Origin of the sequence: Exiguobacterium sp. TNDT2 (assembly GCF_003331145.1) — a bacterium.
Taxonomy (GTDB): Bacteria; Bacillota; Bacilli; order Exiguobacteriales; family Exiguobacteriaceae; genus Exiguobacterium.
In genome coordinates, this window is the sequence record NZ_QLVE01000014.1 from 57296 (window position 1) to 114966 (window position 57671).

52 protein-coding genes (1 of these 52 cut by a window edge) are annotated in these 57671 nt (G+C 51.4%); 18 read left to right on the forward strand and 34 right to left on the reverse strand.

Annotated elements, in window-relative coordinates; all coding sequences use genetic code 11:
* Positions 1–9: 9 nt before the first annotated feature.
* The 4 genes from DPV68_RS08830 to addB form a co-directional block, all read right to left on the reverse strand.
* On the reverse strand, positions 10–2568 hold the full coding sequence (locus tag DPV68_RS08830) for a sensor histidine kinase (RefSeq protein WP_114166392.1): 2559 nt from the start codon (positions 2566–2568) through the stop codon (positions 10–12).
* Positions 2565–2927, reverse strand: a complete 363-nt coding sequence (locus DPV68_RS08835; RefSeq protein ID WP_021066686.1) for a response regulator — start codon at positions 2925–2927, stop codon at positions 2565–2567. The genes DPV68_RS08830 and DPV68_RS08835 overlap by 4 nt, the downstream gene beginning before the upstream one ends.
* A gap of 114 nt (positions 2928–3041) precedes the next feature.
* The gene (gene addA / locus DPV68_RS08840) at positions 3042–6644 is read right to left on the reverse strand and encodes a helicase-exonuclease AddAB subunit AddA (RefSeq protein WP_114166393.1); all 3603 of its coding nucleotides are present in this window, start codon (positions 6642–6644) and stop codon (positions 3042–3044) included.
* A complete protein-coding gene (addB, locus tag DPV68_RS08845; protein ID WP_114166394.1) occupies positions 6628–10068 on the reverse strand; it encodes a helicase-exonuclease AddAB subunit AddB in 3441 nt (1146 codons plus the stop codon). Before addB ends, addA begins: the two co-directional genes overlap by 17 nt.
* Positions 10069–10228: 160 nt before the next feature.
* Here addB and DPV68_RS08850 point away from each other — a divergent pair, with 160 nt between their 5' ends.
* Positions 10229–10609: a truncated hemoglobin gene (locus DPV68_RS08850; RefSeq protein WP_114166395.1), complete on the forward strand. Its 381-nt coding sequence runs from the start codon at positions 10229–10231 to the stop codon at positions 10607–10609.
* A gap of 55 nt (positions 10610–10664) precedes the next feature.
* Positions 10665–11021, forward strand: a complete 357-nt coding sequence (locus DPV68_RS08855) for a hypothetical protein (RefSeq protein ID WP_114166396.1) — start codon at positions 10665–10667, stop codon at positions 11019–11021.
* A 24-nt stretch (positions 11022–11045) separates the two neighbouring features.
* Here DPV68_RS08855 and DPV68_RS08860 read toward each other — a convergent pair whose 3' ends face one another.
* The 10 genes from DPV68_RS08860 to DPV68_RS08905 form a co-directional block, all read right to left on the reverse strand.
* Positions 11046–11462 carry a hypothetical protein gene (locus DPV68_RS08860; protein WP_114166397.1) on the reverse strand — a complete coding sequence of 139 codons (417 nt, stop codon included), beginning with the start codon at positions 11460–11462 and terminating at the stop codon, positions 11046–11048.
* A 136-nt stretch (positions 11463–11598) separates the two neighbouring features.
* A complete protein-coding gene (locus DPV68_RS08865) occupies positions 11599–14667 on the reverse strand; it encodes an efflux RND transporter permease subunit (RefSeq protein ID WP_114166398.1) in 3069 nt (1022 codons plus the stop codon).
* A 108-nt stretch (positions 14668–14775) separates the two neighbouring features.
* On the reverse strand, positions 14776–15225 hold the full coding sequence (locus DPV68_RS08870; RefSeq protein ID WP_232819572.1) for a competence protein ComK: 450 nt from the start codon (positions 15223–15225) through the stop codon (positions 14776–14778).
* 121 nt (positions 15226–15346) lie between these two features.
* Entirely contained in the window at positions 15347–16726 is a 1380-nt protein-coding gene (locus tag DPV68_RS08875; protein ID WP_114166400.1) for a sensor histidine kinase, read from the reverse strand.
* Entirely contained in the window at positions 16723–17385 is a 663-nt protein-coding gene (locus tag DPV68_RS08880) for a response regulator transcription factor (protein WP_114166401.1), read from the reverse strand. The genes DPV68_RS08875 and DPV68_RS08880 overlap by 4 nt, the downstream gene beginning before the upstream one ends.
* Before the next feature lie 344 nt (positions 17386–17729).
* Complete coding sequence (gene copZ, locus DPV68_RS08885; RefSeq protein WP_114166402.1) at positions 17730–17936, reverse strand: copper chaperone CopZ; 207 nt, start codon at positions 17934–17936, stop codon at positions 17730–17732.
* Complete coding sequence (locus tag DPV68_RS08890) at positions 17933–20044, reverse strand: heavy metal translocating P-type ATPase (protein ID WP_114166403.1); 2112 nt, start codon at positions 20042–20044, stop codon at positions 17933–17935. Before DPV68_RS08890 ends, copZ begins: the two co-directional genes overlap by 4 nt.
* Before the next feature lie 12 nt (positions 20045–20056).
* Entirely contained in the window at positions 20057–20359 is a 303-nt protein-coding gene (locus DPV68_RS08895) for a metal-sensitive transcriptional regulator (protein WP_114166404.1), read from the reverse strand.
* 94 nt (positions 20360–20453) lie between these two features.
* Positions 20454–22001 (reverse strand): fatty acid--CoA ligase family protein, encoded by a 1548-nt coding sequence (locus DPV68_RS08900; RefSeq protein ID WP_114166405.1) that lies wholly within the window; start codon positions 21999–22001, stop codon positions 20454–20456.
* Between the two features lie 103 nt (positions 22002–22104).
* A complete protein-coding gene (locus DPV68_RS08905) occupies positions 22105–22578 on the reverse strand; it encodes a PTS sugar transporter subunit IIA (protein ID WP_114166406.1) in 474 nt (157 codons plus the stop codon).
* Positions 22579–22803: 225 nt separating this feature from the next.
* On the opposite strand from DPV68_RS08905, the gene DPV68_RS08910 reads away from it, so the two are divergent.
* Complete coding sequence (locus DPV68_RS08910) at positions 22804–23667, forward strand: aminoglycoside phosphotransferase family protein (RefSeq protein ID WP_114166407.1); 864 nt, start codon at positions 22804–22806, stop codon at positions 23665–23667.
* A gap of 52 nt (positions 23668–23719) precedes the next feature.
* Here DPV68_RS08910 and lplA read toward each other — a convergent pair whose 3' ends face one another.
* The 6 genes from lplA to DPV68_RS08940 form a co-directional block, all read right to left on the reverse strand.
* Positions 23720–24709 carry a lipoate--protein ligase gene (lplA, locus tag DPV68_RS08915; protein WP_114166408.1) on the reverse strand — a complete coding sequence of 330 codons (990 nt, stop codon included), beginning with the start codon at positions 24707–24709 and terminating at the stop codon, positions 23720–23722.
* Positions 24710–24777: 68 nt separating this feature from the next.
* Positions 24778–25665, reverse strand: coding sequence for a Cof-type HAD-IIB family hydrolase (locus DPV68_RS08920; protein ID WP_232819573.1), 888 nt, complete (start codon positions 25663–25665; stop codon positions 24778–24780).
* Between the two features lie 89 nt (positions 25666–25754).
* Entirely contained in the window at positions 25755–27140 is a 1386-nt protein-coding gene (gene hemG / locus DPV68_RS08925) for a protoporphyrinogen oxidase (protein WP_114166410.1), read from the reverse strand.
* A complete protein-coding gene (gene hemH, locus DPV68_RS08930; RefSeq protein WP_034776539.1) occupies positions 27133–28062 on the reverse strand; it encodes a ferrochelatase in 930 nt (309 codons plus the stop codon). The genes hemG and hemH overlap by 8 nt, the downstream gene beginning before the upstream one ends.
* Positions 28059–29108: a uroporphyrinogen decarboxylase gene (gene hemE / locus DPV68_RS08935; RefSeq protein ID WP_114166411.1), complete on the reverse strand. Its 1050-nt coding sequence runs from the start codon at positions 29106–29108 to the stop codon at positions 28059–28061. The genes hemH and hemE overlap by 4 nt, the downstream gene beginning before the upstream one ends.
* A 116-nt stretch (positions 29109–29224) precedes the next feature.
* Positions 29225–29530: a MerR family transcriptional regulator gene (locus DPV68_RS08940; RefSeq protein ID WP_114166412.1), complete on the reverse strand. Its 306-nt coding sequence runs from the start codon at positions 29528–29530 to the stop codon at positions 29225–29227.
* 129 nt (positions 29531–29659) lie between these two features.
* On the opposite strand from DPV68_RS08940, the gene DPV68_RS08945 reads away from it, so the two are divergent.
* Positions 29660–30958, forward strand: a complete 1299-nt coding sequence (locus DPV68_RS08945) for an ammonium transporter (RefSeq protein ID WP_114166413.1) — start codon at positions 29660–29662, stop codon at positions 30956–30958.
* A 38-nt stretch (positions 30959–30996) separates the two neighbouring features.
* Here DPV68_RS08945 and DPV68_RS08950 read toward each other — a convergent pair whose 3' ends face one another.
* Positions 30997–32127 carry an ABC transporter permease gene (locus DPV68_RS08950; RefSeq protein ID WP_114166414.1) on the reverse strand — a complete coding sequence of 377 codons (1131 nt, stop codon included), beginning with the start codon at positions 32125–32127 and terminating at the stop codon, positions 30997–30999.
* Positions 32124–32861 (reverse strand): ABC transporter ATP-binding protein, encoded by a 738-nt coding sequence (locus tag DPV68_RS08955; RefSeq protein WP_114166415.1) that lies wholly within the window; start codon positions 32859–32861, stop codon positions 32124–32126. Before DPV68_RS08955 ends, DPV68_RS08950 begins: the two co-directional genes overlap by 4 nt.
* Before the next feature lie 167 nt (positions 32862–33028).
* On the opposite strand from DPV68_RS08955, the gene DPV68_RS08960 reads away from it, so the two are divergent.
* The gene (locus DPV68_RS08960) at positions 33029–33283 is read left to right on the forward strand and encodes a GlsB/YeaQ/YmgE family stress response membrane protein (RefSeq protein WP_114166416.1); all 255 of its coding nucleotides are present in this window, start codon (positions 33029–33031) and stop codon (positions 33281–33283) included.
* A 48-nt stretch (positions 33284–33331) separates the two neighbouring features.
* On the opposite strand, the gene DPV68_RS08965 is transcribed toward DPV68_RS08960, so the two are convergent.
* Positions 33332–34381, reverse strand: a complete 1050-nt coding sequence (locus DPV68_RS08965; protein WP_114166417.1) for a hypothetical protein — start codon at positions 34379–34381, stop codon at positions 33332–33334.
* A 130-nt stretch (positions 34382–34511) separates the two neighbouring features.
* On the opposite strand from DPV68_RS08965, the gene DPV68_RS08970 reads away from it, so the two are divergent.
* Complete coding sequence (locus DPV68_RS08970) at positions 34512–34940, forward strand: HIT family protein (RefSeq protein ID WP_114166418.1); 429 nt, start codon at positions 34512–34514, stop codon at positions 34938–34940.
* Between the two features lie 53 nt (positions 34941–34993).
* Here DPV68_RS08970 and DPV68_RS08975 read toward each other — a convergent pair whose 3' ends face one another.
* Positions 34994–35323 (reverse strand): hypothetical protein, encoded by a 330-nt coding sequence (locus tag DPV68_RS08975; protein ID WP_232819574.1) that lies wholly within the window; start codon positions 35321–35323, stop codon positions 34994–34996.
* A gap of 174 nt (positions 35324–35497) precedes the next feature.
* Here DPV68_RS08975 and DPV68_RS08980 point away from each other — a divergent pair, with 174 nt between their 5' ends.
* Both DPV68_RS08980 and DPV68_RS08985 read left to right on the forward strand, forming a co-directional pair.
* Positions 35498–35854: a hypothetical protein gene (locus DPV68_RS08980; RefSeq protein ID WP_232819575.1), complete on the forward strand. Its 357-nt coding sequence runs from the start codon at positions 35498–35500 to the stop codon at positions 35852–35854.
* A gap of 60 nt (positions 35855–35914) precedes the next feature.
* Positions 35915–36478 (forward strand): HTH-type transcriptional regulator Hpr, encoded by a 564-nt coding sequence (locus DPV68_RS08985; protein ID WP_114166420.1) that lies wholly within the window; start codon positions 35915–35917, stop codon positions 36476–36478.
* Here the strand turns inward: DPV68_RS08985 and DPV68_RS08990 are convergent.
* Positions 36462–36800, reverse strand: a complete 339-nt coding sequence (locus DPV68_RS08990; protein WP_232819576.1) for a DUF1878 family protein — start codon at positions 36798–36800, stop codon at positions 36462–36464. The genes DPV68_RS08985 and DPV68_RS08990 overlap by 17 nt on opposite strands.
* A 151-nt stretch (positions 36801–36951) precedes the next feature.
* Here DPV68_RS08990 and DPV68_RS08995 point away from each other — a divergent pair, with 151 nt between their 5' ends.
* The gene (locus DPV68_RS08995) at positions 36952–37950 is read left to right on the forward strand and encodes a peptidylprolyl isomerase (protein WP_114166422.1); all 999 of its coding nucleotides are present in this window, start codon (positions 36952–36954) and stop codon (positions 37948–37950) included.
* Between the two features lie 39 nt (positions 37951–37989).
* Here DPV68_RS08995 and DPV68_RS09000 read toward each other — a convergent pair whose 3' ends face one another.
* Positions 37990–38862 (reverse strand): HD domain-containing protein, encoded by an 873-nt coding sequence (locus tag DPV68_RS09000; RefSeq protein WP_198662285.1) that lies wholly within the window; start codon positions 38860–38862, stop codon positions 37990–37992.
* Positions 38863–39033: 171 nt separating this feature from the next.
* Here DPV68_RS09000 and DPV68_RS09005 point away from each other — a divergent pair, with 171 nt between their 5' ends.
* The 3 genes from DPV68_RS09005 to DPV68_RS09015 are packed head-to-tail and all read left to right on the forward strand — an operon-like array spanning position 39034 to position 41361.
* Positions 39034–39993: a magnesium transporter CorA family protein gene (locus tag DPV68_RS09005; RefSeq protein WP_114166424.1), complete on the forward strand. Its 960-nt coding sequence runs from the start codon at positions 39034–39036 to the stop codon at positions 39991–39993.
* Between the two features lie 18 nt (positions 39994–40011).
* Positions 40012–41103, forward strand: coding sequence for a DNA polymerase IV (dinB, locus tag DPV68_RS09010; RefSeq protein WP_232819577.1), 1092 nt, complete (start codon positions 40012–40014; stop codon positions 41101–41103).
* A 39-nt stretch (positions 41104–41142) separates the two neighbouring features.
* Positions 41143–41361, forward strand: a complete 219-nt coding sequence (locus DPV68_RS09015; protein ID WP_198662283.1) for a YhzD family protein — start codon at positions 41143–41145, stop codon at positions 41359–41361.
* Positions 41362–41393: 32 nt separating this feature from the next.
* Here DPV68_RS09015 and DPV68_RS09020 read toward each other — a convergent pair whose 3' ends face one another.
* Positions 41394–41885: a hypothetical protein gene (locus DPV68_RS09020; protein ID WP_114166427.1), complete on the reverse strand. Its 492-nt coding sequence runs from the start codon at positions 41883–41885 to the stop codon at positions 41394–41396.
* Between the two features lie 245 nt (positions 41886–42130).
* Here DPV68_RS09020 and merR point away from each other — a divergent pair, with 245 nt between their 5' ends.
* From merR to DPV68_RS09035, 3 genes are all read left to right on the forward strand, one after another.
* Positions 42131–42523 (forward strand): mercury resistance transcriptional regulator MerR, encoded by a 393-nt coding sequence (merR, locus tag DPV68_RS09025; protein WP_001863748.1) that lies wholly within the window; start codon positions 42131–42133, stop codon positions 42521–42523.
* A 28-nt stretch (positions 42524–42551) separates the two neighbouring features.
* Positions 42552–44192, forward strand: coding sequence for a mercury(II) reductase (gene merA, locus DPV68_RS09030; RefSeq protein ID WP_002440486.1), 1641 nt, complete (start codon positions 42552–42554; stop codon positions 44190–44192).
* A gap of 159 nt (positions 44193–44351) precedes the next feature.
* Positions 44352–45674, forward strand: a complete 1323-nt coding sequence (locus tag DPV68_RS09035) for an ISL3 family transposase (RefSeq protein WP_009374086.1) — start codon at positions 44352–44354, stop codon at positions 45672–45674.
* Positions 45675–45744: 70 nt separating this feature from the next.
* Here DPV68_RS09035 and DPV68_RS09040 read toward each other — a convergent pair whose 3' ends face one another.
* From DPV68_RS09040 to DPV68_RS09050, 3 genes are all read right to left on the reverse strand, one after another.
* Positions 45745–47520, reverse strand: coding sequence for an SLC13 family permease (locus tag DPV68_RS09040; RefSeq protein WP_232819578.1), 1776 nt, complete (start codon positions 47518–47520; stop codon positions 45745–45747).
* Between the two features lie 129 nt (positions 47521–47649).
* On the reverse strand, positions 47650–48021 hold the full coding sequence (locus tag DPV68_RS09045; RefSeq protein ID WP_114166429.1) for a YlbF/YmcA family competence regulator: 372 nt from the start codon (positions 48019–48021) through the stop codon (positions 47650–47652).
* Positions 48022–48055: 34 nt separating this feature from the next.
* Entirely contained in the window at positions 48056–49147 is a 1092-nt protein-coding gene (locus DPV68_RS09050) for a DUF445 family protein (protein WP_114166430.1), read from the reverse strand.
* Positions 49148–49223: 76 nt separating this feature from the next.
* Here DPV68_RS09050 and DPV68_RS09055 point away from each other — a divergent pair, with 76 nt between their 5' ends.
* Positions 49224–50075, forward strand: a complete 852-nt coding sequence (locus tag DPV68_RS09055; RefSeq protein WP_114166450.1) for a PucR family transcriptional regulator — start codon at positions 49224–49226, stop codon at positions 50073–50075.
* A gap of 104 nt (positions 50076–50179) precedes the next feature.
* Positions 50180–51280, forward strand: coding sequence for an ABC transporter ATP-binding protein (locus DPV68_RS09060; RefSeq protein WP_114166431.1), 1101 nt, complete (start codon positions 50180–50182; stop codon positions 51278–51280).
* 44 nt (positions 51281–51324) lie between these two features.
* Here DPV68_RS09060 and DPV68_RS09065 read toward each other — a convergent pair whose 3' ends face one another.
* The 3 genes from DPV68_RS09065 to DPV68_RS09075 form a co-directional block, all read right to left on the reverse strand.
* Entirely contained in the window at positions 51325–51975 is a 651-nt protein-coding gene (locus DPV68_RS09065) for an amino acid ABC transporter permease (RefSeq protein WP_114166432.1), read from the reverse strand.
* Positions 51972–52730: a transporter substrate-binding domain-containing protein gene (locus DPV68_RS09070; RefSeq protein ID WP_114166433.1), complete on the reverse strand. Its 759-nt coding sequence runs from the start codon at positions 52728–52730 to the stop codon at positions 51972–51974. The genes DPV68_RS09065 and DPV68_RS09070 overlap by 4 nt, the downstream gene beginning before the upstream one ends.
* 125 nt (positions 52731–52855) lie before the next feature.
* Positions 52856–54583 (reverse strand): phospho-sugar mutase, encoded by a 1728-nt coding sequence (locus DPV68_RS09075; protein ID WP_114166434.1) that lies wholly within the window; start codon positions 54581–54583, stop codon positions 52856–52858.
* 99 nt (positions 54584–54682) lie between these two features.
* Between DPV68_RS09075 and DPV68_RS09080 the strand changes: the two genes are divergently transcribed.
* Complete coding sequence (locus DPV68_RS09080; protein ID WP_232819580.1) at positions 54683–55501, forward strand: sulfurtransferase; 819 nt, start codon at positions 54683–54685, stop codon at positions 55499–55501.
* A 15-nt stretch (positions 55502–55516) separates the two neighbouring features.
* On the opposite strand, the gene DPV68_RS09085 is transcribed toward DPV68_RS09080, so the two are convergent.
* Positions 55517–57671, reverse strand: the 3' portion of a protein-coding gene (locus DPV68_RS09085; RefSeq protein WP_114166436.1) for a glycogen/starch/alpha-glucan phosphorylase. It continues 278 nt past the right edge of the window; the window shows 2155 of its 2433 coding nt (coding positions 279–2433); the start codon falls outside the window, past its right edge; its stop codon occupies positions 55517–55519.

Below are 57671 nucleotides of genomic sequence, written 5' to 3' on the forward strand. Positions count from 1 at the left end.
ATCGACCTATTAAGCTGTCGTCGATTCTTGTTCGCGAATCGCGTATTCGAAGCTCGGAATGACGACCGTGAACGTCGACCCTTGATGTTGGATCGACTCAACATGAATCTGCCCGGCGTGACCGCGCACGATCTCTTGACAAATTGGGAGACCGAGTCCGGTTCCGCCGATTTCACGACTATCCGAATTATCGACCCGGTAGAATTTGTCGAAGAGACGGTCGAGCGCGTCGCTCGGGATCCCAATCCCTTCGTCTTTCACCTTAATCGACACTGATTGGTCATGATGAGCCAATTCGACGGTGATTTTTCCGCCACGAGGCGAATACTTCACGGCGTTCGAGAGCAAGTTGCTCATCAACTGTTTGAACTTCTGACAATCGGCGAACAGTTCATACGGACGGTCATCGGCCGTAATGAGTTCAAACTTGTGTTTCAGTGACGAAGCTTCATAGAACGTCATCATGTCTCGGATGACCGGCTCAATATCGAGTTGTTCCCGGTCATACATCTGACTGCCGGCTTCCATTCGCTGCACGTCGAGGAAGTCGTTGACGAGATGCGTCAACCGCTCCGTCTCGGCATGAATCGTCTGCAAATACTTCGCCTGCTTCTCATTCGGCAACTGCTTCTTGACCATGAGCTCGGTGAACCCGTAAATCGATGAGAGGGGTGTCCGCAACTCGTGAGAGATCGTCGAGATGAATTCGCTCTTCAAGCGTTCTGCCTCGGTCTCGCTCGTGATGTCACGGAAGACGAGCAACGTCCCTTTTGACAACCCACCGACGACGATACGCTCGGCGTACATCTGCAGGTTCATCTCACCTTTACGGATCGAGAAACTTACGCTGTCATGCGGGAAGTCATCCGTGAAGAGGCGATCGGTATACTTCATGAAATCATCTTCTTGGTCGACCGTTGTTGAAATCGTCTCTCGCCATTCGTTCCATGACAGTTCTGCGAGTTCTCTCGACGTGATGTCATCAAGCTCAGGGAACATTTCATAGAGCGGCCGGTTGACGAAGACGTCATCGGTCGAATGCTCGACGTAAATGACCGCCTCGCGAATCGAGTCGAGAATCCGTTCCGTCTTCCCTTTCTCACGGGTCATCTCTTCAAACAGACGCATCCGGAGAAGCGAGAGCGATAACTGACGAGCAAACGACATGATGTCACCCATCTGTGTCTGCGTGAAGCGGTCCTTGTAGCGGACGAGATAAATGAACGCGATGATGGAGTCATCTGTCGGATCGTGGACCGGTACGGCCGTCTCGTACATGTAATACGGGTACGGGAGCGGGTGGTCACTTGCGACTTGTTTCGACGAATGGACCGTCGTCCGGAGTGTCATTGCTCGCGTCAAAACTGAATTCTCGCTATCGATTAGCTGACGGGTGAGCGTCTCGTTCAAACCGTGGCTCGTGATTGAGAACGAGCCTGTCGCATCGACAAAGACGAGGGCACCGACCTCAGAGTCGGTGATGGCGACCAGTTTCTCAATGATTTCTGGGTAAGCCGTCAACGAATCACGGGCCGCGAGCGTCTCGGTCAATTCGTTGCGGTAAGCCAAGTGTTGCTCATTTTGTTGCGTCTGCTCCAAGATTTCTTCAAGCTCTTGTTGCTGTGCTTGAAGCTCTTCTTGTTGTGCAATCAATTCTTCCTGCTGCGCTTGCAACTCGTGATTCTTCTCAATCAAATGACGTTCGTTGTCACGAAGCGTCTCGGCCATCTTGTTGAACGAGCGTGACATCGTGCCAATTTCGTCTTCACGTATCATCTGATCGCTCAAATCGACAATCTCACCTTTCAACAAGCGGTCAGATGCGACCGAAAGCCGGGAAATCAAATTTGTTTGGCGGCGCAGGAACGGCTGGATGAACAATAAAATCAAGGCTGCAAACGATAAGATGCTCGCAATCCATAAGAATTGAAGAATGTTGTTGTTTAATTTCCAAGTATCATATACTCTTTGTTTCTCACTGTTCATTAAGTTTTTATAATCTGACAGTGCCGTCTCGATTTGCCGGATTGGTCCGAGCGTGTCGATGCCGCGTTCTGGACTATACGGGACAACGCCTTGCTCAATCAAGCGCTCGGCAGTCGGAAGTGTCAAAATTGTCTCAGGGTCAATCGTCGTCTCAGTAATTTCACCTTCAGCTCGCAATTGTCCGTATTCCGTTGTCACTGGAAGAATGACACCGAAGTAAAAGTCATGGAACTCTTGCAAGTCTTCTGAGAAAATCTCACCTTGCTTCGTTTGGACAACACTTTTGAACCAGTTGATTTCTTGTTGGAACTCGTTCTCTTTGGCACGGGCCCGTTCGAGCGACTCAGTATCCCCAAACAGAAGATAGCCTCGAGCATCGTATTGAGCTCCTTGCCATTCGTCCCACAACGTATTCAACCGGTCGATGCGTTGATCGACATCCTGCAACCGTTGTTCGTTCACCGCAACACGTTCTTGCATGTGCAAATACATAAAAATCGAGCCGACGAGCGCGACCGCGAGAAACGAGTAAAGGACGACCATGAGGTCGCGACCAAGTTTTTGTTTAAACCATCTGTTCAATTCACGATGCCTCCTATAATCTTCACTAATTCAAGCGGACTGAACGGCTTCGAAATAAAGTAGTCGACCCCAATCTCATTCGCGCAATCACGATCAGATTGTTGACTCTTCGCAGTAAGCATCATGACTTTCGTATGTTGACGTCCTGGCAATTTTCGTACTTTCTCAATGACCTCAAGACCGGTCATGCCTGGCATCATATGGTCGACAATCACGAGGTCATACTCGTTCTGTTCGATTAGCCGATAGGCTTCAAGGCCGTCTGGCGCTTCATCAATGTCATATCCTTCATCTTCTAACGTATCTAATACGAGCATACGTAAAACTTCTTCATCTTCAGCTAATAATATTTTTACCATGACGATTCCTCCATTTTTTATCCCATTTCACTATTTTAACGGATTCAGTTCATAATCACAAAAAAAAGGATGTACGGTGTATAACCGTACCCCTTTTTCGTCGGAACGTCTAGACTACAAGGCAACAATTTCCTGTAAATCGAGGGAATAAATGAGCATCCGACCGACTGTGATTCCCCAAATCGCCTCGATGGCCTCCCGATAGAGCGATAATTGGACGTGATAGCGGTCGCGCAACAGTTGTTTGGCCGCTTCACGAGAGTCGCTCGAGAAGAGCACGGAATCCGATTTATAGTCGAGGAGCACATATGTCTCCCCATCATAGAACAGACAATCGATAATCCCTTGGATCAGCACATGTTCGTCAGTGAACGCCCCGCTCGGGTTGACCCACTCGGCCGGAACCGTGTACGTGAACGGCAGCTCGCGCCAACCTCGTCCGACTTGAAGCGCTGCCGTTAACGCACACCCGGTTTCCGAAGCGAAGAACGCCTCGATTTCAGGACGCGCGAGCCGTGCCGTCTCGGCCTCGACCGGGCTGAGCATGCCGTCGGCTTCCCAACGGTCGATTTGTAAGGCGAGCGGCTCGGACGGGTCAATCAATTGGAAGACGAGATGTAACGTCGTTCCTCGTTCTGCCCCCGTTTGTTGGGATTGCTTCCATTTCGGAACTCGATACGGGGTGTCCGTCGCCCGGTACGTCTCTTCGAACGCTGCCTGTTCAAGCTGGAGCGCCCGCTTCAACTCCGTCACCGTTTGTTTGGCGGCCGTCTCGGTCGCGGCTTGGGCCGGATAGGCATAGGTGAACGCCCGGCGAACGAAATCTGTGATGTTCGCCTCGTCTTTGACCGGGAAGTCGATCGCCTCGAACTGTTTGACGTGATGGAGCTGCGCCATCATCTCTTGGAGCGTGGCGACTTCCGCCAAGTCCTCTTCGCCGATGATGCGGTACGTCCACGGGGTCGCTTCCGATTGCGGCGCGATGACCGGCAACCCTTGCTCTTCTAAAAACGGGGCCGCCCCTTCGAGTTTTAGGAGCGCCGGCGCAACCCAATCGAGGTACGTCTTCGCCTCACGACGTGCATCGGCCGATAAAGTCGCCCCAGTTTGCTCGACGTGCAGCCATTGCCCGATCTGTGTCCCCGGCTCTTTGACCGTCCCGATCAAAATCAATTTTTCCTTGGCACGGGTGAGGGCGACATACAAGACGCGCATCTCTTCGGCTTTCATCGTCGCATCGAGGTCGCGGCGAATCATCTCTTTGACGAACGTCTCCGTTTTCGTGCGGGTGACGACGTCAATCGCGTCAAGTGAGATGCCATAGCGTTTATGGAAGATGACGCGTTGCGTTTGGTCGCGCTTGTTGAACTGCTTCCCGAGCTGGGCCACGATCGTGACCGGGAACTCGAGTCCTTTTGATTTGTGGACCGTCATGATCCGGACGACGTTTTCTTCTTCACCGAGCGAACGCGCCTCGGACAAATCTTCGCCATTATCTTGGAGCCGGTCCATCACACGGAGGAAACGATACAAACCGCGGTATCCGCTCCGCTCATATGACAACGCCCGGTCATAGAGCGCCTTCAAGTTTTCTTGGCGCCCTTTCCCATCTGGCAAGCCGCCGGCGAAATCGTAGAAGCCGGTGTCATTGAACACTTGTTGAATCAGTTCCGATAAGCTATGGTTGCGGGCGAACGTGCGCCACGCCGACAACGCGTCGAGGACGTCGCCGCACTTCAGACCGAGTTCGTCCTCATCATCCGCTTTCGCCTTGAGCGCCTCGAAGAACGACTCTTCTGATTCCAGGCGAATCTTCGCCAGCTCTTGGTCGCTGAAGCCAAACATCGGTGAACGGAGCGCCCCGGCGAGCGGGATGTCCTGGAGCGGGTTATCGATCAGTTTCAACACCGCGAGCATCATCCGAATCTCGGTCGCTTGGAAATAGCCGCCGTCCGAATCGGTATAGGCCGGGATGTTGTACTGCGTCAAAATATCCATCAGCTGTTCGACCCGCTCTTTCTTCGAGCGGACCAAGATGACGATGTCGCGATATTCGCACGACCGTAGCAAACCCGTCGCTTCATCGGTCACTTTGAACGGTTCATCCCCCGAGACGAGCTCTAAAATCCGGGTCGCGATGGCCCGGCCCTCGAGTTCTTGTTTCGACAAGTCGCGGCTCTCCCCGTTGACGAGAATGAGTTCCGGACTCGCCTCGAGCGCCTCATACTCCCGTCCTGGGACGAGACGTGCCGCCTCATCGTATTCGATCTCGCTCACTTCTTCGTCCATCAATCGGACGAACAAGTCGTTAATGCCGTGGAGGACCTCAGCTCGGCTTCTAAAGTTTTGCGACAAGTCGATGCGTTGCCCCGCCCCATCCTGTTTGAAGCGCGTCGCCTTCTCAATGAACAGACGCGGCTCGGCATGGCGGAACCGATAAATCGATTGCTTGATATCCCCGACCATGAACAAGTTGCCGGCGTGCTCGGCTTCATGGCTGACGAGCCCGATGATCGTCTCTTGAATCTCGTTCGTATCTTGATACTCATCGATCAACACTTCGGCGAAACGCTGTTTGTAAAGCGACGCGACCGAGGATGGTCCGTCCCCGTCCCGTAAAATGGCGAGCGCGTAATGCTCGAGGTCACTGAAGTCGACGAAGGCACGGTCACGTTTCGCCTGCTCGTAAGCGGCACCGAACGTCCGGACGGTCTTGACGAGCGTCTCGACGAGCGGACGTTGCGTCATCAAAACTTCTAAATAGTCCGCCCCGCTCGTGCCGGCCTGTGCGATCGCCTCGCTCAACTTCTTCTTCGCCTGGTCATAGGCCGGTTTCAACACCGTGTGATAGACGTGGTGTTCGTCTTTCTTTTGGACGGATTTCATCGTCCCGAATTTGACGGCGCGGGCCGCCGTCTCGAGCTCGCTCCACTTGAACGAGTCCGGATCGAGATTCACGAACGGTAAAATCGCCTGTTGCACGTTCTCGGATTGAGCCTCATAACCGGCGAGGCGCAGTTCGATGGCGACGCGACGGAGCTGACGCAACGCTTTTTCGATGTCTATCCAGAGCAGACGCCCGAATTCAATCAACAGCTGTTCCTCGTCCGGGTCACCGGCGAACTGATACAGCGACACGAGTTCATCCAAGTACGCTTCCGGGTCCGGCAGCGTCCGAGCATAGTGATAGAGGCCGAGAATCAATTCCTCAATCTCACTGTCACCCCGGTCCGACGTGTAAGCGTCAATCAATGCGAAGAAAGCCTGGTCTTGTTGCCCGTACGCCTCCTCGAGCACATCTTCGAGCACATCGTCCTGCAAGAGGACCAAGTCCCGCTCCTCGGCGATTTTGAACGCCGGGTCGAGGTCGAGCAGATAGTAGTTCTCCCGAATCACTTCGAGACAGAACGAGTGGATCGTCGTGATGAGCGCTCGGTTGAGCATTTGGCGTTGTTTTCGAATATATGCGTTCTCGGGGTCATCACGGAGTGCCCCGTCGAGCGCTTTGGCGATTCGTCGCTTCATCTCGGCCGCCGCCGCATTCGTGAATGTGACCACGAGCATGCGGTCCGCCGTCAATTCGTCCGTCTCATCCAAGAGACGGCTCGCGAGCCGTTCCACAAGGACGGCCGTCTTGCCGGAACCGGCTGCCGCCGAGACGAGCACGTGCGAACCTCTCGCATCGATGGCCGCTTGTTGGTCATTCGTCCACTGCATCAACGTCACCTCCTAATCTTGACAAGACGTCATCTTTTTCTAACTTCTTCAATTGGCGTGGCTCGTTGGACAGCGCCTCATCAAAGTGACAGACACTTTGGAATGGGCACGTCTGACAAGGCCGTCGCTCTTTATATTCATATGGCTCAACGCCGATTTCGCCATCGTACATCGCCTCGGTGCTCGACCGGGCCAAGCCGAAAGCATGGTCCATCAGCTGTTCGAGCTGTGGCGGGGAGACGACTTTTTTCGTCGAGTTCACGTCGAGCGTGCCGTCCTTTTTATATTTGACCGGGATGACGATTGATTTTTTCTGATCTTGTTTTGCGGTCCGGTCCATCGCCTCTAAAATAGCGGGATCATCGACGAGCAATCCTTGCATCTGGTACGACTCGAGCACTTTGCGCTCGGTATCCGTATCCGTCTCGCCCGGGGCGACGAGCGGCCGGTGAACGTGGAAGTAAAGGGCCGCTGCTGGCGCGACATTCTCTTGTGTCCACGCGTTCGCCTGCTCAATCAGCACTTTCAAGTAGATGAGCATCTGCATGGCGAGGCCGTAATAAATTTCGGCGAAGTCGATCTCGTGTTTGCTCGACTTATAGTCGATGATCCGGACGTAGAGTTGATCATGGACCGAGGCCGTGTCGACGCGGTCGATGCGTCCGACGAGTTCACATGTCGCTCCGTTACTGAGCGTGAACGATACCGGTGGGAAATTGCCGCTACCAAAGTCGAGCTCGAATGCGACCGGGTCGAACCCATCCCGTTTCGATTGCTCGATCAATACTTCCGCCGTCTTGCTGACGACGTCCGTCAGTTTCTTCTTCAAATAACCGTATCGATTCGAACTCATCAAAATCGCATTTTGGATTTCCGGCGTAACGAGTTCGACGGCCGCCTCGGCGAGTGACGAACATTCGTCTCGGCTCACATCCCGCCATTCTTTCCCTTCCATCTGCACGGTCTGGGACATATGCTCAATCGTGCGATGGTACAAGTTGCCGATATCCGGCGCTTCTAACCGATATAGACGGCGTTCTTTCAAACGGAGTCCGTAACGCGCGAAATGACGAAATGGACAAGCCTGGAACGTCTCAAGCCTTGAGACGCTTGCCCGGATCGAGTTCGTGTACAGTGACTTGGCGACATCTTCCGGCAGTGGTTGCGGCACGTTTTGATAGAAGAGCGCGCTCGTCAGTAAGCGAATCCGGTCGCGGCCTTCCGGGTGTTTCAACAGCTCGTTATACACTGTGAACCACGTGTCTTGAATCGGATAATGCCGGCTGAGCCGCTGCAGTTCAAGTGCCGTCACCGCTGCCGTCTGATTCACGTTTGTGATGAACGACAACTGGTCGCTCGGACGATGCTCCCCGGCTTCTGCGAAGTGGGTCGTCACGACTTTCCCGCCACTGAGGCGGGCTTTGAGGTCGGCGATGAAACTTGCCGGCTGGATCGCCTTGCCGGTCCGATCGACGAGGGCGTAACTGACGAACAGACGATGGCTCGGTGCTGTGAGCGCCTTATACAAATAGTACGTCTCGTCATCAAATAAATGCTCGGTCGCTTTCCCGGCCCGAACGCCGAAATCATGCATGAAATCAAGATCTTGGTCGGTCAACAGTTTCGACTGGGTCGCTACGAGCGGGATTTGGTCTTCGTTCGCCCCGAGTAAGAAGACGACCTTTTTATCGATCAAGCGGCCCCGGACGTAATCGGTGACCGTCAATTGATCTAGAGACGGCGGGACGAGCGCATAGCGCAGGCTGTCGAGCCCAGTGTCCATCATCTGCAGGAACAGTTCGGTTGAAAGCGTCTCGTCAGGCGCAGCCGCCTCCAACTGCTCGAGCAAGTGCAACACGGCGTCCCACACTTGCGTATGTTCGCGCGCCTCGAGCAAGCGTGCCTCCTCGAGCGCTTCGTCCCGCCAATAGGCGAGACAGGACGCCACATCGATTCGTTCCAAGAAAGCGTAGATGGCGTGCGTATACGCCTGCATCGTCTTCGCCGCCTTTAAATCGGCCAAGAGCGGGTCGAACGTGTCGACGACGGTTTGGCGATAACGATTGAGTGCCGTCTCCAAGTCGAGCTCTTCCCCGGTCAAACGCGCCTCTTCTTCGGCTCGGCGTCGCAAATACCACTCCTCGTGCCAGTGGTAATGTTTAATTCCGCGTTCGATGACGAACGCCTCGAGTCGGTCGACCGACGTGCGCCGATGTTCCGCATCGAGCAGGATCAATTCGGTTTTAAGCGCCCGGAACACCGGTTCTTCTCGATATCCGCGTAAAGCGACTTCAATCGTCGCTTTCAACAATTCAACGACTGGATGATCAAGCATCGGTTGCCGCTCATCAAGGAAGAACGGCAACTGCATTTTTTGAAGCGCCTGTGTCGCCAAGTCGCCATACGCTTCAAGCGAACGGGATACAAAGGCGATGTCGCGGTAGCGGAAGCCTTCCTCGCGGACGAGCCGTACGACTTCACGGACGGCCGCCTCGACTTCTACCGACCGGTCGACGGCCGCATGCAACACGACGTTCGAATCAGATCGGGTGTACGGGGCCGCTGTCACTTGCCCGAACGTCGCCTCAAGATAGGCTAGACTCGGATGCTGGAAGCGTGGTGATCCAGCATGTTTTTTATCATTCGAGGCGAGACCGCGCTCGGACAATAGCTCTTTAAAACGCATAAGTGTCCGTTGCGTCGGCCCGAACGAAGGATGAGGCCGGTAGAGCGAATCTGGATCAATCGTCAACAGCACGTCGAGTGGCGCCTTCTCCGCCAAGGCGACCAGGACCGCCAGCTCTTGCTCCGAAAATTCATTGAAACCGTCGACATAAAACTGTGTCCCGGTCAAATCGATGTCTGGCAACAGTTGGAGCAGCACGTTGAAATAGTCTTCAGCGTGGAGCGATTTCCCTTCCGTCATCGTCAAGAATCCCTCGTAAAGAATCGACAGGTCTTGCAGTTTTAGTGATCGATGTTGGTCTTGTTCGCTCAGACGGAGCAATTGCTCCGGGTCGACGAGGCCCCGTTTGAGGAGTGTGATTAACGCATTCAATTCCTCATAGAAGCCGAACTGATTCATCGTCCGACGGAACAAGGTCAATCGTTCCTCGTTCATCTCGACGACGCGGCGCAACAGCAAATGCGTTCCCGTCTGGTCTAAAAATTGTTCGGTCGCGACGCCACGGTCGCGCATCATCAAAAAGGCGAGTCGACGCATCGATAGAACTTGAATCCGGGTCGATCCGTTCAAGCCATCCGTCATCGCCATCTTCCGTTCCATCTCGAACGACATTTGGTCTGGGACGAGCATATAGATGGTCGGTCCGCTCGGGTCACGCTTCAGCTCTTCGATGACTTGTTTCGTCATCCATTCGCTTTTTCCGCTCCCGGAACGCCCGACGTGAAAAGTGACCGTCATTTAGGCGAACACCCCTTCCCTTTTTTTCTTTATTATGACCCATTCCGTACTGTTTGTAGAGGGAAATCCTTTGAAACCCCGGCAAGAAAATTGACTAGCCCCCATCCTTCCCATTTCTGACAAAAATCGATTAGACTGGACGTATGAGGGGGAATAGAACATGAGTGCATATGAACAATTCGGAGGCGAGCGCGGTGTCCAGCAGCTCGTCGACGCTTTTTACGACCTCGTCTACGCTGATCCGGTGTTATTGCCGTTGTTTCCGGACGACAAAGACCGGGTCAAAGCGCATCAATTCGAGTTTTTAACACAACTGCTCGGGGGACCGAAACTTTACACAGAACGTCGCGGCGGCGGCAACTTGGCGATGATTCATCGTGACCACCCGATTTCGGAGACACACGCCGGCCACTGGCTCGGCTGCATGGAGCAAGCGCTCAAAACAGTCGATGCACCTGAGTCGGTCAAACAACAACTGTTCCATCGTTTGATTATGTCATCCTCGAACGTCGTCCGCGTCTGTTCGCACCATTTTGAGTAGTCAGCTTTTCGAAAAGCGGGTATGATAAGAAAGTAAGTAAAGGAGGTCGTTTTTCATGACAGAAGAAGAAAAAAAAGAGGCCGTTTCCTCTGAAGAAGAAACGGAAGAAGTAGAACCGACGGCAGTCCTCGCCGACGCTCTTGAAGAGGACGAAGAGGAAGAAGACCAGCCCGAAGAAAAGAACATGGACCACATCAAAGGTGTGTTCAACTATATGCACGAGAACGGACGAGAGTATCGCGTCGTCTTTTATCAAGACCGGAAAAACCTCGTGTTCCGTGAACTCGGCAACGGGAAAGTCGAATTCGTCGGACGTTTCACAGAAGAGGCATATGATGAAGAGAATGAAGCAGAGATGCGTGAACTCGGTGAGCAACAGCTCGAACGGATTCTCGCGGATCGCCTCAAATAAAAAAATCGCCCGCGGGCGATTTTTTTATTTGTGCTTATTCTTGTTTTGTTTTTTCTTACGCAACGCATAAATTACACCCGCAAGTCCTCCGGCGACAGCGATCCCCGCCACGGCCGGCACGAGCACTTTTTTCGTCGGAATCATTTCCTTCACCCGTTCATACGGCGTAGGCACCGACAGCTCGAGTTGAACCGCCGACTCACCGTGGCCGTGCGCACGCGCCTGACGAGCCGCGTCGGTGATGACGACACGTCCCGTCGTATACCGACGAACACCGTGTTCATCGGTGTACGGGCGACGGACACGTTTGACGCCACGCACTGTGCGCCCACGTGCCGCATCGGGTCGGACGATGCGTTCACTCGTCCACGAGCGACCCCCTGTCGCGCTATAAGCAGGGCGCATCTTGCGCCGATTAATCCATGTGTACGAATCGTTCATGTCTATTCCCTCCAATATACTGAAGTACCTTTTCTGATTATACCCATCCAACATCTGGAGAAAACATGAGGTGTCGTGAACGTTCGTTCACAAAAACAGAGGGTGGCCCGGTTCGGACCACCCTCTGTTTTCCACATTACTCTGTGAATGGCTTATCTCGATGGCGACGTTTCGCCAAAATCAAATAGTAAGCTGGGACGAGCACGAGCGTCAATACGGTCGAGAAGAGAATTCCTGACACGATTCCGATAGCGAGCGGTCGGAACAGCGGGTCTTCTCCAAGCGCGACCGGCAAGAGTGCCACGACAGCGGTCAACGCCGTCAACAGAATCGGACGAATCCGGGCGCGTCCCGCCTCATAGACGGCCGTCGTGACGGCCATGCCGTCACGAATTCCTTGCTCGATAAACTCGAACAAGACGACTGCGTTCCGAACGACGATTCCGGCTAGTGAGACAATCCCCATCGAAGCCATGAAGCTAAATGGTGTCTGCGTGACAAACAGTCCGACGACCGCTCCCGCTATCGCCAAGTAAATCGTGAACAAGACGAGGAGCGGAAGTGACAATGAATTGAACTGGAACGCGATAATCAAGAAGATCAAGAACAACACGACGACGAACAACGTGGCAAGTTCAAGGAAGAACTCGTTTTGTGTGTCGCTCGCGCCGGATTGGTCGAACGCGATCCCTTCATCGGTCAATGACGCCTCGGCATCAGCAAGCACGCGGTCGACGTCTTGTTTGAACGCTTCTTCGTCCATGCCTTCGCTCGCGTAGATCTGGAGCGTCACGGTCCGTTCCCCGTTCTCACGTGGAATCTGTTGAATCTGCTCCGTCGTCGTCTCGGTGACGAACGTACTGAGCGGCGCGACCGGTGGACCGGCTTCCATTTGAACCGGGACGAGGATATCATCTAAGGCGAGCGCCTCACGATTCGCTTCCGCATCGACGACGATTTTCACGTCACGCTGCTCGACCCCGTCATCGAACGTGCCGATTGGGATGCCATCCGTGACGAGGCGAATCTGGTCACTGATCGACCTCGCCGTCACACCGGCAGCCGCCATCGCGTCACGATTAAGTTCATATGTGAGCGTCTGGAACGGCTCTTTAATGTTGTCGAGGACGAGTGCGCCGTCAATGGCTTCGAGGTCCGCTTTGACAGCATCCCGTGCTGTGACGAGCTGCTCAATCGTTTCACCGCGCATCGTGAACTCGACCGGCGCCGAAGTCGGCGGTCCTTGTTGCTGCGTATCCAAGAAGATTTCAGCATCCGGGTTATTCTCCCGGATTTGTGTCGTGTATTCGTCGATCAATTGAATCGCATCGATCGTCTCATTGTCGACACGAACGACGATTTGACCCGTGTTTTCACCTGTCTGATCGAGGCCACCCGTGAAGAGGCCCGGTAAGCCGCTACCTGCAAAGACAGACGTCTCGACGACACCATCGATACTTTGGAACTCTTCCTCAATCGCTCGAAGTCTCCGTTCCGTCTCTTCAAGGTCGGTTTGGACCGGCAAGGTGACACTCGTCACGACTTCTGGGCGGTTCGCGGCCGGGAAGAATTCGAACGGGGTCAATAGAATCAATCCATACAACGCGGTCGTGATCACAAAACCGACGAGTCCGAACGTCCAAGGACGTTTCGCGACTTTCGGCAACAACTTGTCTGCGTAGAAATTACTGAGACGGTTGAGCGGACCACCTAACCAACCTGGCTCTCGTTTTGAAACTTTGACTTGTTTCCGATTCAACCAGTATTGGGCAATCGGGACGAGGGTCAAACTAATGATCATCGAGGCGAGCACCGACAAGGCTAATACGGTCGGCAAGGCGCGGATAAAGTTCCCGTTCGCCCCTGACAAGAGCGTCAACGGCAAGAAGGCGAAGACGACGGCGAGCGTCGACGTGACGATCGACCCCCATACTTCTTTCGTCCCGCGCACGGCACCGCCCATCGCCGTATCACCTTTCCGGTAACGGCGCAGAATATTGTCATTGACGACGATGGCGTCATCGACGAGAATCCCGAGTGCGATGATCGCCCCGATGATTGAGATTTGGTTCAAGTCGACACCGGTGAAACGAAGTGGAATCAACGCGAGCAAAAACGACAATGGAATCGCCAAACTGACGATCAAGGAACCTGAGATTGTCAATCCGATCGTCGTGACGACGATGACCGCGATCATGGCGATGATGAATTCACGAGTGAGGGAGGAGAAGATATCATCGACCGCTTTGGCCTGCTCGTAATAAGGGACAAGCTCGACACCACTCACGTCGCCGACTTCATCCGCGACGACTTCGTCGACGCGTTCTTGAAGCGTCGGGATATCTTGACCCGGTTCAATCGTGACCGTCAAGGAAACGGCAGGTTGTCCATCGAGTGAAACGAGGTCCGTGACCGCTTTTTCCGTCTCTTCGACCGTACCGACGTCTTCAAGGAGGACAGGTGTCCCATTCACTGAGCCGACGACGACTTGGCCCATGTCATTGACGTTCGTCAAACTGTCGATCGCCAATTGGTAAATCCCATCTTCAGTCGACTGGCGACCGAGCGGTGTCGTCTTATATTCTTCATTGATGGCCGTCAAGACGTCCGGAAAAGCAAGTTGACGCTCCCCGAGTTCCGCCGAATCGAGCGAGACAACGAATTCCGTTTCCGGTAGTCCTTTGATTGTCACACCGGTAACCCCATCTGTCCGCAACAGACGTTCCTCCAACCGCTCGACATCTTCACGCACTGTCTGGAGTGTTTGGCGATCATCTGCCGTCAATAAGTAAGAAGCGACCGGCAACTGCCCGATCGAGTCATTGATGGTCGGGGCCAGCACGTTTTCTGGCAAGCGTGGCGCAGCATCTGAGATCGCTTGGCGTACATTCGACTGCAGCTCACTTCGATCGAAGCCGTCCTCATACTCGATGGTGATATTCGAGAACTCGGATGCGGATAATGATGACACATTCTCGATCCCATCGAGTCCTCTCAATTCAGTCTCCAAAATATTCGTGACGTTCCGTTCGACCGTCTCTGCGGTCGCGCCCGGATATGGCGTTTGAATCAAGATGATATTGACACTCGTCTCTGGAATTTCACGCTTCGGAAGTTGGAAGAACGTAAGCACTCCGACGACGACTGCGACGAGCAAAAACACGATGATCAGTTTTCCTCGTTCAATCATTTTTTGAAAAAACATGTTGACCCCTCACTTTCAGATAATGTGCAAATACACATATGAACTATTCTTCTTTATCATAGAGGGGTTCACCATTCATTTCAATCTTTAAACCCAGTTGAATGTGCTTCAGTGAAAGCGTTTTTGAAACGAATATGATAACTCGATGGAGCGTTGTTTCTGCCGATAGACGGTGTGATCCGATACCGGAACCTCGACCGATTCACCTGAATAGAACAAAATCCGGCTTCCTTTGCCACTCTTATCAGCCTTACGCACGTGTGAAAAGTTGATCCAGGCACAGTCAGGGCTTTCTTTAGCAATGGTCGGAAAAAAGATGACATCTGCATGCCAATCCATGATGACAGGCGTCTTCCGGTGCGGGCCGAGTACGTTACGTGCCGCCTCGATCCGACCTTGAATGCTTGAACCGTAATACAGACAGGCCGATTCGAGTAAATAAAGGGGCGATCCTTTCAATCGTTCTACCCCGCCGGATTGATAGACGAGCGTCTCCGCCTCTCCATACTCGTTGAAAACTGGAATCAATGCTCTTGTTTCATTCGTTAACTCAGTCATCTGGTTTGCCTCCATCATGGATATAGTGACTTACATGTCATTCATACCAAGAAATCATCGTTTCCACAAATTGAAGTCAAACGTTTCCCATTAAAAAATCAGCCAAAGAGTGGCTGATTTTTTAATTTCGAGAATCTAATTTAAGTTTTGGCGTCGAATTCGCTGACGGAAAGTGAAAATGTACAGCAACTCCGTCATTTGTATTTCCCAACGCCACCGTCCCTTCATGAAGTGTCACGATTCGTTGGACGATGAACAGACCAAGACCAAACTTCCCTTCTTTTCCTCGAGAAAATTGATGAAACAAGTCAAGATTCGGATCAACCGGAGGACCATCGTTCTCGATAATGATTTCCACACCCGCTTCAGAGCGTATTAGTTCGATTCGAATCCTGGACTCAGCGTAGCGTAAGGCGTTATCAAGCACGTTCTCGAATGCGACGCGAATTTGTTCTCCGTCCCCGAGCATCTCGCCAGCATGCCCTGTTACCACCCAATCCAAGTTGCCGCGCAGTTTGAATCGGCTAACGAGCAGTTCCATCAGCTTGTCGAGATTGATTGGTTCAAGCCGCATCTCTTGACCTTTAAAATACTCGAGCTTCGTGACGTATAACAAGTCGACAACTTTCTTCTCGAGCCGGGACGCCTCTTCGTCGATGACTTCGGCCGACCCTTTCAAGTCCCCGGTCGGATAAATCCCGTCGCCGATCGATTGGGCGTAGCCGCGGATGACCATGATCGGTGTCTTCAAGTCATGTGAGATGTTTTGAAGCAACGCCTGCTGGGCCACGTCTTGCTCTTGCAACTCTTGCCGCATCGCATCAATCGAGCGGGCCAACTGCCCGAGCTCATCTTGCCGGGCGAGCGGGAGCACCGTCTCCCATTGTCGGTTCGAGATTTTCTCGACCGCCCGCTCCATCTCGACGATCGGCTTCGTCAACTCTCGCGACATCCATAACGCCGGGATTAACGACAACAGGCTGATGACACCGATTAAAATCGAGATGCGCCAGTAGAGCGTCGAGACGAGTTCACGCCGGTAAGCGTCCCAGGCGTAGGAAGCCTGGTAAATCAGAGCCCCATCGTACTCGTTCTGCCGAATGATGTAGTAGACATCCTCTCCGTCAATCGTCGTCTGGTATTTGGCGACCTCGCTCGTCTGCGTGAGCGCCTCCTGATACATCCGGTTCGTCAATTCGAGCGGGGCCGAACCATAAATGATACGTCCGTTCGGTAAGAAGATGAGCTGGTTGACCGACCGGGATTCTTGTTGGCGACGGTCATACTCAATCGGATTTTGCGGAATGTTTTCTAGCTCATTCGTATTCCCTAGGTAATAATCCACATCTTGCAACGTCTCGTACACTTGTTCATCGATGAATTGTGTGATGGACGATCGAATCGTCAACAAAATCATCAAGGCGAGCGTCACGATGATGAGCAGGATCAACATCCAAATTTTCCACATGAGCCGTTTCGGCTGAAGTCGATCGAGTTTCATGGCTTGATCAATCGATAACCGACGCCATAGAGCGTCTCGAGCTCAAGGCGATGCAATTTTTTCCGGAGGCGGCGTACCAAATCGTCGACGACGCGGTCCGAACCGAAATAGTCATGGCCCCATACCCCTTCTAAAATCTGTTCACGGGACAAGGCAGAACCCGGATGTTCGAGGAAGAGGAGCAACAAATCGAACTCTTTTGATGTCAAATCGATCTCGTCTTGTTCATGTTTGATGAGACGTTTCTCCGGATAAATCGTATATTCGCCGTATTCGATATGCTCATTCGACTTCGAGCCGTAGACACGGTCGATTAACTTTTTGACGCGGATGACCAGTTCGCGCGGCAAGAACGGTTTCGCGATGTAATCATCCGAACCCATCTCAAGTCCGATGATTTTATCGATATCCTCGTCTCGCGCAGAGATAAAAATCGTCGGCGTGAACGCATTCGTCGCCTTGATTTGTTTCAGCAGTTGGAACCCGTCGAGGTCCGGGAGCATAATATCGAGCACCCATAGGTCCGGCTCGTCTTTGATGGCGGCCTGAGCTGAAGTCCCATCAGTGAACGAACGGACTTGATAGCCTTCTTGTTCTAAATACGTGACGAGCATCTTGTTCAAATTAACTTCGTCATCGACCAAATAAATTGTGTACATTCCAGTCACCTCTGCAACGTTTTTACTTATCATATCAAACAATTGTGGACGAATGATGAGAATGCAGTCGTTTTCTCAGCGCTCAATGTGTTGACGACACGCAAACAAGCCCACAAAAAAAGAAGGGTCCCCCCTTCCTTATCGCGTCGGCCGAGTGCGCATCTGTTGCGCGAGGAATACCGTACCTCCACCAAGGAGTGCCAGTACACCGCTAATCATCATGAGTTCCATCATGTTCCACCTTCCCATTGATAGCGATTCTCATTATCACCTATAATATAGCACACTTATTCAGGCATGAACATGACAAAAAAGCTCCTGCCATGTTAGGCAGGAGCTCTGGATTATGCGTTGACGTCGTAACCCTGTTCTTCGATGGCTTCGATCATCGTTTTCACTGAAATGTTATCGTTGTGGATGACATCGACCCGATGGTCCTGTAACGAGACGATTGCCGACTCGACGCCTTCAAGTTCCGTCAATGCGCCTTCGACCGCTGCCTTGCAGTGATTACATGTCATACCTTCTACTTTCAATGTCGTTTCATTCATTTAGATGTTCCTCCTTGTGTTTTCAATCGTAATGCGTTCAAGACGACCGAGACCGAACTGAACGCCATGGCCGCCCCGGCAATCCATGGTGCGAGTAGACCGGCCGCTGCGACCGGGATACCTAAACTGTTATAGGCAAGCGCCCAGAACAAGTTTTGGCGAATGTTACGCATCGTCAACGCGCTCATCTCGATGGCACGGTTCACGCCTTCGATATCTTGTCCCATCACGGTGACGTCAGCCGCCTCCAAGGCGACATCAGTCCCGCTACCAAACGCGATACCGACATCGGCGACAGCAAGCGCCGGCGCGTCATTCATCCCGTCCCCGACCATGGCGACACGGCCCTGGCGTTTCAGCGCCTCGACATGGTCCGCCTTCTCGACGGGCAACACCTCGGCGATCACGTTCGTTTCCGGAATCCCGAGTTGCCGGGCGACATCGAGCGCGACTTCTTTCCGGTCACCGGTCAAGACGTAGACTTGTCTCGTTTTGGCAAGTTGTTGGACGACGGAGCGGCTTTGGTCTTTCAACCGGTCTTGAAGACCGAACGCCGCGACGACCCCAGACTCATCGGCCACATAGACCGGCGTCATTGCCTGCATGTCCCATTCCGGTAATGCAAATCCGGCTTCTTGCATCATACGGACCGAGCCGATAAGGAGAGGTTTCCCATCTACGACCGCTTTCAATCCTCGACCGGCCAATTCTTCGACGCGTTCGACCCGACCGGCCCCTTCGCCTCGACCGATTGCCTCGGCGAGCGGGTGCGTCGACTGACGTTCAGCCATGACGGCTTGTTTCAAGAACGATGCGTCTCCGAACGTCGCCACGACTTCCGGCGTACCTTTCGTGAGCGTCCCCGTCTTATCGAAGACGACGATATCGGCACCATTCAACGATTCGAGTTGCCCGCCACCTTTGAACAAGACACCTTGTTCGGCGGCACGTCCCGTCCCGACCATGATCGATGTCGGTGTCGCGAGACCGAGCGCACACGGACAAGCGATAACGAGAACGGCAATCGATGCCCGAATCGCCATGTCCAAATCATTGAAGCCAAGCGTCCAAACGGCGAACGTCAAGGCGCTGATGGCGACGACGATTGGAACGAACACACCTGAAATTCGGTCCGCTTGCCGTTGAATCGGGGCTTTATCCGTCTGGGCCTGTTCAACGACACGGACAATTTGAGCGAGCATCGTCTCGCTGCCGACACGTTCGGCGACCATCAAGACCCGATGTGAGCGGTTGATCGTCCCGCCGACAACATCGGCGCCAACACTTTTCTCAGATGGGATCGACTCTCCGGTCAACATCGACTCATCGATGACCGTCTCACCTTCGACGATTTTTCCATCGACCGGCACTTTTTCACCAGGTCGGACGACGATGACGTCGCCGGCTTTGACCAAGTCAATCGCGACTGACCGTTCCACGCCATCGACGAGTAAAATCGCTTCTTTCGCCTGTAACGATAAGAGTGACTTGAGCGCGTCCGTCGTTTTTTCTTTCGCTCGGGCCTCTAACCATTTCCCGAGCAATACGAGCGTGATCAGAACGGCACTCGTCTCGAAATAGAGTGACGGGTGCGTCGGATGTACGAGCATCTCGAACACGGAATAAAAATAAGCAGCCGACGTCCCTGTGGCCACGAGGACGTCCATGTTGGCCGCGCCACTCTTCAAGCTCTTATACGCCCCTTTATAAAACTGGGCCCCGATCCAAAACTGGACAGGCGTGGCGAGCGCGAATTGCCACCACGGATTCATCAGCCAATCGGCATGGAACGTCACACCCGGGATGTGCGTAATCATGACGATCAGAAGCGGCGCTGACAATAGCGCCGAGATGAGCACTTTTCGCTCGAGCGGACGAAGGTCGTGCTTTGGTGTCAATTCGGCCTTACGTTCCGCTCCGTAGCCGATCTTCTCGATGCGGGCGATCAACTCTTCTTCAGTGATTCCTTCTTCGACGCGAATCGTCGCCGTTTCAAGCGGCAAGTTAACGGTCGCTTCGACACCATCCATTTTATTCAACACTTTTTCGATTCGGGCCGAACATGCGGCGCATGTCATCCCTTGAATCGACAGTTCGACGGTTTTCATCGGTCCACCTCCTTACTTTTTGATGCGGCTGACGATTGTCATCAATTCGTCAATGTATGGGTCCATGTCTTCCGTTTCACTGGCATGGACTAGACATTTGCGCATATGGCGTTCGAGCAATTGCATCTCGACTTGCTTGAGCGCCGCTTGAATCGCTGACGTCTGCGTCAAAATATCCACACAATAGCGGTCACTCTCGACCATCTTTTGAATCCCTCGTACTTGTCCTTCAATCCGGCGCAGTCGTTTGCTGAGCGCTTCACGTTCCGCGTCTTCGCGCGGGACGAGCGGTTGGTCATGCATGAATTCTTCCATGATTATCACCTCGCCTTTAATATACCCCTACCCCGTAATGGTGTCAAATCATTTAATCAAAAAAGGGCGACCAATTTGTCGCCCTTCTCTCATCTCAATTGCGTTGGAACGCCTCGCTCTTTAAGACGGTCCGTAAAATCTTACCGGTCGTGTTCCGAGGCAGCTCATCAATCATTTCAATTTGTGTCGGCTGTTTATACTTCGCGAGTTTCGTCGCCGCGAACGCTCGGATTTCGTCAAGCGTCACCTGTTCGTCACGAGTGACGATAAACGCCTTAACCGCTTCCCCTTGCTCAGCGTCCGGTACGCCGATGACAGCCGCCTCGACGATGCCAGGGTGCTGATAGAGCACTTCTTCGACTTCACGCGGATAGACGTTATAGCCGCCGACGATGACCATGTCTTTCTTCCGGTCAACGATGTAGAAGTATCCGTCCTCGTCACGCTTTGCCAAGTCACCCGTGTAAAGCCATCCGTCCCGAAGCGTCACTGACGTCTCTTCCGGTAGCTTGTAATAGCCTTTCATGACATTCGGTCCACGGACGATGAGTTCACCGACCTCGTCGACCCCGACCTCTTCCCCGAGCTCATCGACGACTTTGTTCTCGACGTGGACGATCGATGGTCCAATCGATCCGGCCTTCCGCTCACCATGGAGCGGGTTGAAACAAGTGACCGGTGACGCTTCCGACAGGCCATACCCTTCGAGAATCTTACATTCAAACTTTTGTTCGAACGATTCGAGCAGTTGTACCGGCAGGCTCGCCCCGCCGGATACGAAGACGCGGACGTGCTTGAGCGCCGAGGCATAAGCCGGCACTTTCATCGCCGTCTGCAGCAAGAAGTTATACATTGTCGGCACCCCAGCGAAAATGCTGACGCGATGTCTCGGGATGAGGTCGAACACGTCTTGCGGCGAGAACTTCGGCAAGATGACAATCGTCGCCCCACGAAGAAGCGGGGCGTTCACGATGACCGTCAGACAGAAAACGTGGAACATCGGTAACGCCGCGAGCGCTTTATCTTCCGGCGTAATCTCCAAATATTCCCCAATTGAATGGGCGTTCGAGAACAAGTTGAGATGCGTCAACAACGCTCCCTTAGGTTTCCCGGTCGTCCCGCTCGTATACAGGATGACGGCAACCTCTTCCTCATCGACCGTGACGAGTTCCCCTTTCGTTGACGCGAACACCTCGTTAAACGGCAAGAACTCGATGTCCCCGTCCCGTTTCAACGCCGGCACATCCGCGTAAGGGACCGAGATGACGAGCCCGAGATGTGGCAACTTTGTAAGCGCAGCTTCTGCTTGTGCGACGAGCGGTGATAATGCGACGATGGCCTTCACGTCCCCGTCGAGCAGAATATAAGCCATCTCATCTGGTGTGTATGTAGGGTTGATCGGTATGACGACCCCACCTCGTGCGAGCACCGCAAAGTATGAAATCAAGAATGCCGGACTATTGCCGAGGACGAGTGCGACGTGATCCCCTTGACCGATGCCTTTTTGCTCGAGCGTCGCCGCCATCGCCTCGACTTGACCGAAAAACTGTCCGTAGCTGACCGTGTCTTCCCCAAACACGTAGGCCGCCTTATTCGGATGCGCGGCCACAACTCTCTGTAGTGCCGTGACTAAGTTTGCCATGGTAATCCCCCTTTGGAAATGAATGACTATTCACTTTTGAGCCGTAAAAAAGAGCACGGCAACCGCGCTCTTTTTCAGTTATCTTTATTGTACATGAAACGACTCAATAAGAAAACGCTTTCAATTCCATCGTCTGCAAATGATATAAACCGGTTCGGCTCTGTACGTGGACGAGCGCTTGAAGCGTCTCGTCATCCATGAGCAAATCGTCCATCAATTTGTGGAGCGCCGACTTCTTCGCTTCGGTTGTTGCCGTGATGAAAAAGATGGCTTCGGCTCGAATCGTTTCACCAGCAATCGTCTGCATCGCAAACGGGAGATTAAGATGTAACAATGTGATGCCATCTTGCTTCGAGACGTGAATCGGCACATCAACGACAGCGACCGGCACGGCGACATCCGTCACGCCCGACGGAATCGATCGTTCTTGACCTATTACGACGCGCGTGAACGTCTCATCGACAATACCGCGTCTTTCTAATTCAAGACCGATCGCGCGGACAGCGAGTTCAAAAGTTGGCTGTTCCGTCACCCACATCCGATTCGCGTCCATCCATTCTGTAATCAATCGGTACATATCATTTCCTCCTATTGGCTGAGCCCCTTTTAAGAAAGCGTTTGCATTGATTATGATACGCCTACTTATGTAGACAAACAATAATATGGGATAATATTCACTAAACCGCCAAAATTCACATTGTTTTTGCTTTCGCTTTTTTTATTGATTTCCTAATTACAAAAACGAAACGAATTTGTCTATAATTAATATCTTGGGTTTAAATTGTGATGGGAGATATAAATTATGTTAGAACGTTTAATTGATATGTTCAAATTAGAAATATCTAAGATATATGAGGTCGAGGATTCCTTTAGCTCTGCCGTATATAAATGCTTGTTGACAAATGGACAAAATATTATTCTTAAAATTCCTTATTCAAAAGTTAAATTGAATCGTGAATTAGAGGCTTATCGCCTTTTAAGTGAGTCCATTCCAACACCAAAGTTACTGAACTATTGGCTTGGTGACGAAAATTGTGTTGGGGCTTTCCTATTAACTGAATTAAAAGGTGAGACTCTTACACCAAACACATCTTCCTCTATTGCTTTTCAAGTTGGGCAGATTCATGGCAAGCTCCATACAATCCAGCCTAATGAAAATTACCCATCATTACATATAAATAACGTATTTCAAAATTGGTCGCAATTTGTCGATGCTCAATTTTATAATTTTGCTAAAGACGTAAAGCCTATAATCGACGATAGATTATACAAACTAGCGATTAAAAAATTTGAAACAATGAAACAAGAACTACCGTCACCCGATGGACCAAGTTTTATCCATATGGACTTTCGACCAGGCAATATTATTATAAATAAAAATCAAATTTCAGGAATAATAGATTTTGAAACTGTGCGATTTGGATCAACAGAAGTTGATTTTACTAAACTATATCGTGATTATTTGTCCCACAACGAAAATTTATACCTCGCTTACAAAGAAGGATACAACAGTATTCGACCTCTAATAGATTTAGATCTCGTTCTGCCGTTTTATAGTTTTACTGACTCTTTTAATAGCTTAGGTTGGTGCAAGCGACGTGGTCTCTCAAAAAATATAAATTTTTTCGAGAGAAATTTGGAGATGTTAAAGGAGTCTGTGTTATAGTTTCGACAAAAAATAAGGGACGTTTAGGATTCACCTAAACGTCCCTTATTTTTCAGCTAATGAGATCGACGAGTTCTTCGAGTTCGACGTTGCCAAAGTAATGTTTGACGTCAAGCTGTGACAATTGTTCCCGAATTGCGCCGCGTTCGAACCGCGTCCCGACGAGTATTTGTTCGACGTCATGGATATCACCGACACCGAAGAAATCACCATAGATTTTCGCTTCCGTGATCGTCCCTTTGTTGACGTTCAAACGGACGTCAATCGTGCCGATCGGGAACCGACGTTTCGACTCGACATCAAACTTCGGTGACTTCCCGAAGTTCCAGTCCCAGTTCGCGTAGCGTTCTTTCGAGATGTCCTGAACAATCTCCCAGTCCTCATCGCGAAGCACGTAGCGCTCAGGTTCTTGCCCGTCATAAATCGAGTGAAGGAGTGCCTCGACGAAGTGTTCCATCGCCATCTCTTCTTCTAAGAATTCCGTGATGTTGGCGACGCGACTACGGACCGACTTGATTCCTTTCGAGCGCATCTTCTCTTCTGAGACGTTGAGTGAGTTGACGACTTCCTCAATGTTCGAGTTGAACATGAGCGTCCCGTGGCTGAACATGCGGCCGCGCGTCGTGAACTGGGCGTTACCGCTGATTTTGCGTTCGCCGACTTGGATGTCATTGCGGCCCGTCAATTCGGCCTCGACTCCGAGCTGTTTCAAGGCGTCGACGATCGGTTGCGTGAACTTCTTATAGTTATTGAACGAGTTGCCGTCATCTTTTGTGATGAAGCTGAAGTTCAAGTTTCCTTCGTCATGATAGACGGCGCCGCCACCCGAGAGACGACGGACGACGTCAATCCCATTCTCTTCGATATATTTCAAATTGACTTCTTCTGATGTATTTTGGTTCTTCCCGATGATGATCGACGGGCCGTTAATATAGAACAAGAAATAATCCTCATGCTCGACGTTCAAATGCTTGAGGATATACTCCTCGACCGCCAAGTTGAGTTTCGGGTCCCGGATGTCCGGGTTGAAAATAAATTTCACAGTAAGTTCCTCCTAAGGATGTTCGTTAGTTGTATTATACGAGACGTCGGCCCGGCGCTACAACTCGTTTACTTCCATTCCCCTGTCATGACGCGTTTCAATGCGTTCGCGACACCATATTCGTCGTGACGCTCGGTGACGTGGTGGCTGATGGCAATCAAGTCTTCGTGACTATTGCCCATCGCGATGGCTTTGCCGGCGACTTCAAACATCGGAATATCGTTCAAGTTGTCGCCGATGACGACGACTTCTGACAAATCGACACCGAAATGCTCGGCCAATTTCTTGACGCCGTGCCCTTTGTCGGCCCCGTTCGCCATGACCTCGATGTTATCGTTGCCTGAAGACGTAACGTACACGCCTTCCACGCGCTCATCGATTTCCGTCCACAGTGACGACATCTTCTCGAAATGGCTCGAGAAGGCGATGAATTTATACACGCGTCCGGCCTCGTTCTTAATGAAGTCCTCGATGTCTTCGACGAGACGGACGTCTTCATTGACATAATAACGTTTGCGGAAGAACTCATACATCTCGAGCGACCGCTCATCACCGTTTTGTTTCAAGTTCTCCATCGTTGCCTCAATCAAATCGAGTCGGCTTGCGACGAGGCCCGCCTCTGAATACATTTCATAAAAGACGTCTGAATATTTGTGGTCTTGATGCAACACCGAAACGACCTCTAGCGCTTCTTCCGTCGTCAAATCGATTTCATGCAACACGTCACCCGTTTCCGTCAGTACGCGGCCGCCATTCGAAGAGACGATCGGACACGTGAGACCAACTTCGTCAAGGATTTCTTTCGCATTGAAGTAATTGCGTCCCGTCGCAATCGCAAAGCGAATCCCTTGTGCTTCTGCCGCACGGACGATTTCCGCCGTCTCGGGCGCAATTTTCGTGTGGTTGTGCAAGATCGTGCCGTCCATATCGGATACGAACAATTTGTACGTTGTCATCAACATCCACTCCTCTTTTTCTGTTTCGCTTATAACTATACCAAAAAGAGAGACCATCGGAATAATCCGACACCTCCCTTCACGAATCTTTAATCTTCTTCCGCGAGCGCCTTGATCTGTTCATGGACACTCTTGATACAGTCTGGCATGCCGATTCCGTCATAGGCGATGCCTGCGAGCAGAATGCCCGGATAGACGCGGCCCATCTCGGCACGCAGTGCGCGGACCCGATCGGAATGGAAGACGGCGTAGGGCGGTAACCCGTCCCGGAGCCGGCTGACGACCGTCTCGATCGGCGATGCTTTAATCGTCATCAAGCCGCCGAGGTCACGTAACGCCGTCGCGACAATCTCCTCATCGGACGCATCGACGATGTCATCGGCACCCGGACGTCCGAGAAAGACGCGCAGGACGTGATACCCTTCCGGCACGGCGTGCGGCCATTTCTGGTCGATGAACGTACACGCCGTAATCGTCACATCCGCCTCCTGGCTCGTAACGAAGCCCGTCCCAACGAACGGTAGCTCGATATCGTCTTCTTTGAACACGAGCGAACACGTCGCCGTCGCGTGTGGCTTCATATCCGCAAGAAAATTACTATCAACTTTTGGTAAGAACTGACGGATGAGCCGGGGCGGGACCGTCAAGATGAGGTGATCGGACTCGATATCGCCTCGATTCGTTAGCAGACGATATCCGCCCTCAATCTCCTCGACTTGTTCGACCGAACAGTTCAAGACGATCTCGGTGCGCACTAGCCGCTCGGCAAGACGATCGGTGAGCGACTTCAACCCTCGTTTGAGTGAAGCGAACTGTCCGACTTTCTTGGCCCCGACTTCAGCGACCCGCTGCTCAGGACGAAGGTGACGCATTCCCTCATACAAGTTCCCGTATTTCTTCTCGCCTTCGATAAATTGAGGGAACGTCGACAACGCACTCATCTGATCGATATCTCCCGCATAAATCCCGGAAAGAAGCGGTTCGATCAACCGGTCGACGATCGGGTCCCCGACGCGCTCGCGTAAATAAAGCCCGAGCGAGACGTCCGTCTTCGGGGCTTCGACGTCCGGGGGCGACAACAGCATGGCCCGCAGCGTGGCGTGTTCTTCCTCGGACAAGAGTGTCGTATCCTTAAACACATCGACGTCGAGCGGGATGCCCATGACCGTCTGCTTCGGGATCGGATGCAATCCGTCATGATGCAAGACGTACGCTTGACCCACACCGTTCCGGACGATCTCATCGCCGAGTCCGACGTCGTGAATCAAGTCGGTCATTGCCGTCTTCCGGAACACGTACGAGTCAGGACCACGCTCGACCGCGAATTCTCCCGTCTCAAACGTATCGATTTTCCCGCCTAACCGCCCGCTCGCTTCGACGAGCTTGATCGTCACGTCCTCCGGTAAATAACGCTCGGCATAAAAAGCGGCGGTGAGACCTGTGATCCCACCACCGACAATCGTTACATTACGCATGATGCACAATCACGCTTTCCATGCGATCGGCGATGGCTTCAATGAAGCTACGCTCCGCGTTTGGCATGTTCGGGCGCGCGTAGTGAACGCCGAGGCGGTCACAAACGACTTTACATTCCACGTCGTTATCGAAGAGCACCTCGAGATGATCCGCGACGAATCCGACCGGCGTGTAGACGAACGCCTCATAGCCATGCTTTTCATAAAGTTCAGCCGTCAAATCTTGGACGTCCGGTCCAATCCACGGGTCAGGCGTGTTGCCTTCCGACTGCCAACCGACCTCATAGTTCGGTACGCCCGCTGCTTGGGCGATTTTGTCAGCCGTCTCTTTCAATTGATCTGGATACGGGTCGCCGCCTGCCAAAATCTTCTCTGGAAGACTGTGCGCCGAGACGATCAAGCAAGCCTTCTCGGCCGGTACCGGCAAGTTCGCAAACGTCGCTTTGATCGCTTCTGCCCACCAGTTGATGAATTTCGGCTCATCGTACCACGATTCGACCGAACGGATCTCAATGCCGTATTTCGCGGCTTCTTCATGCGCCCGCCCGTTGTACGACTTGACGCTGTATGACGAGTAGTGCGGAGCCAATACGACCGACACCGCTTCTTTAATGCCGTCGTTCGCCATTTGCGCGACCGCATCTTCTACGAACGGTTCGATGTGCTTGAGCCCGATGTAGAGTTTGAAGTCGATCTCACCGGCGTGGCGCTCGTTCAAGATGTCACGAAGCGTCTCTGCTTGGTCGATGGTAATCTTTGCGAGCGGCGATACGCCACCGATGGCCTCATAGCGCTCCGTCAAGTCTTGGAGTGCTTCCGGTGATGGTTTACGGCCATAGCGGATGTGTGTGTAGTAACGCTCGATATCTTCAGGTTTGTACGGTGTCCCATAAGCCATTACGAGTAATCCGACGGTTTTCATAATGATGTGCCTCCCATTTTTTCACGTGAGTAATCATGGATAAATGCTGTCAATTTGACGAGAACGGACGGATCGACTTCCGGGAACACCCCATGTCCCAAGTTGAAGACGTATCCTGGTTGCTTCATCCCCTCGTCGAGGATTTCTTTCACTTTCGCTTCGATGACCGGCCACGGGGCCAACAAGAATGAGGGATCCAAGTTTCCTTGGACCGCTTTCGTGATGCCGCGGTCGCGCGCCTCTTGAACCGATAAGCGCCAGTCGAGTCCGACGACGTCGAGCGGCTGATCTTGCCACTCTTCGACGAGATGGCTCGCTCCGACACCGTGCATGATGAGCGGGATGTCGAGCTTGCGCAACTCGGTGAAGATCCGTTCTGTCGTCGGTTTAATGTAACGGACATAATCCTTACGGCTGAGCGTCCCGACCCATGAGTCGAACAATTGGAACGCTTGAATGCCGGCCTCCGCCTGCGCTGTCGCATATGTGATGACCATGTCGCCCAGTTTCTCCATGAGCGCGTTCCACACGTCCGGCTCGGCGTACATGAGTGCTTTTGTCCGGTGGTAACTCTTCGATGGGCCGCCCTCGATCATATAACTCGCGAGTGTGAACGGTGCACCCGAAAACCCGATGAGCGGGACTTCAAGGCGTTCCCGAAGCAAACGGATCGTCTCGAACACGTACGAGATGTCGTCCGTGTTGAGCGGTTTTAAGCGTTCCACGTCTTCCATCGTCCGGTACGGATTGTCGATGACCGGACCGATGCCGCTCTTGATTTCCACATCGACACCCATCGACGGGAGTGGCGTCATAATATCTTTATACAGAATGGCCGCGTCGACTCCTAGTTGTTTCACCGGGAGCTCTGTCACGTAGGCACACAGCTCGGCATCATGCGTGATCTCGAATAGTGTCCTCGTTTTTTTGATCTCACGATATTCTGGTTGGTAGCGTCCGGCTTGGCGCATGTACCAGACGGGCACATAGTCTGTCGCCTCTCCTTTAAACGCCTTCAAAATAGTATCGTTCATACGTCGCGTCATTCCCCTCTATAATTCTCCTACACTCTTCTTCTATAGGTATGTGAACTCAAAAACATTATACAGAAATTAATTAGAATAATGCTAATGTGAAGCATTTTCATTATGTTTTCTTTGTGTCATTTCTTTGTCGGATACGTACGGAAGGCCGAGTTGAGCTGACCTCGAATCAAATCGTCACGCTGCTTCGATGACAGACGTTTCTCGCGCTCTTTGATGTCTTGAATCCGCCAGCCGTCTTCAAGCTTCGAGGCCACATCAATCAATCGTTCCACATCATGGAAAGAATATTTACGTGACCCACCTTTTGTCCGTTCTGGAAAGACGAGCCCTTTTGACTCATAATAGCGGACTTGTCGCTCCGAAAGTCCTGTCAGTTCAGTGATGACGCCCATCCCAATCACTTTCTTCGACTTATAGTCCATCGCTCGTCTTCCTCCTCTCTAAAAAAACTATGTCAGATAATCTGACAAATTGCAATCCATGTCGAAATTTTCGTCTTACACTGAAACCAACTTTTGAATCATCAACCGCTAAAAAGGAGGAATCGCAACATGGAAGACATTTTATATTATATGGACACGCTGTTCGTACTCATCGCCGCCTTACTCGTCTTGACGATGCAACTTGGTTTTGGCTTGCTTGAGACGGGGACGCTCCGTGCGAAAAACGCCGGGCACGTCGCAGTCAAACAAATCATCAGCCTCTCTGTGGCGGCACTCGCCTTTTGGGCCGTCGGTTTCGGCCTCTCCTTCGGGGACGGGACCCGCTGGTTCGGGACGGAAGGATTCTTCATGAACGGATCGTTCACGAGCCTCGATTGGGCCAACGTCTCGATCGACGTCAAATTCTTGTTCCAGTTGTCATTCGTCGCTGTCGCACTCGCCATCGCCTGGGGCGGTTTCGCAGAGCGGGCCAAACTTTCCGCGTACGTCTTGTTCGGTATCTTCTTCGTCGCCATCCTCTATCCGATCGTCGCTCGCTCCGTATGGGCCGGTGGACTTCTCGGATCGATGGGGATGCAAGACTTCGCCGGTTCGGCTGTCGTCCACCTTCAAGGCGGAATGGCCGCCCTCATGGCCACCATCATCTTGAAACCACGTCGGAAGACGGAATCACTCGCCGGTCACAACCATGTCTTGACGGTCGTCGGTGGACTCGTGCTCTGGCTCTGCTGGTTCGGCTTCAATGCCGGGTCGACGATGTCGGTCGCGGACGGATTCTTCGGTTACGTCGCATTGACTACGATGCTCGCCACGGCTGCCGGTGCCCTCGGTGCTCTCGCCATCGTCATGATGCACAAGAAAACAGCCGACATCCCGACGATTGTCAACGGTGTGCTCGGGGCGCTCGTCGCGATCACTGCTGCCTGTGCCTTCGTCGAACCTTGGGCCGCCGTCGTCATCGGCGCCGTCGCTTCAATCGCCACGTATGGGACAAGTGTCCTCATGGCGAGATACGTCGATGACCCGCTCTGTGCCTTCTCGGTGCACGGGGTCGCCGGGATCATCGGGACGCTCGCGCTCGGGTTCTTCGCCTCGCCTCGCTTGGTTGAGATCACAGGCATCGGTTCGGCTGGCCTCTTCTACGGCGGCGGCTTGACTCAACTCGGTGTGCAAGCACTCGGCGTCTTGATCGCGATGGTCATCGCCGGTGGCGGTAGCTACGCCTTCTTGAAACTGCTCGACGTCACGATCGGTCTTCGTGTCACGGAAGAGCAAGAAGACATTGGCCTCGATATCGCCGAACACGGTGTATCCGCATATGGCGAAGTCGAGCCAGAAGCAGAGACACCAGCGCGCCTCCCGAAAATACTCGGGTCGAGCGTATCGGTCATGTCACCAAAGAAATAACGACAACAGTCAGGGACACCCAGTGGGGTGTCCCTGTTTCATGTCAATCGGTTCAAATAATAACGGACGACCAAGTATGCGAGCGCGAGACCGACGAGCGCGTCCCACGTCGCCCCAAACAAGAGTGAGGCAACGCCGAGGGAGAGCATTTGCGCGAACAACAGCCGCGTCGCCCACCATTTATAGGCGACGAGCCGCTCGGTACGTGTGATTGGCAACCACGACGCCATCGACACCGTGTCGAGCCGTTTAAATAATGGCACGAGCTGGAGCGCCGTCAATCCGACAAAAAGCGGGACGACCAACCCGACGTACCATCCGCCCGAGAGCCACATGACGACGAGCGCGACAGCGGAAAGACGCAACACGAGGTCGAGCGAATCGTTCGAGCGCATGACCCGGAGACCATAGACGTATCGGGCGGCATCGGCCCGTTTCAAGACCGAGCGCTCGAGCAGGCTCACGATGAACGACCGCTCCCGCACGTCTTCCCGCATCGCCGGCACATCGACAAACCAACTGACGACCCGGTTGAACTGGGCTTTGCTCTTTTCTTCGAGCGTGAGCCACCCGAGAAGCGGGATGCGCCGGTTCCGTCGGACGTGGAGCAGGACGAACGGGACGAGTGCCGGCACAGGCGTCCACAACGGCACACCGAACAGCATGAGGAAGCCGCTCGCGAGCGCGCTCGGCAAGACGACGTATTTGACCCCTTCCAACTTGGCGAGCCGCCCCGCCACCGAGATTAGGACACTCGTCGCGATGATGGCCCCGACTTCGACCGAGGTGAGCGCTTGCGTCCGGACGAGCAACGGCAACACGACGAGCATGATGAGGACGGCGCGGACGGCGGCGAAGACAATATTGAACAGGCGAATGCCGGTCATGTATGCTTGCATCTCGCCGAGTCGCGGCAATAAGAAGACTTGGTCCGCCTCTTGGATCAACGTGCGGGGACGATGGCCGAGCGGCAACAGCAACCAGAGGAGCGCCACAATCCATTCGCTCGGAAATGCCGGATTCAAGTCCGTCAAGAACTGGTTGTAAACGAACGCTCCGTAAATGAGCGTGAAGTAAAGTGTGAACAACAAACCGCCGTTCGCCACGTAGCGGCTGTATTTCACGACGTCCTCCACCCAGACGCCAAATCGCTGTTTGAACACGTTCATTGTTTCCGCTCCTCGGCTTCGATCGCCTCGACATAAATGTCATCAAGCGTGGCGTCCGGGCGCAGACCATATGTCTCGCGCAACTGCGCGGCCGTCCCGGTCGCGATGACCGATCCTTGGTGCAAGAAGACGAAGCGGTCGCAGTGACGTTCCGCCGTCTCCAAGATGTGGGTCGACATCAAGATGGCGCAATCTTCCTTATACTCATCAAACAATCGCAGCAATTGGCGAATCGCGAGCGGATCGAGCCCGACGAACGGTTCATCGACGATGAGGAGCGGCGACTTCGTCACGAGTGCACAGAGGATCATCGCTTTTTGTCGCATCCCTTTTGAAAAAACGGACGGGAACCAGTCCAATTGCTTTTCCATGCGCATATCTCGGGCCAATCGATCGGTCCGGATTTTTAAGTCGGCCGCGTCGATGTCATACGCTTTCCCAATCAAGGTCAAATGTTCACGCAACGTCAACGTATCATAAAGGATAGGGGTCTCGGGTATATAACTTATTTTCTTGCGATAGTTGTTTTCTGACGAGTCGAGTGTGAGACTATCGATTTCGACTAAACCCGATATCGGCTCAAGCAATCCTAGAATATGTTTAATCGTCGTCGACTTTCCTGCTCCGTTTAGCCCTATCAGCCCGACGAGCTCACCTTTTTTCACTTCAAACGAAACATCGTGTAACACTTGTTTACCTATATAACCGCCGTTCAAATGGTCGACGTGCAACATGAAAACTCCACCCCTCATTTTCAACTTTTTTTTGTGATATATGTTTTAAAAGCTGTCACATGGGAATAATCTGAACTGTAAGGCATTTTAAAACTTATTCAATACTTCCATTGTTCCATAAAATTGCTAGTGAGAACAATGGACAAAACGGAAAGGAGAATGTTTTTATGGGTTGGATTATCACTTTAATTGTCGGGGGTATCATCGGTTGGTTAGCAGGTCTTATTTTAGGTAAGGATGTACCAGGCGGCGTCATCGGAAACATCATTGCCGGTATCATCGGTGCTTGGCTCGGTGGCCTCATCTTTGGAGACTTCGGACCATCAATCGGCGACATCGCGATTATCCCAGCACTTCTCGGTGCGATCATCTTGATCTTCATCGTATCGTTCATCATGAAGTCAATGAACCGCAAGCGTTAATCTATAGCTCACGAAAACGGGACCCTCGGCGAGGGTCCCGTTTTTTTGTCATGTCAACATGAGATAGATGGCCTCATCACGCTCGATGAACTGTTTCTCACTCTCTAGGCGAAGAAACGTGAAAATCGACTCGAGCAACGTCCGATCGTAACGCCATTCGACACCGACATCTGTTTCAATCCGCTCGTTCGGCTCACCTAGAAGCGCAAGGAGATCGTCCGGCCGCTTCTGTAAATCGATGTCGATGCGCTTGACGCGTCCGTCGACAAATCGGAGCTCCATCCCATCATAGCGCCAGACGTCTCCTCGCTCCGCCGGTTCACCGATCTCGTCGATGACGGTTTGGTCTCGTTCGTTCATCAGCGCCTCGATCGTCCCGATCGAGTGACCGGTCTGAGCCTCAACTTCCACCTCGATCAACTCGGCCCGATCAAGGTCGAACTGTCCGGCGATTGTCTCATCCTGTTCCGGCAACATGCCAAACGCCAAATCCTCGTCTTCAATCAGCGTCACGACTTCAGTCTCGGTCACCGTCGACCCATCGATGACGGCGACGGCTTTGACGTCATAACGACCTGGCATACGTTCGAGTGACATGTTACCGCCCGCTTCCTCAATTCGTCCGACTTGTGCACCATCCACCCAAACGTTCGTTAACGGCACGTCCGATGTCACAACGAGCGTTTTCGGCAACAGTTCAATCCGATAGTCGGAGAAACCAAATCGTCCTGCTCCCGTATCGACGAGTCGGAACAACCCTTCCGTCTTCATGCCTTGCGTCCGGTCAGCACGGTCTTGCGCTACTTCCGAGATCGCCTCGCCCCGCATCGTCTTCTCTTCATTTAACCAGCCCATGAACCCGAGCGCCTCAGCACGTGTCAGCGGTTCGGTCGCATACTCGACGTTCTCCTGGAAAAAGCTGACGTCTTCGTTCAAGAGTGCCTCTTTGAACCGGACGTGGATTTTGTCATTGGTGGCCGCCGGTTGATATCCCCAGCGATAGACGGCCCCGCCGACCAGTCCGAGCACGATTATGGCAAGGAGTATATAATAAATTCGCCTCCGCCGGACCGATTTCTTCGATCGTACATACGCCATCCGTTATCTTCCTCTCTTAATTGCTATTGTGTCTAGTGTAGGACGAATCGGCTGTCCGGACAATCATTCTTCCGCCTGAATTTCCGTGTTATGATGAAGTGGAACAGTCATTATGAATGGAGGAGTTCACATGCACACAGAAGCCAACTGTATTTTCTGTAAAATCATCAACAACGAAATCCCTTCGCATAAGGTGTACGAGGACGATGCTGTCGTCGCGTTCCTCGATATCTCGCAAGTCACGAAAGGCCATACGCTCATCATCCCTAAGCATCACGTTCGAAATATTTATGAATTGCCGGCCGATGTCGCCCGCGACGTCTTCCAAGCCGTTCCCGCCATCACCAATGCCATTCAGCGTGAGACGGGCGCGATCGGCATGAACATCCTATCGAATGCCGAGGCGATTGCCGGACAAACAGTCTACCATTTCCATATGCATTTGTTGCCGCGTTATGGCAAGACAGACGGGTTTGACGCGAAATGGGAGACGCACCAAGACGATTACTCCACTGAAGATATGCAGACAATCGCTGCCGGGATTAAAGCGAAGTTTTAACAAAAAAATGGACCGCCGCTTCATAGAGCGACCGGTCCATTTTTTTTGCGTCTTTACGACGAATTGATTGAATCGAGGTGACGTTTCCGCTCCTCTACGATTTGAGCCCGTTCGACTTGCAATTTAATTGCTTGCTCATATAACTGTTGTCGCGATTTGACAGATGCCGCTTGTTCGAATTCTTTTCTTAATAAATTTAGACGGGCGTCTATTTCATCGAGTCGCTTATCGAGCAATGTTTGTTTTCGCGTCTGCTCGTTCTGTTCTGACGCTTCATATCCCGCCTCGAGTGCTTTTATTATTGTCAATGCCCAAGGGTCATCTCCGAGTCGCTTCGCCGCGTTATACAGGTCTAACATGTCATCAACCCAACGCTTCTGCATATTCACTGGAGGTCACCTTCCTTTACCCATAGTGTAAAATAAAATGATTTTTCGGTCAAAATTGAATGTTCTGAAAAATTTTATTTAAGATATAGGTTTTTAATCACTCTTTTTTGGTAAAATAATATGAAAAGAATGTATTGTAACATCAGTGTGCTTGAGGAGGGGAATGTATTGTCGAGTCATAATCGTCGAGACTGGGTTGCTTTTGGCTTCGTCCTAGCGTTTTTAGGAGCTGCAACCTTTAAAAAAATCGTTCGTGGGACGTCCAATGACGCCGCAGCCAATCAACATCGGGCGTCTACAATCACTACGTTGAAAGAACAATTCCAAAAAGTTTCTAAGGATGCGTCTCATGTAGCGGCGGCCGGTAAACTACAAGGAAAAGAATTAACGGATCAAGTGAAGGCCGAAGTCGAGCGTTATCAACAAGACATTCAGCCTTCGATTGAACGGATTCAAGAAAATGTAAACGAGCTTTCGAACATACAGTCAGATATGACCGAACCGAAAACGGAAAAGACTGACTGACCGGTCCGTCCTCATCGCCCGTCGCGTTAGTCACATTGTATCCGGAAAGGATGGATCGACATGGAACATGAAAAAGAATTTACTGGCCCTGAGGCCATGCTCTATAGTCATAAAATCATTCAGCTTAGTAAGGCATTGTGGAAGACGGTCGAGAAAGACTGGCAGAATTGGATCAAACCGTTCGATTTAAATATAAACGAGCATCATATTTTATGGATTGCTCACGCCCTCGGGGGTGCCTCGATTTCGGAGATTGCCAAATATGGGGTCATGCACGTGTCGACGGCATTTAATTTCTCGAAAAAACTCGAAGACCGTGGTTTGCTCACGTTTTCGAAAAAAGAGACGGACAAACGAAATACGTATGTACAATTGACGCCTGAAGGTGAGGCACTCTTGCTTGAAACGATTCATGCTTTCGACCCGGAAGAGAATGGCGTCTTCCGAGCGTCGCTTCCGCTTCAAGAATTGTACGGGAAATTCCCAGACTTAACAGATATTACGGCCATCGTTCGCCGTCTCTACGGGGATAACTTTATGGACATCTTCGCAGAAACGTCGAAAATGATCACTGAAGAAGCCGGACGTCGTCCTGAAGATGACGAGCTCAGTAAAGAAGCTTGACTTGCCGATACAATGGTTCTGTGACGTCTGTGGCCATCCCTTGGCGCACACACGCCTCGAGAATCGTCTCGGCATTTAATTTTGGATGAAGCATTCCAACAAAATGAACGAGCAAGGGCTCTACGGAAGACAGACCGTAGCGTGTTTGCTCGTTTTGTCGTTCACGGATTTCGTCAAGGAGCAAGAAGAATGCTTCGACTTCTTGTTTTGTCAGGTTGGCTTTTATAACTTCATGCTCGAACGGACGATTTGACCAATCGATCGCGTCGAGCAACAGCTCCATCTGGAATGATAATTGATTGATTTTCTCTTCTAACGACACGTTCTCCACCCCATCATTTCACATTCTCTTTCATCATTATACGATACGTTTCTGTGCTATGATACTACACAGGCAAGAGAACAGCTGTTATCATTAACAAAATGTGGTATAGTCGGATTTAGAAACTTATAGATTTTTAGGGGTGGAATGTATGTCAAACGGAATGACGAATGAACCGAACAAACAAAACAGAAAGTTTTCGACAGGCGCCCTCGTCGGCGCATCAGCGATCGCCCTTCTCATCGGTGTCGGCGGCACATATGCGGCAACGAGCGCAGGATCTTCTGACAACTCGGCAGTTGTTTCTTTTGAAGGCGGCGAAGTGACACGCGGCGAAATCGCGGACATGAGCTATGAGCGCATGGTCCCACAACTCGCTTTCCAAGAAACGATGAACGAGTTACTTGAAAAAGAATACGGTGACAAAGTCGAACAAGACAAAGTCGACGAAGAATTCAGCAAGACTGAAGAGCAGTTCAACTCGAAAGAAGAATTTGAACAAGCGATTCAACAAGCCGGAATGACAGATACAGATGAGTTCAAAGAAGCACTCCGCGGACAAATGCTCGTCGATGCAGCGAAGTCTGAACTCGTCGAAGTGACGGATGAAGACATCGAGGCGCAATTCGCGAAAGAGAACGTCGAAGTCAAAGCGAGCCATATCCTCGTCGACACAGAGGAAGAAGCCCAAGCGATCATCAAAGAATTGAACGATGGCGCTGACTTCGCAGACGTCGCGAAAGAAAAATCGACAGACACAGGTTCTGGCGAAAAAGGTGGCGACCTCGGTTACTTCTCTCTTGGTGCCATGGTTCCAGAGTTTGAAAACTACGCGTTCCAAGAAGACGTGGTCGGCAAAGTATCGGAGCCAATCCAATCACAATACGGTTTCCACGTCATTAAAGTCATGGACCGTAAAGAAAAAAATCTCAAACTCGAAGACGAGAAAGATCGCATCCGTGAAGAATTGGCAACTGAAAAAGCGGCTTCTGTCGACGCGAACAAGATTTACGCTGAATTGATTGAGAAATATAACGTCGACGTGAAAGATGCAAAAGCATCAACACAATTCGACGCCGTGAAAGACGCGATCAAAGCGTCAGAAGAAGGTTCAGAAGAAGCACCGGCCGAAGAATCGACCGAGCAATAAGCAAAAGACGTCCCGCGGGACGTCTTTTTTTGGATGCCTTCATAACTTTGGTTTATAAAAAGCACGGTTATCTAGCGCCATGACGCGTTCTGTAAACGCTCCGGGTTCGACGCCTTCGAACGCTTTCTCGAACATGTTCATCCGGGCATCGATGTTGTCGATGAAGAACAACATCTCGGCTTCCGGGAGTTGTGGCGCGTTCGCCGATCCCCACTCCGGTTTCCCGTGATGACTGAGGACGAGATGTTGGAGCAACGTCACGACTTCACGGTCGGTGCCGAGTCCTCGTGCCACGACTTCAATCTCCGATGCCATGAGCGACAAATGACCGAGCAGTTTCCCTTCGAGCGTATACTCCGGCGTGATCGCGTCCGACAACTCGATCACTTTTGCCAAATCGTGGAGTACGACACCTGAGACAAGCAAGTCACGGTTCAGTTGCGGATATAGATCACACATCGTTTCAGCGAGTTTCAGCATCGACAAGACGTGGAACGCGAGTCCCGAATAGACTGCGTGATGATGACGGACCGCTGCCGGATACGTGAAGTATGCTTCCGCGTTCCGGTCGACGAGCGCTGTCACGAGCTCCTTCATCCCAACGTGCTCGATCGCCTCGATATAGCCGCGAATGCCCGTCTCGAGCTCCGAGTGCGGTATCGGCGCCGAACGAACGTAGGGCGCGATATCTGTCTCCCCTTCGATGATGGAGATTTGTTTCAACTTCAGTTGGGTCCGTCCGCGATAATCCATCACTTCTCCGGAAGCGTGGACGATTTTTTTCGTCGCATATTTGTCCGTGTCGGCGCTATCCCATACTTTCGTCTCGATCTCCCCGCTCTCGTCGCATAGGATGAGCGTCAAATATGGTTTGCCGTTCCCGGCAAGTCCTCGATAAGATTGTTTGATCATGACATATTGGTTTAACGTGTCGCCCACTTTGAGCTGACCGATTTTAGTAGTCGTCAAAAAAGCACCTCTCTTCTTGTCAGTACTTTCATCTTAACGAAAGTTCGCCTGAGATGCCAACTTTCTTCAGAAAGCGGGAATACTTGAGGGAGAAGGAAATTGGGGGGATGGAAGATGAGTTGGGAATGGTATACACGACCGGAAGAAACCGTACATGTCGACGAGCATTACGAGGAGGCATATACGTATTGGCTCGAACAGTTGACGACGGCCAAAGTGACGAAAATCATTGTCGAGGAAGATTATATGTATGGCTCGCTCACGCTCGACTATGAACAGCTCGAGCGTGAACCGCAACAAATCGGGCACTACTTCGTGACCCGAGATTTCTTATGGACGATCGGCTTTGATGACGGCTATTGCGAGTCGGTGGCAACGAAACAATATGCCACCCCGATTGAAGCGTTTTATGATTTGCTCGCCGAAAAAATGGACTATTATTTCCACGGGATTGATGAATATGAAGAACGATTGATGGTCGCCCAGCGCGAGATGAGCGGGCAAGTACCTCCTCAGTTTATGGATGAAATTTTTGGGCTCCGTAACGAAATCGAACGGTGGTCTGATACCGTCGTCCCGTATCGCGAACTGCTCATGGCCGGGCGCGAGGCGTTTCTCGACATGGACTTAAACGAATTGAAAGCGTATCGTCTCGCCAAGTATCGCGTCAATCGGCTCCTGACGCTCATCGAGCACTATCAGGAAGACGTCATCGCAATGACCGATTTGGCCGCGACGTTGTCAAACTTCCGTGGCAACGAAATCATGAAGGCACTCACCGTGTTCACGGCCTTGACGACGCCCGTCGTCGCGTTCGGTGCAGTCTGGGGCATGAACTTTAAACAAATGCCCGAGCTTGAATGGCCGCTTGGCTATTTGTTTGCTTGGGTCATGATCGTCGGCTTTACGGTCTTGATCTATTTTTGGTTAAAACATAAAAATTGGATTGGGTCTCTCCTACAATTCCCGAGCCAAATCCGTACTCAAGAAAAGTCGGACAACCGCGCAACAAACGAAACAAGCAAAACTAGCAAAAAACGAACAAAAGTTCGATATACTGAAAGGAGTAGATGATACAGAAAGGTGATGTTCATGGAACGATTGATCATCCATGTCGATATGGACGCGTTTTACGCCTCGGTCGAACAACGCGACCGCCCTGACTTACGCGATAAACCGGTCATCGTCGGTGGCGCCCCCCACAGCCGTGGGGTGGTCGCCACTTGTTCGTATGAGGCGCGAAAATACGGTGTGCACAGCGCCATGTCGTCACGGCGGGCGTTCGCGCTCTGCCCTCAGGCGACGTTCGTCAAACCGCGCTTTCACGTCTATCGGCACGTCAGCCAGCAGGTGATGGCCATTTTCAAATCGATCACGCCGCTCGTCGAACCGCTTTCGCTCGACGAGGCGTACCTGGACGTGACGGAGAATACACTCATGAGCACGTCCGGCCCTTATATCGCCCGCTATATCCTTGGGGAGATTAAACGCCGGACCGGACTGACCGCTTCGGCTGGGGTCGCCCCGTCGAAGTTCGTCGCCAAAATCGCTTCCGGCTTCCACAAGCCGAACGGACTGACGGTCGTCGAGGCGGCTGACGTCAAGGCGTTCCTCGCCCCGCTCCCGATCACGACGATGCACGGGGTCGGCAAAGTGACCGCCCAGACGCTGTTCAAGCACGACTACCATACGATCGCCGACTTGCAGGGCACCCGCCCCGAACAGTTGAAGGCCATTTTCGGCCACGACCGTGGCAATCAGTTATATGAGCTCGCCCATGGCCGGGACAGCCGTCCCGTCGTCCCGACCCGGGAACGAAAGTCAATCGGCTCGGAGACGACGTTCGCGTTCGACCTCGATGACCCAGAAGAAATATATGAACGCGTCGTCCCGGAGATCGAAGACGTGCTCCTCCAGCTCGACCGCCGCGAACTCAGTTGTCAGACCGTGACGATCAAAATCAAGACGAGCGAGTTCCAGGCCCGGAGCCATCAAATCAAATTGAACCATCCGACGCACGACCATAATGAGATTAAACGTCTCGCCCGCCGTCTGTTTGACGAGATGGCGATCACCGAACCGGTCCGCTTGATCGGCATGACGGTCTCGGAGTTGATTCCACGTACTGAAACAGCTCGCCAACTCACGTTCGAGGAGCTGACAAAACCTTCGCTTGAAGAATGAATGACCATTCAGTACAATGGAAGCAAAGGGGGCGAACGGATGGAACAGTACACGATCACGGCGTTCGAGAACGACGGCACGACCGTCTTGAACGATTCATTTACCGCGGCAAGCGATGACGAGGCGAAAGCAAAGGGCCTCGCGATGCTCGAGGAAATCAATCATGCGCATAAAGGCGCCCGCATTGCGCGGAGCGGACAGCTCATCTACTTCGAGCGCTGTAAACTGCCAGGAAAACTGAAAGGCACGGCCTCATAATACAAGCGCCTCGGGATTCCCGAGGCGCTTGTTCATTCGCTATACTTGGCTTCCCACTCATTGCGCCACTCCATGTAATCAGGATGCAACTCTTCTGCCGTCTTCCCATCGAGTGAATAGCTCGCTCCGACGAGCGGCTCGGCCGAATCCGGATACGACGTCCCACCGATGACCTCGCCGTCCATCATCATGACCGAGACGTTCGTCTGGCCGAGGTCTGCGACTTCATCGAGCGGATGGTTGCGGACGATGAAGTTCTCATGTTGAATGTCACGTCCGATATAATCATCCGGAGACACCGTCTGAACTTCCCACGTGCTTCGCGTTGGCACCTCAAGCAAATCTGCCTTTTCAAAGCTCGACATTCTATTCCCTTTATAAGAGACGACGTCATAGCCTTGCTCCACTAAATACGCGTTGGCCACTTTGGCGTCCGCCCCGAGCGTCGGTGTCGGCTGCTCACTTTCATTCGAGCAGGCCGCAAGCAAGAGCGCATATACAACGATTCCGATTCGTTTCCACATCGACTCTCCACCTCATCGTTTAGTATTTTGGGTCTTCGGAATATATAGTGGAATTACTTTCTTAATAGTTTAAAAACAACTGGTGTTTAAATCGGATTTTCTGGTGGGATGTTAGGATAATCAATAGTATTATATAAAAGTATCAATCACATACGAGTGATACTTTGGGAAAAAAATAAAATAGTCCAATTTACTTGACCGTGTACTATGGTACACGGTTTATAATATTCATGGGGTGAAATAAGATGATTTATCGCATTAGTGAGTTTGCAGATAAATGTGGAGTTAATAAAGAAACGATCAGATATTACGAGCGAAAAAATTTATTACAAGAACCTCACCGAACGGAAGCTGGTTATCGGATATATTCATATGATGACGTTAAGCGTGTTGGGTTTATTAAACGAATACAGGAACTTGGTTTTTCTTTAAGCGAGATTTATAAATTACTTGGTGTTGTAGATAAAGATGAAGTTCGTTGTCAAGATATGTTCGAATTTGTTTCTAAAAAACAAAAGGAAGTGCAAAAACAAATAGAGGATTTAAAACGAATTGAAACTATGTTAGACGACTTAAAACAACGATGTCCAGATGAAAAGCAATTACATTCGTGTCCAATAATAGAAACATTAACATGAGAGATTAATTAACGAAAGGAGCTTTTTTATGAATAAATTTAAGGTAAACATTTCAGGAATGACTTGTACGGGTTGTGAAAAACACGTAGAATCAGCACTTGAAAAGATAGGTGCTAAAAATATTGAGTCTAGTTATCGTCGTGGTGAAGCAGTATTTGAACTGCCCGATGATATTGAGGTTGAAAGTGCAATAAAGGCGATTGATGAAGCAAATTACCAAGCCGGAGAAATTGAAGAAGTATCATCACTAGAAAACGTGGCGTTAATTAATGAAGACAATTATGACCTTCTTATTATTGGTTCTGGTGCTGCTGCCTTTTCTTCGGCAATTAAAGCTATAGAATACGGTGCAAAAGTTGGAATGATTGAGCGTGGAACGGTTGGGGGAACCTGTGTGAATATTGGCTGTGTTCCGTCAAAAACTCTTCTTAGGGCAGGGGAAATCAATCATTTATCAAAAGACAATCCGTTTATAGGTTTACAAACATCCGCTGGAGAAGTGGATTTAGCTAGTTTAATCACGCAAAAGGATAAATTGGTGAGCGAACTTCGGAATCAAAAATATATGGATTTAATTGATGAATATAATTTTGATTTAATTAAAGGTGAAGCAAAATTCGTTGATGCTAGTACGGTTGAGGTCAATGGGGCAAAGTTATCTGCAAAACGCTTTTTAATTGCAACAGGTGCATCGCCTTCGTTGCCCCAAATTTCAGGACTTGAAAAAATGGACTATTTAACTAGTACAACACTTCTTGAGTTAAAGAAAATACCAAAACGATTAACTGTAATTGGTTCAGGATACATTGGAATGGAGCTTGGACAACTATTTCATCATTTAGGTTCAGAAATAACGCTTATGCAAAGAAGTGAGCGACTTTTAAAGGAGTATGATCCTGAGATTTCAGAGTCAGTTGAAAAAGCGTTAATTGAACAGGGTATAAACCTTGTCAAAGGGGCAACTTTTGAGCGTGTTGAACAAAGTGGAGAGATAAAAAGGGTTTACGTAACAGTAAATGGCAGTAGAGAAGTCATTGAATCAGATCAGTTACTTGTTGCCACTGGAAGAAAACCAAATACGGATTCTTTAAATTTAAGTGCAGCAGGTGTTGAAACTGGAAAAAATAATGAAATCCTGATCAATGATTTTGGTCAAACAAGTAATGAAAAGATTTATGCAGCAGGAGATGTGACTTTAGGACCACAATTTGTATATGTAGCAGCCTATGAAGGTGGAATTATTACTGATAATGCTATCGGTGGATTAAACAAAAAAATAGATTTATCGGTAGTTCCTGCTGTTACGTTTACGAATCCGACGGTTGCAACGGTTGGTTTAACAGAAGAACAAGCAAAAGAGAAAGGGTATGATGTGAAGACATCTGTATTACCTTTAGATGCTGTTCCAAGAGCAATTGTAAACCGTGAAACAACCGGTGTATTTAAACTAGTAGCAGATGCAGAAACACTAAAAGTATTAGGGGTTCATATTGTATCTGAGAATGCAGGAGATGTCATCTATGCAGCATCATTAGCTGTTAAATTTGGCTTAACGATAGAAGATTTAACAGAAACCCTAGCACCATATTTAACAATGGCTGAAGGGCTAAAATTAGCTGCACTTACGTTCGATAAAGATATTTCGAAATTATCTTGTTGTGCAGGCTAAGGGAACTTTTTTACAACTCCCTATTCAAGTGAACCAGCTAATGCTTTAAGGGATTTTCTAAGTGCATTTGTGGTCACAAAAATAATTTAACACTGATGATTTCGACATCAAATCTATAATTGATGCCTTAACACCGCAGAGTAATAAAGGATGAATAATATGTCAGACTTATTATCCCTACCAGACATTAAAACAATAGAACCGCCACAAGAAAATGAAACCGATATGATGTTTAAAGTTGAAGCAGTCGGACCACCTGAACGTTGTCCTGAATGTGGTTTTGACAAGTTGTACAAACACAGTTCAAGAAATCAACTAATTATGGATTTGCCCATTCGTTTAAAGCGAGTGGGCTTACAATTGAACCGTAGACGATACAAGTGTCGTGAATGCGGATCTACCTTCTGGGAACGCCTAATATCTGTAGATGAAAAGCGTAGTATGACCAAAAGGCTTTTAAAGTCCATTCAAGAGCAATCCATGTCTAAGACCTTTGTAGAAGTCGCAGAAAGCGTTGGTGTTGACGAGAAAACCATTAGGAACGTTTTCAAGGACTATGTGGCACTCAAAGAACGTGAATACCAGTTTGAAACTCCTAAGTGGCTTGGGATAGACGAGATACATATTATCCGTAGACCTCGGCTTGTATTGACTAATATTGAACGCAGGACTATTTATGACATCAAGCCTAACCGTAACAAGGAAACAGTCATCCAACGTCTTTCAGAAATCAGTGACAGGACTTACATTGAGTACGTCACAATGGATATGTGGAAGCCCTACAAAGACGCAGTGAACACTATCCTTCCACACGCTAAAGTTGTCGTAGATAAGTTTCATGTAGTTAGAATGGCTAATCAAGCCTTAGATAACGTCAGAAAGTCTTTGAAAGCCCATATGAGCCAAAAAGAAAGACGTACCCTTATGCGTGAAAGGTTTATCCTTCTAAAGCGTAAACACGATCTAAATGAACGTGAATCATTCCTCTTAGATACTTGGTTAGGTAATCTTCCTGCTTTAAAAGAAGCCTATGAACTCAAAGAAGAGTTTTACTGGATATGGGATACTCCTGATCCAGATGAAGGTCATCTTCGTTATAGTCAATGGAGACACCGTTGTATGTCCAGCAACTCTAAAGACGCATATAAAGACCTCGTGAGAGCCGTAGACAACTGGCATGTCGAAATATTCAACTACTTTGATAAAAGGCTCACTAATGCTTATACGGAGTCAATTAACAGCATTATTAGGCAGGTAGAGCGAATGGGTAGAGGTTACTCGTTTGATGCCTTACGAGCCAAAATCCTTTTCAATGAGAAGCTCCATAAAAAGCGTAAGCCACGATTTAATTCAAGTGCTTTCAATAAAGCTATGTTATACGATACTTTCAATTGGTATGAAGTGAATGATCACGACATTACAGACAACTTTGGTGTCGATTTTTCCACACTTATTAAGAATTTGGAGAAGGGTGATTTATAAGCCCTTTTCCACCATGAAATCCGAATACCCAGTATTTTTTACGTATTCGGCAGAGCAAACAACATTTTCTTCAAAACGGGAAGAGGAGTAAAATCGTGAAGATGGCGATGACCGCCGTCACGACCTGAAGCGGCAAGCCGACTTTGACAAAATCGAAGAAACGGTAGCCGCCGATGCCGAACACCATCGCATTCGTCGGTGACCCGAACGGGGTCATGAACGCGAGCGAGGCCGCGATCGCGACGGCGACGACGAGCGGGACGGGACTGACGTGAAGTGCCGAGGCCAGTGATAGTGCGAGCGGAGCGAATAAGACGGCCGTCGCCGTGTTTGAAATAATTTGGCTGAGCACCATCGTCGCGACGAAGAGCGCAACGAGCACCCAGACCGGACCAGCCTGCCCGAACGACTCACTAATCCATGTGACGAGCCACGCCATGACCCCGGCATTGTCGAGCGCTTGGCCAACCGGGATCATCGCCGCGATTAAAAGAAGCGAAGACCATTGAATCGATTGATACGCGACGTCCATATGGCGGACGGCACCCGTGAGCACCATCGCGAGTGCCGCGAGCCATACCGCCACCGTCGGGTCGACCCATTCGAATACGAGGAGCATCACCATCCCGAGCATGATCAACCCCGCTGCTAGCTGATGACGTTCGGACACGGCCCGGTTGGCCACATCGGTCACATGCTCATTGGCAAGCAGAAGGTTCGTCTCGTTTCCGACTCGCTCCAAATCGGCCCACTCGCCTTGTGCGACAAGCATGTCGCCTCGTTCGAGCGGGACATCTTTCAATCGAGTGATGGCGATCTCCTCGTTCGGCCGTACGACTTGAAGCACGTTCAATCGATATTCATTGCGCAACCGGCTCTCGGACAAACAACGGCCGACGAGTGGGCTTTCGGTCGGAATCGTGAAGACGGCGACGCCCGACGCTTTGCCGTAGACATCTTTGACGTTAACCGGTTCGACGACCAATCCTTCTTGTCGTGCGATGCGGTGGACGTCCGTCTCATCACCGCTGACGAGGACATACCCTTCCGTCAGCACCATGTCGGCTCGGGCTGTGATGAACCGATGGACCACTCCTTTTCGATATTCTCCGACGACAATCAGACCGTCTCGTGACCATTTGACGTCACCAAGCGTCTGACCGACGAGAGGGTGGCCTTTCGTGATGGCGAGCGAATAGACGGCTACTTGCGGCAACGTCAACGGATGGGCCGCAGATGAACGGATGTCCCCCACCCCGAGCAGACGATTGCCGACGGCATAGAAATAAATCAGCCCGACCACGGCCACGACGAGCCCAATCGGCAAAAGCGCGAAAAACCCGAGCGAACTCACTCCAGCACTTCGAAGCGTCTCGGCGGCGACAAGGTTCGGCGGCGTTCCGATGAGTGTCATCGTCCCACCGATACTCGAGAAGAAGGCGAGCGGCATGAGCAGTTTTGCCGGGCTCGTCCCCATCTGCCTCGACATGGCGAGGACGACCGGAATCAATAAGGCGACCGTACCCGTGTTCGACATGAGACTTGATAGAAACGTCACGGTGACCATGAGGACGAGAAAGAGACGTACTTCACTCCCTTTCGCGTACGGGATGAGGGCGGCCCCTAACCGTTCAGCAAGGCCGGTATGAAACAACCCGGCACCGACGATGAACAGTCCGGCGATCATGAGCACGACCGAATTCGAAAAACCGGCCATCGCTTCGACCGGTGTCAGTTGATTTGTCAAAACGAGCAAGAGGAGACCAATCAGCGCGACCAAGTCGGCCCGGAGCCAGCCTCCGATAAAACCGATAATCATGGCGGCTAAAATGACCAAGGTGACCATGACGTCCACCCTTTCCTTGTGAAATGACCTACAAGTAGAGTATATCACGGATTTTGTAAGCGCTATCATCATGAGATTGACAATCTGAGCAACAAAAAGCGGATGGCTCGATTGCCATCCGCTTCGTCATTATTGAACTTCGTTATCATTCACCATCGGAGCGTAAAGCTCTTCAAGCGGCTTCATGATAATTTTTGTCACTTCTGTGACCAGTTGATGCATGCGTTGCTCTTCTTGCATGAGCTCCATAATCAATTCATTTTGTTGAACACCCATCATTTTCGTCTGCGCGTCCATCATCTCTTGTTCAGAGATCTCTTCGCCTTGCATCTGCTTCTGTTGAAGCGTCATTTGGATGTCACGGAAGTCAGCGAATAACTGGTTCGCTTCTGCATCCGCATTGACACGGTCGTATAGTGAAGAGAGGTTTGTGAACTCCTCAGAATCGCGAAGTGCTTTTTCCAATTGGTAAGCATGATCGTACAAGTTTGTTTGTGACATGTGACGTCCTCCTAAATACTATTAGGGCGTGCCCTTAAATAATGGCAATCAATCCTTGAATCAACCCAATCATACCACCTAACAAGGCTCCAAGCCATGTTATTGCCCGGAACTCTCGTTTTGAGATCGAGAGGACAATCTCTTCAAGGTACGAGGTATCGAGCGAACTCACTTGCTCTTGCACGATTTGATCGATTTTGAGTCGGTCCATGACCGTCTCCATTTGATCCGTGAAGCGCGTGATGACGAGTCGGACCCCGTTCGGGACGAGCTCTTCGACGACACGATCCTCGACGTCCCGTGTATACGAATGGACGGTCCGGTCGAGCAAGTCCCCGACCGGGAGGCGCGACACGACTTCCGTCGTCACCCCGTCAATCAGACGTTCTTCTAAACGCTCATCGAGCAACGTCTCGACCGAGCGTTCACTGAACCGCTCGAACTCGCGCGTAATCATCTCCGCCATACCCGATCGTGTCGAGCCACCGCGGAGAATGTTGATGATCTCGGGACGAATCATCTCGACGAAATTCAAGTTTTGGATGAAACCGGCGATGAATCCGAGCCGTCGCTGGACGAACGAGTCGACCATACGGCGAAGTTGAGCCTCACCTTCGACGGAATAGAAATATTCTTCCGATTTGACAAGCAAGGTATCAACGATTTCCGGAATGAGCCCTCGGACACGGTCCATCCCGTCTTCACCGAGAAGTTCATACAGTTTACGCGACTTCACATCCGACAGGACGAGCTGGAGCTCTTGACGGAGTTTCTTATCTGCCTCAGTCAATACACGTGTCTCGGCATCCGGATAAAGCGGCTCGATGAGCGACCGGATCGTCTTGTCCGAGCGGAGCATCGTCCGCACTTCGCCTTGAACGAAGTGCGTGATATGACTCCCGACTTGTTCATCGAGCAGTCGCTTACGCATCCCTTCAGGCGTCAACAAGTGCTTGACGACCGTCTTCCCGAGGCTCGTCGCCAACTCATCGCGTCGTTTCGGAATCAAGCCTGGCGTGAACGGGACGCGCATGTTCCCGATATATTTAGGATGGTGGGGACGGAATAACATTTTGATGGCGAGGAAGTTGGTCACTCCCCCGATCACTGCACCGATGGCGATCATAATGAATATTTTCAGTAGACTCTCCAAACTGTCTGCCTCCGATCTGAAATATGATACATTTGTTGAAGAGGTGATTGTGTTGACAACGTTTGAACGCATTAAATCCATTTTTCCGATGGCTGTCCATCGGTCAGAAGACACTTCCGGTGACGTTCGCTGGTATCAAGCCCAGGACGGCACGGTCTTCGGGTTGCCTAAAATAGAGCTGACGGAGCGGGAGCAACAGTTGCTCGAATGGTCCGCCACTCCGCTGTTGACAAGACTCGACCCGCGACAAGCCAAATGGCAGAATCGTTTCCTCACCGACACGTACCGGTTCGACCAGCCGTTTCGTCTCATGTCGCTCGTCCTGCATTATCAGGATCCTGAGGCGCTCGATCAATTTTTAGACGTGTTAGCTGACTTTATGCCTGAAGCAGAGATCGTTCTTATGACCCGGTCTCACGTTGAAATCATTGAGACCGACCAGTTCGTCGAGCTGACCGAGTTCGAGGACGTCTTGCGGGCAATTGCGAGCGATTGTTACGTCGAGGCGCACGTCGTCTATAGCGCACGCCCGCTCGGTGACCTGGGGCCACTTTATCATCAGCATCAGGCGCTACTCCCGCTCGCCAAGCTCTCTACTAAAACTTACCCTGCTAGTCAATTATTATACCATTATTTACTCCAACGCCATGAGACTTTTGATGTACCTCCCCGTCTGACGGCCACCGTCGTCGAATCACTCGACAAGACGACGATTGATTTATTGGAGGCGCTGTTCGCCCACTCGTTGAACGTGTCGCACACGGCAAAGGCGTTATTCATGCACCGGAACACGCTCAACTATCGGCTAGACCGGCTCTATGAAGCGACCGGTTATGACGTTAGACAGTTCTACGACGCCGCTCTGCTTCAGTTGATTGTCACGTTGCACAAATCCGAGTAATCGTTTTTGTGCAACGTGTACATATTCAATGCAAGCGGTTTCATCATATAATCAGTCTTGTAAGCGCTATTATACCAAGAACAGATTCTCAGGAGGCTAACGACATGGCAGAAATTCAATTAAATCATATTGATAAAGTATACGACGGCAGCGACTCGAAGGCAGTCAGCGATTTTAATTTGCACATCAAGGACCGCGAGTTCATCGTTTTCGTCGGACCATCAGGTTGCGGTAAATCGACGACGCTCCGTATGATCGCAGGACTTGAGGAAATCTCGAACGGCGACTTCATCATCGACGGCAAACGCATGAACGATGTCGCGCCGAAAGACCGCGATATCGCGATGGTCTTCCAAAACTATGCCCTTTACCCGCACATGAGTGTGTATGATAACATGGCGTTCGGTTTGAAGCTTCGCAAGTTTCCGAAAGACGAGATTGATCGTCGCGTGCAAGATGCGGCTCGTATCCTCGGACTTGAAGAATACCTTCAACGGAAGCCGAAAGCACTCTCTGGTGGTCAGCGTCAACGTGTTGCCATCGGCCGTGCCATCGTCCGTGATGCCAAAGTGTTCTTGATGGATGAGCCGCTCTCAAACTTGGATGCCAAACTTCGCGTTCAAATGCGTAAAGAAATCATCCAATTGCACAACCGTCTCGACACGACGACGATTTACGTTACCCATGACCAAACGGAAGCGATGACACTCGCGACACGCATCGTCATCATGAAGGACGGAATCATCCAACAAGTCGGTTCGCCGAAAGAAGTATATGAAAATCCGGACAACATCTTCGTAGCAGGCTTCATCGGATCACCTTCGATGAACTTCTTCCGCGGTAAATTGGCTGACGGTAAATTCATCGTCGGCGGTGAAGAAATCAATGTTCCTGAAGGTAAAATGAAAGGTCTCCGTGACCGCGGTTACGTCGGGAAAGAGCTCGTGCTCGGCATCCGTCCAGAATCGATTCATGATGAGCCAATCTACATCGACTCGCCAACGACGCACACGTTCCGCACACACATCGATGTCGCTGAGCTCATGGGCGCTGAATCGTACTTGTACGCCGAACTCGGTGGCCACCAGTTCACGGCTCGCATCGATGGACGCTCAACTATCCATATGGGTGACGATGTCACACTCGCACTCGACATGACGAAAGCCCACTTCTTCGATACGGAAACAGAACAAGTCATCCGTTAATACAAAAATCCCTTCGATTCTAAAATCGAAGGGATTTCTTTGTGTCAGCGAATCGCATATCGACGTTCGAGACGATGCTGCCCCGCCTGGATAAGCGTCGACAAGATCCAGTAGATCGATGCCGAGAATAAGAGGAGCGGCATGACGAGATACGTCGTTGCTGCGATTTGGTCCGATACGTACGTCAACTCTTGAACGGCGATGACCGAACCGAGTGACGTCGACTTGATGATATCGATGACCGAGTTGGACACCGGCGGAATCGCACGCGATAACGCCTGTGGGAAAATGATATCCTTGAAGCGCTTCGCACGCGGAATCCCAAGGGCGACACTCGCCTCGACTTGACCGCGGTCGACCGAATTGATGGCCGCGCGGAACGCTTCCGAGATATAGGCCGCAAAGTGAAGGCCAAGCCCGAAGATGAGCGCCTGCATTCCGCTCAACTGGACGAAGCCGGTCAGACCGACGTACAGGATGAGAAGTTGCAACAGGAGCGGTGTGCCGCGGAAGAACGAGATATACGTCCGTGTGAACAAACGGACGATCTTAATAGGACTGCTGTGCAAGACAGCGATGATCAGACCGAGCACCAAGGCGAGGAGAATCGACAGGATACTGGCGATCAACGTCAATTGTACGGCTTCGATATAGGCCGAACGGTTCTCGATGACGGTCGTGATCAGTTCATTCATTGACTGATGTCCTCACCGAAGTACTTCTCGCCGATTTCAGCCATCGTGCCATCTTCTTGCATCTCAGCGAGCGCCTCGTTCAAGCCTTCGAGCACGTCTGAGTCTTGACGCGTCATGTAGCCCGCTTCACTCTTATTAAAGACGTCACCGACCGCTTTCACGTCGTAGCCTGTCTTCTCAAGCTCCGTCAAGATGAAGAGACGGTCGTTGAGCGCCGCATCAAGACGTCCGACTTGAAGGTCTTGCAATACTTGGTTCGCGCCTTTGTAGAACTTCACTTCAGCACCGGCTTCCTCAGCCATTTGAGCGTAGACAGAACCTTGCGTCGAGCCGACGACTTTGCCATCGAGGTCATCGATGCCTTGAATGTCGTCATTGTCCGAACCGACGATGACTTGCGCACCTGATACCGCGTACGGAGTTGAGAACGCGTACTTCTCTTCACGTTCTGGCGTGATGCTCATTTGGTTGGCAATCATGTCGATGCGTTCTGCATCAAGGGCCGGTACGAGTCCTTTGAAGTCCATTGGTTCGTATTCGACCGTGTAACCGGCACGCTCGGCCGCTTCGTTCAATACGTCGATGTCATACCCTGTGATTTCACCTTTATCTTTGTACGTGAATGGCGGGTACGTCGCCTCTGTACCGACCGTGATGACCGCTTCTTCTGAACCGCTGTCTGTCTCTGTGCCGCAAGCTGCGAGCACCCCGAACGATGCGCCGATTGCGAGTACTGCTGTTAACGATTTTTTCATGTGAATTCCGCCTTCCTGATAATCCTTATATGATTACATGGTTTTGAACAATAACCTCATCATACTGACGGGGGCATTCAATGTCAAACAAAAACCACTGTCCTCGTCAGGGCAGTGGTCCTCGCTTAATCAATTGCTTTCGCTTGTTTCATGACATCCTGTTCAATCGCCTCTCGTTTCGCCGTCGTCTTCTCGGCGCTATCGGCGTGGACACTGAAGTAGAACTTGATTTTCGGTTCTGTGCCGGACGGACGTAAGCAGAACCATGAGCCGTCCTCGAAGATGAATTTGAGCACATTCGACGACGGCAACTCGATCGTTTCCGTCTCCCCTTGACGCAAGTTCGTCGCGACTTGTTGCTTATAGTCTTCGAAGCGGACGACTTCGTACCCGCCGACTTCTTGTGGCGGATTGGCGCGGAACGCCTCCATCATCCGACCGATCTGTTCGAGACCGGCCTTCCCTTTCAACGTCATCGATTGGAGCGACTCTTCATAGAAGCCATACTTCTCATACACGGCTTGGAGCGCATCGTATAGCGTGCGTCCATGCTGTTTATGGAAGGCCGCCATCTCGGCGCCGAGCAAGCACGCCTGGACGGCATCCTTGTCACGACAGAAGTCGCCGATCAAGTACCCGTAACTCTCTTCGTAGCCGAACAAGAACTGATACTGACCCGACTCTTCATATTGCTTAATCTTCTCACCGATGAACTTGAAGCCGGTGAGCGTGTTCTCGAGGTGGACCCCATACGCCTTGGCGATGGCCGCACCAAGTTCGGACGTGACAATCGTCTTTGCGACGAAACCGTTCGCCGGAAGCGTCCCCGTCTCCACTTTCTGGGACAAGATATAGTCCATCAGGAGCGCACCCGTCTGGTTGCCCGTCAAGACGAACCATTCGCCGTTACGGTCACGAACCGTAAAGCCGACACGGTCGGCGTCCGGGTCCGTCGCCATGAGCAAATCAGCTCCGACACGGTCGCCGTATGCCATTGCGAGTTCGAAGGCGGCCCGTTCTTCCGGATTCGGATAACTGACCGTCGGGAACGCTCCATCCGGCTCAGCCTGCTCCTCGACGATGGTGACGTGTTCGAAGCCGTACGCTTTCAACCCTTCCATGACCGGACGGCGTCCCGTCCCATGGAGTGGTGAATAAACGATTTTTAGCGGATCGCCTTGCACATCCGTATGAATTCGAATCGATTGGAGGGCCTCCATATAAGCGGCATCGACCGACGAATCGACTGTGACGAGTGTGCCTTCGGTTCGAAGCGGTGCTTCGTCTTTGACGTCAATCGTCAATTCATCTTCAATCGCATTGACGTACGAGACGAGTTCATCGGCCTCGGCCGGGGGCAATTGTCCACCGTCGGCGCCATACACTTTGAATCCGTTATATTCCGGCGGGTTGTGGCTCGCCGTGATGACGATGCCGCCGAAGGTGTTCAAGTGACGGACGGCGAACGACAACTCCGGCGTGGCCCGCAAACTCGGGAATAAGTATGTCTTGATTCCGTTCGAGGCGAGCGTGCGTGCCGCTTCGAGCGCGAACTCTGGCGAGAAGTGACGGGAGTCGTGGGCGATGACGACGCCATGACGTTTCGCGTCCTCGCCCGAGGCCGCGATAAAGTCGGCAAAGCCTTGCGATGCCTTACGGATCGTATACACGTTCATTCGGTTCGCGCCTGGTCCGATCTCGCCGCGCATACCGCCCGTCCCGAATTCGAGCGTCTTATAAAATGCGTCCTCGAGTGACGTCTCGTCTTGTTCCATTTCCTCGAGTTCCGCGCGTAAATGCGGTTCGAGCGCCTCATGTCGTTTCCAACGGTCATATGTCTGTTGCCATGTCATGGTCAGTTCCCCTTTCGACATTCAAAAATTCAATCGAAGTACTCGCCAATTTGTTCCATCTTGTATACGATGGGAGTAACGAAACTTCGAGGTGATACTATGTTTCCAACTATGCGTGCCCAAGAATTGAAACACATCGTCCATACGGACTCGATTCGCTTCATTGATTGTCGTTATTCATTAAACGACGCCTCATACGGGAAGTATGTGTATCGGCAAGGACATCTCCCGAACGCCGTCTTCCTCGATTTAATGGAAGACTTATCCGGAACCGTGTCCGAGCACGGTGGCCGCCATCCACTGCCCTCTAAAGAGGCATGGACCGAGACGCTCCGCCGCATCGGGATTCAAAAAGATGATTTGGTCGTCATCTACGATGACGGCTTTCCGTTCGCCGCGCGTGCATGGTGGTTGTTCAAATGGGCCGGCCATGAACGTGTTATCGTGCTCGAAGGCGGGATTCAATCCGGAATTACCTACTGCGGGGAAACAACGACGGATGTTCCGTCCTATCCCGCTTCCGACTATACCCCGATCTTCCAAGACGAGATGATCGCGACACTTGAAGACGTCCGCACCGCCACCAAAACCGGCGGACTCTATGATTCACGGACACCCGACCGGTACGATGGCAGTTATGAACCGATTGATCATACACCGGGTCATATCCCGAACGCCGTACTATGTCCCTACACCGAGGCCGTCACCGACCTCGGCACGCTCCAAGATTTCCATGACTTGAAAGAGCTGTACGCCAACGTCCTCGATGTCCCAAATCCCATCTTCTATTGCGGGAGCGGGGTCACCGCCTGCGTCAACATTTTGGCATTGCATGCCCTCGGGAAGGACGACGCCCGTCTGTACCCCGGCTCTTACTCGGATTGGATCAGCTATCCAGAAAATCCGGTCCACCCATAACGGGTGGATCGTTTTTTATTTCACGCTCGTCGGTTTGATGTTCCAGACGGCGTTTGCATATTCTGTGATCGTCCGGTCACTCGAGAAGATGCCCGACTTGGCCGTGTTGACGATTGAACTCTCGGCCCAACGTGATTTGTCTGAGAACACCTCGTCGACGCGTCGTTGTGCCTGCATGTATGATGCGAAATCTTTCAAGACGAGGAAATCGTCATTATAGACGAGGAGCGAATCGAAGATGGCTTGGAATTGATATTCTCCGACCTTATCGAACGTCCCGTTGACGAGAGCGTCGACGACGTTGCGTACTTCCGTGTTCGCATGATAGATGTCAGCCGCGTGATAGCCGCCAAACTTCTTATAATTCATGACTTCTTGCGGCGTCAATCCGAAGATGAAGATATGGTCGTCCCCGACCGCATCGCGAATCTCGATATTGGCCCCGTCGAGCGTGCCGATTGTGAGCGCACCGTTCATCATGAACTTCATGTTGCCGGTACCTGACGCCTCGTAGCTCGCCGTCGAGATTTGTTCACTCAAATCCGAACCAGGGAAAATGCGCTCCGCCATCGAGACGCGATAGTTTTCAAGGAAGACGACCTTGAGGAAACGGCTCGCCCGCTGATCATTGTTGATCATGGCTGCGAGCGCATTGATATAACGAATGACTTCTTTGGCATAGTAGTAGCCCGGGGCCGCCTTCGCACCGAAGATGAACGTCCGTGGCACCATCGTGAACGTCGGGTCCGCTTGAATCTTTTGATAGAGTGCGTGAATGTGCATCGCATCCATCAATTGACGTTTGTAGGCGTGAAGCCGCTTGACTTGAACGTCAAAAATCGACTCCGGGTCGACGGCGATGCCCGTCTCGTCTTGAATATAGCCGGCAAGGTCGAGTTTGTTTTGTTGTTTCACGTTCATGACCTGCTCTTGGAAGCTCGCGTCTTTCGACACGCCCATCAACTTCTCAAGATCGTTCGGATGTTCAATCCATGACGGACCGATCGCATCGGTGATCAAGTTCGAGAGACGCGGGTTTGACTTGAGGAGCCAGCGACGATGCGTGATCCCGTTCGTCTTGTTGTTGAAGCGCAACGGGAACATCTCGTATAAGTGACGCATCTCACGCTGTTTCAAAATATCGGTATGGATTCGGGCGACGCCGTTCGTCGAGTGCGAGCCGACGACGGCAAGGTTCGCCATATTAATATGTTGGTTCGACACAATCGCAATCTCACTCATATGTGGTTCAAGATGCGGGTAGTTGACGAGGACGTCTTTACAGAAGCGGCGATTGATTTCAGTGATGATTTGATAGATGCGCGGCAATAGCCGTTCATACATCTCGACCGGCCACTTCTCAAGCGCCTCGGCGAGGAGCGTATGGTTCGTGAACGACATGACGCTCTTCGTCACGCGCCACGCTTCGTCCCACCCGTAGCCGTGGTCGTCCATCAAGATCCGCATGAGTTCAGGGATGGCCACGACCGGATGCGTATCGTTAATATGGACCGCATAATGGTCGCCTAAGTGTTTCAACGATTTGTTATGGCGTAAGTAAGACGCAATCATCGACTGGACGCCCGCCGAGACGAAGAAATACTGTTGCTTCAAGCGCAACACTTTTCCTTCATATGTCGTGTCGTCTGGGTAGAGGAACTCAGAGATGGTCGCAATCGACTGCTTGTACTTCAGCAAATCTTTATACGAGCCTTTCGTCCGTTCCATATACTCCTCGTCATCAAACGGCGACTCGGCGTTCCAAAGACGGAGCGTGTTGACGACGTCATTCTTGTAACCGATAATCGGCATATCGTATGGGACGGCGCGGACGACTTCCTCTGGATGATGGACGACCCGGAGCCGGTCCCCGATTTGCCGCATCTCGACCCAACCGCCGAAGTTGACGTCGATGGCCCGGTCGGCCCGTCGTGTCTCCCACATGTTCCCGTCACGTAGCCAGTTGTCCGGCAATTCGACTTGATAACCGTCGACGATTTTTTGTTTGAACAAGCCGTAACGGTAGCGAATCCCGTTCCCGTGTCCCGGCAGACTGAGCGCTGCGAGCGAGTCGAGGAAGCAGGCTGCTAGGCGGCCGAGACCGCCGTTACCGAGACCTGGTTCCGGCTCATATTCGGTGATATCGGTGAAGTTGAATCCGAGCTCCTCG

Coding starts and splice junctions, on each gene's coding strand:
- DPV68_RS08835 (WP_021066686.1), bottom strand. CDS start 2,927: ATGGTAAAAATATTATTAGCTGAAGATGAAGAAGTTTTACGTATGCTC.
- addA (WP_114166393.1), bottom strand. CDS start 6,644: ATGCAGTGGACGAATGACCAACAAGCGGCCATCGATGCGAGAGGTTCG.
- addB (WP_114166394.1), bottom strand. CDS start 10,068: ATGACGGTCACTTTTCACGTCGGGCGTTCCGGGAGCGGAAAAAGCGAA.
- DPV68_RS08850 (WP_114166395.1), top strand. CDS start 10,229: ATGAGTGCATATGAACAATTCGGAGGCGAGCGCGGTGTCCAGCAGCTC.
- DPV68_RS08855 (WP_114166396.1), top strand. CDS start 10,665: ATGACAGAAGAAGAAAAAAAAGAGGCCGTTTCCTCTGAAGAAGAAACG.
- DPV68_RS08860 (WP_114166397.1), bottom strand. CDS start 11,462: ATGAACGATTCGTACACATGGATTAATCGGCGCAAGATGCGCCCTGCT.
- DPV68_RS08865 (WP_114166398.1), bottom strand. CDS start 14,667: ATGTTTTTTCAAAAAATGATTGAACGAGGAAAACTGATCATCGTGTTT.
- DPV68_RS08870 (WP_232819572.1), bottom strand. CDS start 15,225: ATGACTGAGTTAACGAATGAAACAAGAGCATTGATTCCAGTTTTCAAC.
- DPV68_RS08875 (WP_114166400.1), bottom strand. CDS start 16,726: ATGAAACTCGATCGACTTCAGCCGAAACGGCTCATGTGGAAAATTTGG.
- DPV68_RS08880 (WP_114166401.1), bottom strand. CDS start 17,385: ATGTACACAATTTATTTGGTCGATGACGAAGTTAATTTGAACAAGATG.
- copZ (WP_114166402.1), bottom strand. CDS start 17,936: ATGAATGAAACGACATTGAAAGTAGAAGGTATGACATGTAATCACTGC.
- DPV68_RS08890 (WP_114166403.1), bottom strand. CDS start 20,044: ATGAAAACCGTCGAACTGTCGATTCAAGGGATGACATGCGCCGCATGT.
- DPV68_RS08895 (WP_114166404.1), bottom strand. CDS start 20,359: ATGGAAGAATTCATGCATGACCAACCGCTCGTCCCGCGCGAAGACGCG.
- DPV68_RS08900 (WP_114166405.1), bottom strand. CDS start 22,001: ATGGCAAACTTAGTCACGGCACTACAGAGAGTTGTGGCCGCGCATCCG.
- DPV68_RS08905 (WP_114166406.1), bottom strand. CDS start 22,578: ATGTACCGATTGATTACAGAATGGATGGACGCGAATCGGATGTGGGTG.
- DPV68_RS08910 (WP_114166407.1), top strand. CDS start 22,804: ATGTTAGAACGTTTAATTGATATGTTCAAATTAGAAATATCTAAGATA.
- DPV68_RS08920 (WP_232819573.1), bottom strand. CDS start 25,665: ATGACAACGTACAAATTGTTCGTATCCGATATGGACGGCACGATCTTG.
- hemG (WP_114166410.1), bottom strand. CDS start 27,140: ATGCGTAATGTAACGATTGTCGGTGGTGGGATCACAGGTCTCACCGCC.
- hemH (WP_034776539.1), bottom strand. CDS start 28,062: ATGAAAACCGTCGGATTACTCGTAATGGCTTATGGGACACCGTACAAA.
- hemE (WP_114166411.1), bottom strand. CDS start 29,108: ATGACGCGACGTATGAACGATACTATTTTGAAGGCGTTTAAAGGAGAG.
- DPV68_RS08940 (WP_114166412.1), bottom strand. CDS start 29,530: ATGGACTATAAGTCGAAGAAAGTGATTGGGATGGGCGTCATCACTGAA.
- DPV68_RS08945 (WP_114166413.1), top strand. CDS start 29,660: ATGGAAGACATTTTATATTATATGGACACGCTGTTCGTACTCATCGCC.
- DPV68_RS08950 (WP_114166414.1), bottom strand. CDS start 32,127: ATGAACGTGTTCAAACAGCGATTTGGCGTCTGGGTGGAGGACGTCGTG.
- DPV68_RS08955 (WP_114166415.1), bottom strand. CDS start 32,861: ATGTTGCACGTCGACCATTTGAACGGCGGTTATATAGGTAAACAAGTG.
- DPV68_RS08960 (WP_114166416.1), top strand. CDS start 33,029: ATGGGTTGGATTATCACTTTAATTGTCGGGGGTATCATCGGTTGGTTA.
- DPV68_RS08965 (WP_114166417.1), bottom strand. CDS start 34,381: ATGGCGTATGTACGATCGAAGAAATCGGTCCGGCGGAGGCGAATTTAT.
- DPV68_RS08970 (WP_114166418.1), top strand. CDS start 34,512: ATGCACACAGAAGCCAACTGTATTTTCTGTAAAATCATCAACAACGAA.
- DPV68_RS08975 (WP_232819574.1), bottom strand. CDS start 35,323: ATGCAGAAGCGTTGGGTTGATGACATGTTAGACCTGTATAACGCGGCG.
- DPV68_RS08985 (WP_114166420.1), top strand. CDS start 35,915: ATGGAACATGAAAAAGAATTTACTGGCCCTGAGGCCATGCTCTATAGT.
- DPV68_RS08995 (WP_114166422.1), top strand. CDS start 36,952: ATGTCAAACGGAATGACGAATGAACCGAACAAACAAAACAGAAAGTTT.
- DPV68_RS09000 (WP_198662285.1), bottom strand. CDS start 38,862: ATGATCAAACAATCTTATCGAGGACTTGCCGGGAACGGCAAACCATAT.
- DPV68_RS09005 (WP_114166424.1), top strand. CDS start 39,034: ATGAGTTGGGAATGGTATACACGACCGGAAGAAACCGTACATGTCGAC.
- dinB (WP_232819577.1), top strand. CDS start 40,012: ATGGAACGATTGATCATCCATGTCGATATGGACGCGTTTTACGCCTCG.
- DPV68_RS09015 (WP_198662283.1), top strand. CDS start 41,143: ATGGAACAGTACACGATCACGGCGTTCGAGAACGACGGCACGACCGTC.
- DPV68_RS09020 (WP_114166427.1), bottom strand. CDS start 41,885: ATGTGGAAACGAATCGGAATCGTTGTATATGCGCTCTTGCTTGCGGCC.
- merR (WP_001863748.1), top strand. CDS start 42,131: ATGATTTATCGCATTAGTGAGTTTGCAGATAAATGTGGAGTTAATAAA.
- merA (WP_002440486.1), top strand. CDS start 42,552: ATGAATAAATTTAAGGTAAACATTTCAGGAATGACTTGTACGGGTTGT.
- DPV68_RS09035 (WP_009374086.1), top strand. CDS start 44,352: ATGTCAGACTTATTATCCCTACCAGACATTAAAACAATAGAACCGCCA.
- DPV68_RS09040 (WP_232819578.1), bottom strand. CDS start 47,520: ATGGTCACCTTGGTCATTTTAGCCGCCATGATTATCGGTTTTATCGGA.
- DPV68_RS09045 (WP_114166429.1), bottom strand. CDS start 48,021: ATGTCACAAACAAACTTGTACGATCATGCTTACCAATTGGAAAAAGCA.
- DPV68_RS09050 (WP_114166430.1), bottom strand. CDS start 49,147: ATGATCGCCATCGGTGCAGTGATCGGGGGAGTGACCAACTTCCTCGCC.
- DPV68_RS09060 (WP_114166431.1), top strand. CDS start 50,180: ATGGCAGAAATTCAATTAAATCATATTGATAAAGTATACGACGGCAGC.
- DPV68_RS09065 (WP_114166432.1), bottom strand. CDS start 51,975: ATGAATGAACTGATCACGACCGTCATCGAGAACCGTTCGGCCTATATC.
- DPV68_RS09070 (WP_114166433.1), bottom strand. CDS start 52,730: ATGAAAAAATCGTTAACAGCAGTACTCGCAATCGGCGCATCGTTCGGG.
- DPV68_RS09075 (WP_114166434.1), bottom strand. CDS start 54,583: ATGACATGGCAACAGACATATGACCGTTGGAAACGACATGAGGCGCTC.
- DPV68_RS09080 (WP_232819580.1), top strand. CDS start 54,683: ATGTTTCCAACTATGCGTGCCCAAGAATTGAAACACATCGTCCATACG.